50 protein-coding genes and 1 tRNA gene (1 of these 51 running past the window's edge) are annotated in these 57671 nt (G+C 64.0%); 16 read left to right on the top strand and 35 right to left on the bottom strand.

Translation table 11 applies throughout. From position 1 onward, the window contains the following. The 6 genes from AB1451_08785 to AB1451_08760 form a co-directional block, all read right to left on the bottom strand. Positions 1–89: the 5' end (the start) of a sodium:calcium antiporter gene (locus AB1451_08785; GenBank protein MEW6683005.1), read on the bottom strand. Its footprint begins 913 nt before the window's first position; the window shows 89 of its 1002 coding nt (coding positions 1–89); the start codon lies at positions 87–89; its stop codon lies off the left edge, out of view. Continuing rightward, complete coding sequence (gene larC, locus AB1451_08780; GenBank protein MEW6683004.1) at positions 86–1477, bottom strand: nickel pincer cofactor biosynthesis protein LarC; 1392 nt, start codon at positions 1475–1477, stop codon at positions 86–88. Before larC ends, AB1451_08785 begins: the two co-directional genes overlap by 4 nt. Then, positions 1474–2292: a nickel pincer cofactor biosynthesis protein LarB gene (gene larB / locus AB1451_08775; GenBank protein ID MEW6683003.1), complete on the bottom strand. Its 819-nt coding sequence runs from the start codon at positions 2290–2292 to the stop codon at positions 1474–1476. Before larB ends, larC begins: the two co-directional genes overlap by 4 nt. Further along, entirely contained in the window at positions 2292–3920 is a 1629-nt protein-coding gene (locus AB1451_08770; protein MEW6683002.1) for a Na/Pi cotransporter family protein, read from the bottom strand. Before AB1451_08770 ends, larB begins: the two co-directional genes overlap by 1 nt. Beyond that, positions 3920–4975, bottom strand: a complete 1056-nt coding sequence (locus AB1451_08765) for an NAD(P)H-dependent glycerol-3-phosphate dehydrogenase (GenBank protein MEW6683001.1) — start codon at positions 4973–4975, stop codon at positions 3920–3922. Before AB1451_08765 ends, AB1451_08770 begins: the two co-directional genes overlap by 1 nt. Before the next feature lie 178 nt (positions 4976–5153). Next, positions 5154–5369, bottom strand: coding sequence for a type II toxin-antitoxin system Phd/YefM family antitoxin (locus tag AB1451_08760; GenBank protein MEW6683000.1), 216 nt, complete (start codon positions 5367–5369; stop codon positions 5154–5156). Positions 5370–5642: 273 nt separating this feature from the next. Here AB1451_08760 and AB1451_08755 point away from each other — a divergent pair, with 273 nt between their 5' ends. Both AB1451_08755 and AB1451_08750 read left to right on the top strand, forming a co-directional pair. Continuing rightward, positions 5643–6944: a nodulation protein NfeD gene (locus AB1451_08755; protein ID MEW6682999.1), complete on the top strand. Its 1302-nt coding sequence runs from the start codon at positions 5643–5645 to the stop codon at positions 6942–6944. A 7-nt stretch (positions 6945–6951) separates the two neighbouring features. Beyond that, positions 6952–7713 carry a slipin family protein gene (locus AB1451_08750; protein ID MEW6682998.1) on the top strand — a complete coding sequence of 254 codons (762 nt, stop codon included), beginning with the start codon at positions 6952–6954 and terminating at the stop codon, positions 7711–7713. Positions 7714–7725: 12 nt separating this feature from the next. Here the strand turns inward: AB1451_08750 and ydiK are convergent, their stop codons facing one another. Beyond that, a complete protein-coding gene (gene ydiK / locus AB1451_08745; protein ID MEW6682997.1) occupies positions 7726–8811 on the bottom strand; it encodes an AI-2E family transporter YdiK in 1086 nt (361 codons plus the stop codon). A gap of 178 nt (positions 8812–8989) precedes the next feature. Between ydiK and AB1451_08740 the strand changes: the two genes are divergently transcribed. Beyond that, the gene (locus AB1451_08740; GenBank protein MEW6682996.1) at positions 8990–10648 is read left to right on the top strand and encodes a hypothetical protein; all 1659 of its coding nucleotides are present in this window, start codon (positions 8990–8992) and stop codon (positions 10646–10648) included. Here the strand turns inward: AB1451_08740 and AB1451_08735 are convergent. The 10 genes from AB1451_08735 to AB1451_08690 all read right to left on the bottom strand — a co-directional run bounded on the left by AB1451_08735 (position 10552) and on the right by AB1451_08690 (position 20364). Continuing rightward, positions 10552–12873, bottom strand: a complete 2322-nt coding sequence (locus tag AB1451_08735; protein MEW6682995.1) for a hypothetical protein — start codon at positions 12871–12873, stop codon at positions 10552–10554. The two genes, AB1451_08740 and AB1451_08735, sit on opposite strands and share 97 nt — an antisense overlap. Positions 12874–12889: 16 nt before the next feature. Further along, positions 12890–13630: a hypothetical protein gene (locus AB1451_08730; GenBank protein ID MEW6682994.1), complete on the bottom strand. Its 741-nt coding sequence runs from the start codon at positions 13628–13630 to the stop codon at positions 12890–12892. Positions 13631–13713: 83 nt separating this feature from the next. After that, a complete protein-coding gene (locus tag AB1451_08725) occupies positions 13714–14490 on the bottom strand; it encodes a cytochrome b/b6 domain-containing protein (protein MEW6682993.1) in 777 nt (258 codons plus the stop codon). Between the two features lie 99 nt (positions 14491–14589). Then, on the bottom strand, positions 14590–15018 hold the full coding sequence (locus tag AB1451_08720) for a DoxX family protein (GenBank protein ID MEW6682992.1): 429 nt from the start codon (positions 15016–15018) through the stop codon (positions 14590–14592). A gap of 266 nt (positions 15019–15284) precedes the next feature. Further along, positions 15285–15647: a cytochrome b5-like heme/steroid binding domain-containing protein gene (locus tag AB1451_08715; GenBank protein MEW6682991.1), complete on the bottom strand. Its 363-nt coding sequence runs from the start codon at positions 15645–15647 to the stop codon at positions 15285–15287. After that, the gene (locus AB1451_08710; GenBank protein MEW6682990.1) at positions 15644–16897 is read right to left on the bottom strand and encodes a ferredoxin reductase family protein; all 1254 of its coding nucleotides are present in this window, start codon (positions 16895–16897) and stop codon (positions 15644–15646) included. Before AB1451_08710 ends, AB1451_08715 begins: the two co-directional genes overlap by 4 nt. 60 nt (positions 16898–16957) lie before the next feature. Further along, positions 16958–17686, bottom strand: a complete 729-nt coding sequence (locus AB1451_08705) for an intradiol ring-cleavage dioxygenase (GenBank protein MEW6682989.1) — start codon at positions 17684–17686, stop codon at positions 16958–16960. A 334-nt stretch (positions 17687–18020) separates the two neighbouring features. Then, entirely contained in the window at positions 18021–18587 is a 567-nt protein-coding gene (locus AB1451_08700) for a YbhB/YbcL family Raf kinase inhibitor-like protein (GenBank protein MEW6682988.1), read from the bottom strand. Between the two features lie 122 nt (positions 18588–18709). Further along, positions 18710–19684 (bottom strand): MBL fold metallo-hydrolase, encoded by a 975-nt coding sequence (locus tag AB1451_08695; GenBank protein MEW6682987.1) that lies wholly within the window; start codon positions 19682–19684, stop codon positions 18710–18712. Further along, positions 19681–20364: a hypothetical protein gene (locus AB1451_08690; protein MEW6682986.1), complete on the bottom strand. Its 684-nt coding sequence runs from the start codon at positions 20362–20364 to the stop codon at positions 19681–19683. The genes AB1451_08695 and AB1451_08690 overlap by 4 nt, the downstream gene beginning before the upstream one ends. A 68-nt stretch (positions 20365–20432) precedes the next feature. On the opposite strand from AB1451_08690, the gene AB1451_08685 reads away from it, so the two are divergent. From AB1451_08685 to AB1451_08675, 3 genes are all read left to right on the top strand, one after another. Then, positions 20433–21437 carry an AraC family transcriptional regulator gene (locus tag AB1451_08685; GenBank protein MEW6682985.1) on the top strand — a complete coding sequence of 335 codons (1005 nt, stop codon included), beginning with the start codon at positions 20433–20435 and terminating at the stop codon, positions 21435–21437. Positions 21438–21586: 149 nt separating this feature from the next. Beyond that, on the top strand, positions 21587–24349 hold the full coding sequence (locus tag AB1451_08680; protein MEW6682984.1) for a LuxR C-terminal-related transcriptional regulator: 2763 nt from the start codon (positions 21587–21589) through the stop codon (positions 24347–24349). Positions 24350–24553: 204 nt separating this feature from the next. Further along, the gene (locus tag AB1451_08675; protein ID MEW6682983.1) at positions 24554–27541 is read left to right on the top strand and encodes an Ig-like domain-containing protein; all 2988 of its coding nucleotides are present in this window, start codon (positions 24554–24556) and stop codon (positions 27539–27541) included. Between the two features lie 82 nt (positions 27542–27623). Here AB1451_08675 and AB1451_08670 read toward each other — a convergent pair whose 3' ends face one another. Together AB1451_08670 and AB1451_08665 are read right to left on the bottom strand one after the other, a co-directional pair. Next, positions 27624–28427: an anti-sigma factor gene (locus AB1451_08670; protein ID MEW6682982.1), complete on the bottom strand. Its 804-nt coding sequence runs from the start codon at positions 28425–28427 to the stop codon at positions 27624–27626. Further along, complete coding sequence (locus tag AB1451_08665; GenBank protein ID MEW6682981.1) at positions 28424–29008, bottom strand: sigma-70 family RNA polymerase sigma factor; 585 nt, start codon at positions 29006–29008, stop codon at positions 28424–28426. Before AB1451_08665 ends, AB1451_08670 begins: the two co-directional genes overlap by 4 nt. A 226-nt stretch (positions 29009–29234) precedes the next feature. Between AB1451_08665 and AB1451_08660 the strand changes: the two genes are divergently transcribed. From AB1451_08660 to AB1451_08640, 5 genes are all read left to right on the top strand, one after another. Continuing rightward, positions 29235–30458, top strand: coding sequence for a hypothetical protein (locus AB1451_08660; GenBank protein MEW6682980.1), 1224 nt, complete (start codon positions 29235–29237; stop codon positions 30456–30458). Between the two features lie 16 nt (positions 30459–30474). Continuing rightward, the gene (locus tag AB1451_08655; GenBank protein MEW6682979.1) at positions 30475–31620 is read left to right on the top strand and encodes a HupE/UreJ family protein; all 1146 of its coding nucleotides are present in this window, start codon (positions 30475–30477) and stop codon (positions 31618–31620) included. An 83-nt stretch (positions 31621–31703) separates the two neighbouring features. Next, positions 31704–31922 carry a hypothetical protein gene (locus tag AB1451_08650; protein ID MEW6682978.1) on the top strand — a complete coding sequence of 73 codons (219 nt, stop codon included), beginning with the start codon at positions 31704–31706 and terminating at the stop codon, positions 31920–31922. A gap of 49 nt (positions 31923–31971) precedes the next feature. Continuing rightward, the gene (locus AB1451_08645) at positions 31972–33462 is read left to right on the top strand and encodes a DUF4331 domain-containing protein (protein MEW6682977.1); all 1491 of its coding nucleotides are present in this window, start codon (positions 31972–31974) and stop codon (positions 33460–33462) included. Between the two features lie 92 nt (positions 33463–33554). Next, complete coding sequence (locus AB1451_08640; protein MEW6682976.1) at positions 33555–34004, top strand: group 1 truncated hemoglobin; 450 nt, start codon at positions 33555–33557, stop codon at positions 34002–34004. Positions 34005–34119: 115 nt separating this feature from the next. Here AB1451_08640 and AB1451_08635 read toward each other — a convergent pair whose 3' ends face one another. Further along, the gene (locus AB1451_08635; protein ID MEW6682975.1) at positions 34120–35214 is read right to left on the bottom strand and encodes a helix-turn-helix transcriptional regulator; all 1095 of its coding nucleotides are present in this window, start codon (positions 35212–35214) and stop codon (positions 34120–34122) included. Between the two features lie 192 nt (positions 35215–35406). Beyond that, positions 35407–35955, bottom strand: a complete 549-nt coding sequence (locus tag AB1451_08630) for a YbhB/YbcL family Raf kinase inhibitor-like protein (protein MEW6682974.1) — start codon at positions 35953–35955, stop codon at positions 35407–35409. A gap of 245 nt (positions 35956–36200) precedes the next feature. Between AB1451_08630 and AB1451_08625 the strand changes: the two genes are divergently transcribed. Then, positions 36201–36971, top strand: a complete 771-nt coding sequence (locus AB1451_08625; protein MEW6682973.1) for a tetratricopeptide repeat protein — start codon at positions 36201–36203, stop codon at positions 36969–36971. Here the strand turns inward: AB1451_08625 and AB1451_08620 are convergent. From AB1451_08620 to AB1451_08605, 4 genes are read right to left on the bottom strand one after another with little or no spacing between them, the layout of a single operon-like run. Beyond that, positions 36968–40090 carry an efflux RND transporter permease subunit gene (locus AB1451_08620; protein ID MEW6682972.1) on the bottom strand — a complete coding sequence of 1041 codons (3123 nt, stop codon included), beginning with the start codon at positions 40088–40090 and terminating at the stop codon, positions 36968–36970. The two genes, AB1451_08625 and AB1451_08620, sit on opposite strands and share 4 nt — an antisense overlap. Before the next feature lie 3 nt (positions 40091–40093). After that, complete coding sequence (locus tag AB1451_08615) at positions 40094–41197, bottom strand: efflux RND transporter periplasmic adaptor subunit (protein MEW6682971.1); 1104 nt, start codon at positions 41195–41197, stop codon at positions 40094–40096. After that, positions 41194–42498: a TolC family protein gene (locus AB1451_08610; GenBank protein ID MEW6682970.1), complete on the bottom strand. Its 1305-nt coding sequence runs from the start codon at positions 42496–42498 to the stop codon at positions 41194–41196. The genes AB1451_08615 and AB1451_08610 overlap by 4 nt, the downstream gene beginning before the upstream one ends. 26 nt (positions 42499–42524) lie before the next feature. Then, a complete protein-coding gene (locus AB1451_08605; GenBank protein ID MEW6682969.1) occupies positions 42525–43169 on the bottom strand; it encodes a TetR/AcrR family transcriptional regulator in 645 nt (214 codons plus the stop codon). 391 nt (positions 43170–43560) lie between these two features. Between AB1451_08605 and AB1451_08600 the strand changes: the two genes are divergently transcribed. Then, positions 43561–44793: a hypothetical protein gene (locus AB1451_08600; protein MEW6682968.1), complete on the top strand. Its 1233-nt coding sequence runs from the start codon at positions 43561–43563 to the stop codon at positions 44791–44793. After that, positions 44790–45557, top strand: coding sequence for a hypothetical protein (locus tag AB1451_08595; GenBank protein MEW6682967.1), 768 nt, complete (start codon positions 44790–44792; stop codon positions 45555–45557). The genes AB1451_08600 and AB1451_08595 overlap by 4 nt, the downstream gene beginning before the upstream one ends. Before the next feature lie 462 nt (positions 45558–46019). On the opposite strand, the gene der is transcribed toward AB1451_08595, so the two are convergent. Beyond that, entirely contained in the window at positions 46020–47378 is a 1359-nt protein-coding gene (gene der, locus AB1451_08590) for a ribosome biogenesis GTPase Der (protein MEW6682966.1), read from the bottom strand. A 174-nt stretch (positions 47379–47552) separates the two neighbouring features. Beyond that, complete coding sequence (locus AB1451_08585; GenBank protein ID MEW6682965.1) at positions 47553–49505, bottom strand: carbon starvation CstA family protein; 1953 nt, start codon at positions 49503–49505, stop codon at positions 47553–47555. A 143-nt stretch (positions 49506–49648) separates the two neighbouring features. Between AB1451_08585 and AB1451_08580 the strand changes: the two genes are divergently transcribed. After that, positions 49649–50125, top strand: coding sequence for a hypothetical protein (locus tag AB1451_08580; protein ID MEW6682964.1), 477 nt, complete (start codon positions 49649–49651; stop codon positions 50123–50125). A gap of 13 nt (positions 50126–50138) precedes the next feature. Here the strand turns inward: AB1451_08580 and AB1451_08575 are convergent, their stop codons facing one another. The 5 genes from AB1451_08575 to def all read right to left on the bottom strand — a co-directional run bounded on the left by AB1451_08575 (position 50139) and on the right by def (position 55028). Continuing rightward, positions 50139–51065 (bottom strand): aminoglycoside phosphotransferase family protein, encoded by a 927-nt coding sequence (locus AB1451_08575; GenBank protein ID MEW6682963.1) that lies wholly within the window; start codon positions 51063–51065, stop codon positions 50139–50141. 187 nt (positions 51066–51252) lie between these two features. Next, positions 51253–51918: a ribulose-phosphate 3-epimerase gene (rpe, locus tag AB1451_08570; GenBank protein MEW6682962.1), complete on the bottom strand. Its 666-nt coding sequence runs from the start codon at positions 51916–51918 to the stop codon at positions 51253–51255. Then, entirely contained in the window at positions 51915–53306 is a 1392-nt protein-coding gene (gene rsmB, locus AB1451_08565) for a 16S rRNA (cytosine(967)-C(5))-methyltransferase RsmB (protein MEW6682961.1), read from the bottom strand. The genes rpe and rsmB overlap by 4 nt, the downstream gene beginning before the upstream one ends. A 271-nt stretch (positions 53307–53577) precedes the next feature. Next, the gene (gene fmt / locus AB1451_08560) at positions 53578–54501 is read right to left on the bottom strand and encodes a methionyl-tRNA formyltransferase (GenBank protein ID MEW6682960.1); all 924 of its coding nucleotides are present in this window, start codon (positions 54499–54501) and stop codon (positions 53578–53580) included. A 14-nt stretch (positions 54502–54515) separates the two neighbouring features. Next, a complete protein-coding gene (gene def / locus AB1451_08555) occupies positions 54516–55028 on the bottom strand; it encodes a peptide deformylase (protein MEW6682959.1) in 513 nt (170 codons plus the stop codon). Between the two features lie 158 nt (positions 55029–55186). Here def and AB1451_08550 point away from each other — a divergent pair. Next, a tRNA-Met gene (locus AB1451_08550) sits at positions 55187–55260 on the top strand. A gap of 55 nt (positions 55261–55315) precedes the next feature. Here the strand turns inward: AB1451_08550 and AB1451_08545 are convergent. From AB1451_08545 to AB1451_08535, 3 genes are all read right to left on the bottom strand, one after another. Then, complete coding sequence (locus tag AB1451_08545) at positions 55316–56356, bottom strand: tyrosine-type recombinase/integrase (GenBank protein ID MEW6682958.1); 1041 nt, start codon at positions 56354–56356, stop codon at positions 55316–55318. After that, positions 56353–56676, bottom strand: coding sequence for a helix-turn-helix domain-containing protein (locus AB1451_08540; protein ID MEW6682957.1), 324 nt, complete (start codon positions 56674–56676; stop codon positions 56353–56355). Before AB1451_08540 ends, AB1451_08545 begins: the two co-directional genes overlap by 4 nt. Positions 56677–56826: 150 nt before the next feature. Beyond that, a complete protein-coding gene (locus tag AB1451_08535; GenBank protein ID MEW6682956.1) occupies positions 56827–57381 on the bottom strand; it encodes a hypothetical protein in 555 nt (184 codons plus the stop codon). Between the last annotated feature and the right edge of the window lie 290 nt (positions 57382–57671).

The following is a 57671-nucleotide window of genomic DNA, read 5'->3' as shown; positions in this document are numbered from 1 at the left end:
CATTCCACGCCGTTGGTAAAAAGCGCGCTGCCCGCCAGAATCACGATGATCGCCACGATCATCGCGGTGACGAGGATCGCGAGCGTCATACCGGGGGGGTTTTCTTGTGTCGATGTCCGCGTGATCGGCGGCGGCGGTGGCGGGATCGCCGTCGCCGTCCGCCGCCCGGTTGGGCGCCGGGGGGGGCTTCACCCGACGTCGGCCGGACTTGAGCCTCGCCCTCGATCGGTTCGCCCCACGCGATTCCGCCGTCGCGCGCGACGTCCGGCAACGCGGGCGGCGCCACCAGCGGCTCGAGCGGCGCTTCACCCGAGAGCGTGCGCAGAAATGCGGTGACCTCCTGCAGCACCGTGCGCAGCGGCCGCCCCGTCGCCTCCGCGAGGCTGCGACAATCGTCGTATTCCGGGCGGAACTCCTCCAGACCGTCGTGCCGGGTCACCTTCACGCGCACCCGCCCCCACGGGGTCGCCACGCTCTGCAGGCTGCGCGGCAGCACCACGCGATCCACGTTGCGCACGCGCACGCCCAAGGTCGGGGTCTCGTCGAACAACACGCGCGCCAGCCGCGCGCTGTGTTCGGCGCGCGCCAGCACCGCCACGGTGATGCCCGGACGGCCCTTCTTCATGATGATGGGCGTGAGATACACCTCGAGCGCCCCCTCGCGTTGGAGCCGCTCGATCAGGTAGTCGTAGATCTGGGGGCTCACGTCGTCCACGTTGGTCTCGAGTTGGACGACCCGCTCCTCGCCCCACGCGCGGTCAGCCACCCGCTCGCCGATGAACAGGCGGAGCACGTTGGGAGTGGCCGGCAGCTCGGTTTCCCCGGCGCCATGGCCGATCGCTTCGACCCGACACGCGGGGAACGGAACGAACCCCTTGGCGAGCGTGCCGATGATCGCGGCCCCGGTGGGCGTCGTCAGTTCGCGGTCGATCCCCGAGGAGTAGACCGGGATACCCGCCAACAGCGCGGCCGTCGCCGGCGCCGGGATGGGAAACGCGGCGGATCGGGTCATCCCGCCCCCGATATTGAGCGGCGACGCGTAGACCTCGTCCACGCCCAACAGCGACAACCCCAGCACCGCACCCGCGATGTCCACCAGCGTGTCCACGCCGCCGAGTTCGTGGAAATGCAGTTGCGAGAGCTTTCGGTCGTGGACCTCGGCCTCGGCCCGCGCCAAGCGCTCCAGCACCTCCAGCGCGGCCGCTTCCGCCGTTCGCGGCAGCCGACCCTGACGAAACACCGACACCATCTGCGGATAATCTCGAATCGGGATCTTGCGGTCGTCCACCACCACGTCCACCTTGGTGGCCCGTACGCCCGCCTTTTCAACGGTCTTGGCCGCAAGCCGGTACCCCGGCAGCTTGAGCGGGGCAAGGGCCTCTTCCAACCGCTTGAGGCTCAGCCCGGCGTCGATCAACGCACCAAGGACCATGTCCCCGCTGATCCCCGAAAAGCAGTCGAAGTACGCGATCTTCATTGGGTGTCCGTTTTCATCCTCCGGCGCCGGGCGCGGGCGCCCGGTACGCGACCGGCCTGCGGTTCCACTCGCCCCAGACGCTCGATCCGATGCGCCAACACCCCCGCGCCGAACCCATTGTCGATGTTCACCACCGCCACCCCGGCGGCGCAGGAATTGAGCATCGTTAATAAGGGGGCGATCCCGCCGAAGTGCGCGCCGTAGCCGCAGCTCGTGGGCACCGCGATCACCGGTTGGGCCACCAGGCCGCCGACCAAACTGGGAAGCGCCCCGTCCATTCCCGCCACCACGATCACCACACGCGCCGCGCGCAGGCGCTCGAGCTGGTCAACCAAGCGGTGCGCACCTGCCACGCCCACGTCGCAAACCAGACAGACGCCGCTGCCCAGCGCCCCGGCGGTCAACGCCGCTTCCTCAGCCACCGGGAGGTCCGCGGTCCCCGCCGTGACCACCACCACGCCGCCCGCATCCGCCGGCGGACGCGCGTTGACCAGCGCGACGCGGGCCCGCGCGTGGTATTCCGCCTCAGGAACCGCCCGTTGGATCGCCCGCCCGGCTTTGGCGTCGGCGCGCGTGGCGATCACCGGCGCGCCCGAGGCCGCGAGTCGTTTCACGATCGCCGCGGCAGCCGCGGACGTTTTCCCCTCGCACAGCACGGCCTCGGGAACGCCCTGCCGCAGGTCGCGGTGATGATCGAGCGCCGCGAAACCCAGCGCTTCGTATGGAAAATCCCTCAGCGCCGCGAGCGCATCGTCCACGTCGCGCTTGCCGTCGCGAACCGCCTCCAGCAGCGCGCGCAACCGCCCGCGTTCCATCACCCCTCCGGGGGCTGGTCCACGAGCGGGTACGCGATATTGGTCACGTGGGAATTGATCCGCTTCAGGTTGGTGAGCACGTCCAGGTGAATCGCGCTCGTTTCGATCGACTCGGGGAGCCCCGCGTGCAGGCGATGGATATGCGCCTGCTTGAGCTCACGCTCTTTCTGGCTGATCCGCGCCTTCTGCTCGATCACCTGTTTGGCGACTTCCGCATCTTGGCTGGCGAACGCCGCCACCACGCGCTCGAAGTTCTTCTCCACCAAACCGTGCAACTCCACCATTTCGCGCACGCCGCTCTCCGAAAACCTCAGATCCTTATACAATTTTTTCTTGGCCAATTCCATCAGATTCTTGTCGACGATATCCCCGATGTTCTCGAGATCATTGATCACCGCGAGCAACACCATCTCGCGGTCGAGTTGCTCCTTGGTGAGCGCCTTCTCCGAGAGTTTGGTGATGTAGAGCTTAATTTCCCGGTTCAGAGCGTCGACCCAGTCCTCCTTGCGTTCGATCGCTTCGACCAACTCCTGATCGCCGTCTTCAAACGCCTTGATGGTATCGCGCACCATTTCGTGGACCAGATCGGCCATCCGCAGCGTCTCCCGCGTGGCCTGGCTCAACGCGAGCGACGGCACGTCCAAGACGTGGGGATCCAGGTATTTGGGCTTGGCCCATTCGTCGGCGCGGGGTCGTTCTTTGACCAAGCGCGCCACCACGGCCGCGAACGGCACCGTGAACGGCAGGAACGCGATCGCCAGGCCGAGGTTGAACAAGGTGTGGGCGTTGGCGATTTGATGCGGAAGGCCCGCTGCCGACGCGGCGACCCACGTCTCGAACACGTGCAGCACCGGGTAGATCAGGAGCACGCCCCCCACTTTGAACAGCGCGTGGGCGACCGCCACGCGTTTGGCTTCCGGCACGCCCCCGAGGCTGGAAATGAGGGCCGGCGCGCAGGTGCCCACGTTGGCGCCGAGAATGATCGGCAGCGCGGCGTGCAGCGTGAGCAAACCGTGCGAGGAGAGCGCGAGCGCGATGCCGATGGTGGCCGCGCTGCTGTGCAGCAGGGCCGTGACCGCGGTCGACACGGCGATGCCGAGCACGGGATGATCGCCCAGGGCCATAAACGCCTGGCCCACCAACGGCGTGTTGACGAACGGCTCCGCGCCCGAAGAAATCAACCTCAAACCGAGAAAGATCAGCCCGAAGCCCAGCACCGCCGTGCCCAAGGTCTTGGTTCGTTGACGCTGACCAAAGAAAAAGAGCAGAAACCCCACGGCGATCACGCCCAGGGCGTAGTGGTAGATGGGAAACGCCAACAATTGCACGGTCGCCGTAGTGCCCACGTCGGCGCCGAGAATGACGGCCATGGCTTGGCGCAGCGTGAGCAGGCCCGAGCCCGTGAACCCGACCAGCATCACGGTCGTGGCGCTGCTGCTCTGCAGAATGGCGGTAATGAGGGCCCCGGCGCCAAGACCGAGCACGCGATTCTTGGTCACCGAGGCGAGGGCGTACCGAAGCCGCGCACCCGCCACCGCCTGCAACCCTTCCCCCGCCAGGTGCAACCCGTACCGAAGGAGGCTCACCCCTCCGGCCAGCTCGAGCAACACGCGCTCGATGTCGCTCATCACCCGGCGGCCGTGCCGTTACCCCACCCGCCCCGCTCCGGCGGGCGAAACAGCTCGTCGCCCACGGACGGCTCCATCAGGTCGGTCACGGCCTTGCGGGGGTCTTTCCCTTCGTACAACACGGCGTAGACTTGCTCGACGATCGGCATGAGCACGCGGTGCTTTCTGGACAGGGCGTAGGCGGCGCGAGTCGTCATGACCCCCTCCGCCACGGTGCTCGCGCCGCGGACAATCGCGTCCAACGTCTCGCCGCGGCCGATGCGGTAGCCCACGGTGAAGTTACGGCTCTGCCGGTCGGTACACGTCAGGATCAGATCGCCGAGACCCGACAACCCGGAAAACGTCCAGGGCTGGCCGCCCATGGCCACGCCCAATCTCGAGATTTCCGCCAGGCCGCGGGTGATCAACGCCGCGCGCGTGTTGGCGCCGAAGCCGAGGCCGTCCGACCCCCCCGCCGCCAGGGCGATCACGTTCTTGAGCGCGCCGCCGATCTGCACGCCGATCACGTCCGGCGTCGTGAACAACTTGAAGGCCGTCGTGGTCAACAGCTCCTGCAGCTGGCGCGCGACGTTGGGGTCGCGGCACGCGAGCGTGACCGCGGTGGGGTGGCCCTTGGCGACCTCGGCCGCAAACGAGGGCCCGGAGAGCACGGCGAGCGGATGTCGACGCCCGGCCGGCAACAGCTCGCGCATCACGTCGGTCATGAGCGCCAGTGAGTCGACTTCGATCCCCTTGGTCGCCGAGACCACCGGCACCTCGGTGGGCAGCACCGACGCCACGCGGGAAAACACCCCGCGGAGCGCATGAGAAGGCACGACCATCAGCACGGCCTCGGCGTCCGAGACGGCAGCGGCAAGGTCGGTGGTGGGCGCGATCCCCGACGCGAGCGCGATCCCGGGCAAATACCGGGTGTTTTCCCGCCGCGCGGCGATGGCCTCCGCCACCTCGGGTTCGTAGCACCACAACCGCACGGGTCGACCGGTGCCTGCGATCAAGTGCGCGAGCGCCGTACCCCAGGCCCCGGCCCCGATGACGGCAACGCCGCGGTCGGTCACAGGCCCTCCGTCCCCGGCAGACATCCCGATGGCGAGATCATCATCCCTGATGAAATCCTTGATGAAAAAGGCTCCGCGTGCGACTGTAACAGATCATGCCGAACGCGGCAAGAAACGTCGCAGACTACGAACCGAACTCCGAGAAGGGTTCTGGAGGATAGAGAAAGGAACCGCCGGGTTACCGGCGAGGCCGTTCGACGCGTGGGGTTATCGAGGGCTGCGACGACACGCTCAACGCCTCGATCGCTTCAATCAGCGTCTCGTAGTCTTCACTGGACAGCAGAACCGCGTCACCGGCTTCGTGCGTGATGCGGAAGGCCTCGTGCCCCTTGACCGAGTGCTGCACGAGACGGCCGAGTTCCTGCTTGGCGTGTTCGGTGCTGACGGTCTTCATGGGGGATGGTTCCTCCACCGCTAAGAGCCGAACGAACGGTCGCAGTATACGAAGACTCGTCAGCCAGCGTCAAGCGCTGTAGCCTCGCGGAGCGGGCCTCACGGTTGGGGATGCGCTTTGACGAGCGTCTTTGGTAAGTTGTGGCTATGGGGCGTCAACCTCGCCTGCAAGACTGGCTTGCGCTCGGGCTGGGAGCACTCGCGATTGGTCCGCTAGTCTTTGCGGCCGAACAAGTCGCTGTGACCGCGAGCTCCGCGCCCAGCGCCGTGTTGCTTGGCGTGGGACGGCCCGATCGGTCCGGCCACCGCCGACTACCTCCATCGCGGCTTGGCCAGGGCGCACGCCCGTGGAACCATGCTCGTGATCCTGCGGCTTGATACCCCGGGCGGACTCGATTCCGCCACGCGGGCGATCATCAAAGACATCCTCGCGTCCCCGGTCCCAGTGGCGACGTTTGTCGCGCCGTCCGGTGCGCGCGCCGCGAGCGCCGGGACGTACATTCTGTATGCGAGTCACATCGCCGCGATGGCGCCTGGGACCAATCTGGGAGCCGCAACGCCCGTGCAGATCGGCGCGCCAGCACCCGGCAGCGAGGAACCCGCTCCCGGCAAACGAAAACCCACCCGGGACGAGAGCAAGGAAGAGAGCCGGCAATCGGACGATAAGGACCAGACCGTCAAGCCCGGCATGGAAGAAAAGGCGTTGAACGACGCGATCGCCTACATTCGCGGCCTGGCTCAGTTGCGCGGGCGCAACGTGGAATGGGCGGAACGCGCCGTCCGCACGGCCGCAAGCCTCCCGGCGGACGAGGCCGTTACGATGAACGTCGCGGACCTGATGGCGACCGACGTTCCCGATCTCCTCACCAAGCTCGACGGACGCTCGGTCACGATCGACGGTCGCGCCATCACGCTCTCCACCACCGCGATGCAGGTCGATGCGTTCGAGCCCGACTGGCGCAACCGTTTGCTGTCGGTGATCACCGACCCCAACATCGCCTACATCTTGCTGTTGCTGGGGGTCTACGGGCTGTTCTTCGAGCTGTGGAACCCGGGGTACGTGCTGCCCGGCGTGATGGGCGGCATCTGTCTGCTGTTGGCGCTCTACGCCTTCCAGGTGCTGCCTATCAGCTACGCGGGTTTGGGGCTCATCCTCCTCGGCATCGCGTTCATGGTTGGAGAGGCGTTTCTCCCGAGCTTTGGCGCGCTCGGGATCGGCGGGGTGATCGCCTTCGTGGTCGGATCCATCATCTTGATGGACACCGACGTCGAAGGATACACGGTGGCGTGGCCGTTGGTCCTGACCGTGGCAGCCCTCAGCGCGGCGTTCTTCACCGGGGTCGTCACTCTGGCCCTCAAAGCCCGCCGCCGCGCCGTGGTGAGCGGCGCCGAGGAGCTGCTGGGAGCCAGCGGTGTGGCGCTGGAGGCATTCGCGGACGCGGGTCGCATTCGCATCCACAGTGAAGAGTGGCAGGCACGGACCAGAGTTCCCGTCGCGGCCGGCCAGCGCGTCAGGGTGATCGGCCGCGACGGCTTGGTGTTGGTGGTGGAACCGCTCAATACGGAGGGCCGGTGACATGAATATGGGATTCGTCTCGACCAGCGTCCTGCTCGTGGTGCTCGCGCTCCTGATCTTCGCGTCGATCCGCGTTCTGCGCGAGTATCAGCGGGGCGTGATTTTCCTGCTCGGCCGTTTTTGGCGTGTCAAGGGGCCTGGGCTCATCATCGTGATCCCGGGGATTCAACAAATGGTGCGCGTGGACCTGCGCACCGTGGTCATGGACGTCCCGCCGCAGGACGTGATTTCGCGCGACAACGTGTCGGTCAAGGTCAACGCGGTGGTGTACTTCCGCGTGATCGATCCGCAACGCGCCATCATCCAGGTCGAGGATTTTCTGGCCGCCACCTCGCAACTCGCGCAGACCACGTTGCGCAGCGTGCTGGGCAAGCACGAGCTCGACGAGATGCTGGCGGAACGCGACAAGCTCAACATAGACATTCAGCGGCTCCTGGACGCCTCGACCGACGCCTGGGGCATCAAGGTCTCGAGCGTGGAGATCAAACACGTGGACATCGATCCCACCATGGTGCGCGCCATCGCCCGCCAGGCCGAGGCCGAACGCGAACGACGCGCCAAGGTGATCCACGCGGAGGGCGAACTGCAGGCCGCGGAAAAACTGGTGCAGGCCGCGGAGAAAATCAGCGCCAGCCCCCAGGCCCTGCAGTTGCGGTACCTGCAGACCATCGCCGGCATGGCGAACGAAAAGAGCAATACCATCCTTTTTCCGTTTCCGATGGACGTGGTTGGTCCGTTCCTGGAGGCGATAAAGAAACGTGATGCCTGACACACACCGCGCTTAGCGCGGCTCTCGTTCCGCGGGCGCTGGCTGGGCCTGGCGCCCTTCGTTGACCCATGCCTCGAACATCGAATACGCCACGGCGAGGACGACCGGGCCCACGAAGATCCCGATGAGCCCGAACGCGATCAGACCGCCGATGACGCCGGAAAACACGAGCAAGAGGGGAAGATTTGCGCCCTGTTTGATCAACAACGGACGCAGGATGTTATCGAGCGTGCCGACCACAACTGTCACGACCAGCAGGAAGGTCCCCCAGGTCGGGTCGCCGCGCCAATAGAGCCACACCACCGCGGGCACCAACACGGGCACGGCCCCCAACTGGGCTACGGCTAAGAAAAACATGAGGCCGGTGAGGACCGCGGCGAAGGGCACCCCGGCGATGGCAAGGCCCAGGCCGCCGATCCCCGCCTGGATCAATGCGGTGACCACAACGCCCAGCGCCACGCCCCGAATGGCTTGCGCCGCCAGACGGACCGCCGCGTCTCCGGTCGCACCCGCCAGCCGTTCCGCGAAGCGTCGCACGCTCGCGGCCGCGGTCTCGCCCTGGGCGTACAGGATCGCGGCGATGACAATGGTCAGCAAGGAGTGCGCAAACAAGACGCCAAGGTTGCCGACCTGGGCGACGAACCACTTGGCCACGTCGTCCGCGTAGGGCGCGGCTTTCGCGAACAGGTCCGGAATCCCCTCCGCCGCGATCCGCTCCCAGCCTTCGGCGATCGGCGCGCCGACCAGCGGAAGCGCGCGTAGCCACTCCGGTGGAGTGGGCAGCGCGTCGAAACTGATGGAGCGGACCCACTCCACGATCGGGTCCGCGTTCGCCACGATCGTGCCGATCACGGCCAGAAACGGGAGGATCAGAGCACCCAGTAGGACCAGCGTCATCACCATCACCGCGAGGGTCCGTTTGCCCCACAGCCGGGCCTGCACCGCCAGCATGACGGGCCAGCTCGCCACTACGATCGTCATCGCCCAAATGATCGCCGCAATGAAGGGGCGCAGAATCCAGAGCGACACACCGATCAAGGCACCGATGAAGAGGACCGCGAGAATGTCGCGGGGAAGGTCGCGTTGGACGTCAGCCATCGTGCGCAGATCCGAATGGTCGCCACATGGTAGCCGAGACCCTCGGGAAAAGAAACCACCCGGCGGCATGACCGTCCGGATGCGTGTTGTCTCCACTACCCGTTCTTCCTATAATGCAATTCGGTTCTCCAATCGCGACGACCCGGGAGGTCGTCGGACCACCGGTGCACGGAACATCTTGCCTCCACTGACGCCCAAGGACCTCCTGCTCGCGGCTCGCCTGGAACCCGACCAGGTCGCCGCGTTGCTGACGCCCTACCGATTCAAAGACGTCGCCAAGGCCGACGCGAATCTCCAACTCATCGCCGATGAACCGCGCGTGCGGCACCTCCTGGCCGAGGTGATCGACGAGTTGCTCGACTGCCTGGGGCGATCGCCCGATCCCGATCAGGCGCTCACCTATTTCGAGCGCTTCACCAAGGCGTCCTACAACAAGGCCCAACTCTTTTCCTATTTGAAGGCGTCTCCCTACACGTTGTGGTTGCTCGCCAAGCTCCTGGCCAGCAGCCCCTTCCTCTCCGAGATCCTGATTCGAACTCCCCCGTATCTCTACTGGATCGCGGGCCCCGGAGTCCTCGAAGGTCGCCGGACCAGGGTTGAGCTCGCCCGCGAACTGTCCGGGGTGTTGCGAACGCTCAAGACCCGGGAAGGACAGCTGAGGACCCTCAGCGTGTTCAAGCGAAAGGAGCTCCTGCGCATCGGGGTCAGCGACCTCCTGGGACGATCGAGCGTGGCTCAGACCACCGGAGCGCTCACGGTCCTGGCGGAGGTTCTCATTCAACAGATCTACGAGTTGTGCGACCAGTTGCTCCGAGCGCAGTACGGCCCGCCGATGCGGAGGCCTCGCGGGAAACGACCCGGCCGAGCGGCGTTTACGGTCGTGGGGATGGGAAAACTCGGGGGCGGAGAGCTCAACTTCAGTTCTGATGTTGATCTGATCTACCTCTACGACTCAGCGGACGGCAGCACGAGCGGCCGACCGTCCGGCGGCCCAACCACGCGGATCTCGAACCAGGAATATTTTCAACGGCTCTCGCAAACCATCACCGCGGCGCTGACCGAGGTGACCAACGAGGGGTACGTGTATCGGACGGATTTGCGCCTCCGCCCCGAAGGCCAATTCGGCCCCATCGCCTCCGACCTCAGCGAGGCGCTCAGGTATTACACCAAACGCGGAGCCACCTGGGAGCGACTGGCCTTACTGAAGGCGTGGCCCGTGGCAGGAAACCGACGGCTCGGGCAGGAGTTCCTCCGCCGGGTGTCGTCGTTCGTCTTCCGTCAGCCGTTTTCGCTCAACGACCTCGCAGAGGTCCGCGCAGTGAAGGAGACGATTAACAGCAAGATACGGGCCAAAGGCGAATTGGAGCGGAACGTCAAACTGGGAGTCGGCGGCATTCGCGAAATCGAGTTCATTGTTCAGTCGATCCAGGCCTTCTTCGGTGGAAGGCTACCGGTTATCCGAGAGCGTAATACCCTGAAAGCGCTCGACACGCTTCGACGCCATCAGTTGTTGGAACCCGACACCTCTCGACAGTTGACGGACGCGTATCGGTTTCTCCGGAACGTGGAGCATCGCCTCCAGATGGTGCATGAACTGCAGACCCATTCCCTCCCCATTGATCCGGAGGAGTTACGAATCTGCGCGTTGCGATTGGACTACCGCGACAAGCCGGATGCGACCGCCACCCAGCAACTCCTCGACGAATATCGGCTGCACGCGGGCCGGGTCCATCAGGTCTTTCACTCGCTGTTCGAGAGGCCGCGGACGTCGCCCATCATCCGGGCCGCGTTGCGCAGAACGTCTCGGCGGTCAAACCGCGTGACGAAGAAACGGTGAGCCGTGGCCATGTGCCGGCGTATCGTCGTCGCCAACCTGGCAGCCTCGCGGGTCCAGCTCGGTCCGGTATAACCGAGCCGTCGCGCCAGAAACATCATGTCGTCCGAGCCCGGAGCCGGCAGGACCAGATCGCGCGCGTGCCCCCGCACGATTCGAAGGCCGTCGATCAACGCACGCAGAAACAAGTACGCCTCGCGAAGCTGCTCACGCTCCTTCCGCGAGAGCACCCCGACGCGCCACAGGCCGTCGAGCGCCTCCAAGGTCGACGGCGTCCGCACCTGCCGGTGCGCCCTCCCGTGCATCACCTGCAGGTACTGCACCGCGTACTCGATATCGATCACACCGCCGGGGCCGTATTTCACGTTGGTGGTCCCGGACTGCACCAGTTCCCTGATTTGGCGCAGTCTGAGGTCGACCGCCGCGTCCAAGTCCCACGCCTGATCGCTGTAAACGAACTCATCGCGATGGGCCTCGACTTCCCGGCCCAACTCCTCGTCGCCCGCGACCCAACGTAGCTTGATCAGCGCCTGCCGCTCGAACGGCGCCGCCTCACCCGTTGCACTGTAGTACCGCCGGATCTGCTCCAGCGGCGACGCCAACGGACCAGCGCTTCCGTACGGTCTGAGCCGCAGGTCGATATGAAAGATCCCTTCCTGCCTGGCCTGGATGCCGTCGCGAATCTCCTGCACCAGTCGCTCGAAGTAGACGCTGTTCTCCGTCGGATGACGCCCTCGCGTCCGTCCCGGTCCTCCGTAGACGCAGAGGATTTCGATGTCCGAGGCGTACCCCATTTCGCGCCCGCCGAATTTGCCGAGGCCGCAGATGGCAACGGGACAGGGCGCGCCGCCTTCCAGCAAGGGAACGCCGTACCGTCGATCGAGCGCCGTCCGACAGATGAGCAGCGCCTCCTCCAACACCACGTCGGCAAGATCGGTCAGCGCGTGTGAAAACTCCACCAGGTGATCGGGAGATCCGAGGAGATGGGCCATGTCGATCCGAAACATCTCCCGGTCCTTGTACTGGTTGAGGAGATCGGTCTGGCGATCCAACGTCCGCGCGCGGATCACGGACCGGTGCAACTCGATTGCCATCGTGCGTTTGGTTCGCAGCCGCGCCGCGGTCTTGAAGTCTCGGAGGATCGGAAGCAGATTCTCAAACTGCATCCTCAACACATCTTCCCAGAGGAATTGGCTGCTGCCCAGCAAGCGCGCCAAGAGGTCGCGAACATCGGCCTTCAGGAGAAACGCCACCGAGCGGGACGCGCCGCCCTCCATCAACTTGTCGAGGAACAGGTCGAAGGACACCACGGCTCTCGCGGGGTCGGGGGCCGATGGCAACGAGTGGGTGAACTGTTTGATCATCACACTCGCGGCCCGCAGCAGATCCTGTTCGCGTTTCGCCGCGATCTTCCGGCCGCGCGAATCCGCGAGGAACAGTCGGTCGCGAACTTCGCTCCCCACGTTGTCGATCACGACCCGATGGATGTAGATGCCCCGCAACGCCAGGGCGTTCGAGAACGCAAAGAGAAAGGCCGGGGTGTCTTTGCCGCGGATCTCCATCACCGTCCACTGGGCGGACTCGTGATTGTCGAATCGCACGTCGATGGGATACAACGGACCCATGAACGGGGCGCGGGCCTCGGCAAGACGTTCCACGACCCGCCGATTCACCGCGGCCCGGGCCTCGTGGACCTTGCCGCCTTCGAGCAGCGCGATCAGCGCGCGGAGCTCCGACCGAAACGCTGCCTGCCGCGCGTCATCAAACGTCGTGCCGTCCGACACGCGAACCTGGAACACGTCGACGATCATGCGCCGCGGGTGCGGCGACCGCCGCCGGGGGCGGCCCGCCAGGGGCGTCGTCCGCGGCGCGGGCAGGGTATCAACCTGGCCTGATTGAATGTCCAGCCCGAAGCTGGCCAGCAGTCCGCAGAGGATCGAGAACTCCGCAAAGTAGTCGAACGCGATGATGACAATCTCGAATCGCCGGCCGCCTCGCGACACCACGAGGCTTTCCACCGGATTCTCCGCGTCCAGGCGGGCCGCCAGTCTGATATGGGAGGCGATCTGCTCCGGTGTGTAGCGGGACAGGTACTCGCGATCGACGCGGCGCAGGAAATCCCGGCGAACTTCGTCGCTGATGTCTGGACAGAGCGCGTTGAGGCCGCGTGCCGATACGTCGCCGCGCGTGAGCCTTCGAACCGCGGAGCGGTCGCTCTTTGGCGTCATGACACACGCCGAGGCCTCACGGACTCTGCGCCGCGATCGCTTTGAGAGCCCGGGTGGCTTGGTCGCGAACCATGGAGCAGACGAACACATCTTCGTGTTTCAGACACTGTTGGTAGCCGTCTTCGCCCGACAGCTCGCGTAGACGTTGCGCGAGGGGACTGTCCCCAGGTATCTGCTCCCCGCTCATGAGCAGCGCTTCCGCCGCGTACCATCGAGTTCCCCAGTCAGGCGCGGACAGCGCGCTCGTGAGCGACTCGACGAACGTGGACGCGGGCGTCAACGGAAGCGGAGGACCGACCACGGTCTTCCAGTCCAGGCTCACGTTGGTATGGCGGATGAATTCCATCCGGATCGGGGTGATGTGGTCTTTTGCCGTCGAGGCCCTAAACCGTTGCGGGAGACCTTTGAATGCGGGGGAGGTGGAAGCGGCCACGTACTCCTGCTCACCGGGGGATTGTGCGATGCGCAATCGCTTCAGGCGCAAGTATCGATCCGTGGACTGCGTCGCGGCTGCCACGGTTTTCCCGGTCATGAAATTTGTGATGAGCGTCTCTTTGCCGTTGTCGAGCTGAAAGATCGAGAAATTGCTGAGGCAGTCGGTGCAATAGATCTCGATGTAGCCTTTGTCGGAACCTGCTGGGAGTTGATCGTGCACCACCAAAGGTGAAGACGGCGGTCCCGAGGCGCAGGCCCAGACCAGGACGCAGACCACCAGCCCCCTCAGTAGACTTGCGAATCGGTGAAATCTTTCACCCATCGTCGCTGCCTTGAACATCGGTCGCCTCACCCTGTCAATCAAAGGTCCACCCCCGGGTCCAATCCCTTTTCCCTGACCGACCCCTACCGCCGCTCCCCACCGCGTTCATCGTCGTCGACCGGGCGCCCGGCGATGATTTTTCTTCCCGTGAACATGGCGGAGATGATGCTGCCGCCCTCCCGGATTTCGGTGATCACGACCGCGGCGACGTGCAGCAGCACGACCACTAGCAGCGCATAGAAGGTGTAGAGGTGGATCGTCTCGTACGGTTCTCGGAACGCGCGCATCTCGTCGTACGCGGTCTTGTTGTAGAGCTCAGGGGCGTAGGGGATGAGCGTACCCGGATCAACGCCGGGCGCGGCCACCCATTGCGCGATCCAATGCCCCAGTGGGGGGTAGAAGAGATCCGTTCCGGCCAGCACCAGACCAGTCGTCATCTGAATCACCAGGAGCACGAGCAGGATTGCGATGCCGAGGCGCGCCACCGGGTTGTGTCCCACGTACTGGAGCGGACGACCGGCGACGAACGCGCTGACATAGCTGCGAACCGCGTGGACGTATCCTCGGCCACCCGGCAAAATCGAGCGCCAGCTCGCGTACTGATTCCCCAGGAACGCCCACACGAAGCGCCACAGCAGGTTGGCCGCCAGAAGGTAGCCGATCCATACGTGGATTGTCTTAAGGTTCACCTTGCCGGGGTTGGACACGCCGAGCGCTTTGTCATTGAGCAGCACGACCCCGACGCTCGCCAGCACGAGGACGCAGAGCGCGTTCACCCAATGAAACCAGCGCGTGGGTGCGTCCCACACCGGGTACGATTTCAGTTCAGGCACGTTGGCTTCGATCGGAGCGCTGGTCATGGCGACGCCTCGGGGCGCCCCTTCTGCGAGAAGGCTCTTTGTAAGAGTAGTCCTCCTCGATCTCAAACACAACCTCTCTTTCGGCCGGCGTCCGGGGTATCAGCGCTTCTTCATCATCGCGTCCACGGCGAGGGCGCCCGGGCCGATCACTGCCAGCGCCACCCCCATGCTGACCAAAACCAGCGTGAACTCGATCCCGCGATTCGCGAGGAAGAACCCGTTCGGCAAATGCACCCAGACCATGGCCACGAACATGGCGATCGCGATCAGCACGCTGGCCACCCGGGTCAGCAATCCAATGAACACCAGCAGCCCCCCGAACGTCTCCACCACCGCGACCACGGTCGCCCAGAACAGGCCGGGCACGATCCCGATCTGGTTGAAAAACCCCGCGGTCTCCGACAGCCCGCCTCCGCCGAACGCGCCGAACAACTTCTGAGATCCGTGTCCCATCATCACCAAGCCCAACGCAATCCGAAGGCCGAGCGGCCCATAGTCCCGATACCGATCCAAGAATTCTAAGATCATGGTGTTCCCTCCGGGTTGGCCTATATACCCAAGGTCAACGACCTCGCGGTGGTTCTTTCATGGCTCAGACTTGCTCGCCTGGGGCGAAACCCCTCGGCATGCTTTCCCAAAGCCGGGACGCGTTCCCGAGCTTCCGCTGCATGGTAACGGAGACCATTACAAAAAAGAAACCGCAGCCGTGAGTGGCGGCGAACAAGGTGGCGTCTATAAACTTTTAGTTCATAGTTCACACTATGCCGTTTGGTTTTGGGATATAAATAAATTAACTATTTAAGAACGTCCCCTATCCTATACTGCTGCAAGAGCGCCGATGCGCGAGCCGAGTGCGGCCGTCCTCGGTTTTTGGTGTGAAACGCCGTTGTGGCGTCGCTGCCGCACGAGGGCAGGATCGCCTCCAGCGAGGTTGGGTGCTGCGGCAGATAGACGGAGACGTCGTAGACCTGGCCGTTGATCGCCATCCAGCAATCGTCCGCACGACTGTGCCGACCCACCTCATCCAAGGAATAGCTGATCTCTGCCGGCCGCGTGACCGGTGTGGATGTCGGGGGCGCCCATCGGCTGCTGCCCCAGACCCCTACCACGGCGATTCCAAAGAGCGCGGTCGACACGACGTAGAACCAGCGCATCATCGGAAGTCGAACCGCTCGAAGTGGATGTGCGACTGAGGGGTGCCGTGTTGTCGCAGCCACTTTGTGACCGCCGTGATGAGCGGTGGCGGGCCGCACAGATAGGCGTGACGGCCTGGCAGATCCGACACGGTCGCCAACATTGCGAACAGCGGCGTTGGGTCTTCCTGCATCACAAGGGGCCGCACATGCAAGAGCGGTTGACCCGCGGCGTACCCATTCAGCTCGTCGAGATACGCGGCATCCCGCAGCTCGCGGGACAGGTAGATGAACTCGGTCGATCGCGTGACCGGCCCGGCTCGCAGCGCCGCGAGAAACGGCGTCACGCCGATGCCGCCGGCGATCCAGAGCTCCGGCGCCTCCGGGCGATCCGCGAGGAACGTCCCATACGGTCCCTGGACGCGCGCAGCCACGCCCGCTTCCAGCGACTGGATGTGGCGAGTGCAATCGCCGAGGTCCTTGATGTCGACCGTCAGTGCGCCGTCCGGCGCTGTGTAGCTTGCGGTGAAAGGATGGTACTCGCCGCAGCCGCGATAGTGGGGACCTTCAAAAAACGCCACCATCACGAACTGCCCGGGCGCCACGGCGAGCGGCGTGGCCAGCGGACGCAGCGTGACCTCGCTCAATCGGCGCGACGGGTGGCTGACCGTTGACACTTCGTACGGCCGCGCCCCGCCACCTCGATCCGCGCGCCACACGCGCCAGCTCAGCGCCAGGCCCGCCGAAGCGATCAGCAGCCACGCGCTAACCGACCATCCGCCGACCGTCACCACGTGCGCGAGGCCGAGCATCACGCCCAAGCCCAACGAAGCGTGCAGTGGCCGCCATAGGCTGTACCGCAATCGCCGGCCATAGGTGACGGCGAGCCCGGCCACGAGCCCGAGCAACGCCAGCCAGCCAAGCCCCGCGGTCCAGGACCGAGTAAACGGAGAGAGGATGCGCCACGCGCCCTGCGGGTCTCGGGGAAGGAACTGCGCAGCCAGCGCCAGGGGGTGCGCGAGGATCAGGGCGTAGCCAACCGTGCCGAGCGCGTGGTGCCACCGGTACATGCGTTCAAGCCCGCCGAACCACGCGGCAAAACCCGGCTCGCGTACCATCAGGACCAGACTCACCGATAGCAAACCCGCTCCCAGCCAGCCCAGCCACACGCCTGCGCCAGCCGCTGTCTGCGGCACGGCCGGCAGCGCAATGACTGCCGGCAACCCCGCCAGCGCGAGCGCCAGCGTCACGGGAAGGAAAGGCGCGGGTTTCACGGTGAGGCCTGCACGCGCTTCCAAGACACGGAGCCGATCGCCGAACCCCGCCTCGACCCGTCAGGTCATCTCCAGGCCGATATCGAACGTCCCGGCGTAGCCGGTTTCGGTCTTGGTGACAGCGAGCATGAGCTGCGCGCCGCCGTCCCGGCGGAAGATACCGTCTTGTTGATTGCGGAGCCACCCCGGACCCTTGGTTGAATACGGGGCCTGCGTGTAAATCTGCTCCGAGAGCGCCTCGTCGAAATAGATCTGCGACGTGAACTCGTACCTGCGACGGGACGCGGGCTGGGTCCTGATCTTGAAGTGAATGTGCACGGCGCGGCCTTCGTACCAGCCGGGATAGATGGTGGAGAACTGCGCCGCCCCGCTCGCATCCGTCGTCTGATAGCCGCGCAGAAACTTCTTGCCCGAGGTATCGAACAGGTCGTTCATATCTTCCACGCCTGCATACACGCCCAGCGCATCGCAATGCCAGATGTCCACCATGGCGCCGGGAAGCGGATTGCAGGCGTTGTCGCGGAGCTCGTGGACGCGAAACAAGAGTTGCAGCGGCACGCCCTCTTTCACCGAGCCGTCGGCTGGATCCGATCGAATGTCCGAGCGATTGAGCCGCTCGTCCACGAAATACGGGCCTTCGGTCTGCTCCGGCCGCACAATACACGGCGGGATGGACGCCGCGGGTTCGCCGGCCCACAGACGCCGCCACCACCCCGGATCACAACCCACCAGTAACGCGGCTGACGCCGCCCCGGTAAAGCGGAATAACTGACGTCGATTGAGGTTCATGGCTTGCTCACGAGGACTGTTGTCCATTCATACGACCGGACGGGACACAACCTTCGCGTAGCCTACCGCTCCTTCGGATCTCTACGCTACCGAAAAACTTTACAAGAGAATCGCAGGTTGCTCAAAAAGCTCCAGCTGCAAGGCCGCAGCGAGGAGGAAACCGCAGCGTACTGGGAATTCCCTGGAGGTACGAAACGTTCCCGGGGGATTGCGGTCGTACGTGAGGCGAGTGGCGCCACGAAGAAGTGGCGCCAAGCCACGAGCGCCGCCGAGACGGTGAGGCGGCCGAGGCTCCTCAGTCAGAACGCAGCGGATGGACTTTTTCAGCAACCTGCTACTCCCGAGCCGTGGGATTGAGCGCGTACGTTCCGATGATGGTGGCCTGATCCAGGATGTGGCCTTGCATGGCCCGGAGCGCGTCCGGTCCGGCAAATCGCTGCGGCAGCCCGAGCGACGCGACATCCAGCGCGTACACCGTGAAATGGTAGTGATGCACGCGCTCGTCATTGAACGGCGGCCACGGCCCGTCGTAGCCACCGTAGTCCCCTCCCATGGCCGGATCACTTCCAAACCACTCGCGATAACTGTTGATCCCGCGCACACCATACTCGGTCTTGCCCAGCGGTTTGCCCTTGGGCACCACCCCGTCCGAATCCCGGCCTTCGACGAGACCCGTGATAGTGGACGGGATATCCACCAGCACCCAGTGATAAAAATCCGCGCGCGGGAAATCGTACCGCACTACGCGATCGCTCTTGTTGGCGTCATCTGGCCTGGAGGGCGCATCCACGTCGCGACAGATGATCGCGAACGACTTGGTGCCGGCCGGAAAATCCGACCACCCCAGATGTGGGCTCTTGTTCGGCCCCGGCACCGGCCCGCCCGGCCCCGGAACTCCCATGGCATTGGCGGCAGGGATGCGGGCGTTGTGCTGGAGTGTAAAGAAAAGTGGGGTCGGAGAATGATTCCTTCGGGGGGGCTCTATTTTACCGTTGCCCTGCTTTCCGAGCATGACGCGCACCCTCAGTGGCCGAGGGCTTCGCCTTCGAGATCGCGCACCAGGTTCAGGATGAACATCTCGTTGAAACCGTGCCAGCTCCCATACTTCTCGCGCATCGGAAAGTAGACGGTGTCAAAGTCGTTTGCCATCTGATTGTCGCGCACACCGAAGAGGCCGGTCTTGTGGAGGGCCTCCCGCGCCAGTCTCCGGCCGTCTTCCATCATGTCTCGCCAGTCGAGCAGGTCCTGTTTGGTCCCGTAGCCGAAGTGCGACGGAACGAAGATCTGAAAGTCGAGCGCAGCGACGCGATTGAGCGCCGCGAGGTACCCGGGCGCGTACCGATCAGGCACCCCGACGGGCGGGACGCTCTTGACGAGTCCGAGGTCCGCCGTGAACACCAGTTTCTCGGACGGAAGATGGAAGGCGTAGAGCGTATCCGTGTGTGAGAGCCCCAGGTCAAGGGCCCGAATCTCCATGCCTCCGATGGTGAGCGTGGTGTCGCCGCTGATGAGGCGCGTGGGCTCGAGGACGTCGTCATGCTCAAATTCCTTCCAATACGTCGGGCACTTTTCGTGCGCGATGACCTCGGTCGGCGCCAGCGCCGCGCCACCACGGGCGTGGTCGAGGTGGTAGTGCGAGTAGATGAGCGTGTGGACCTTCTTGCCGGGGAACGTCTGGTCCAGTTCCTTTTTGAGCGCCGTGGCCATCTCAGCGTTCATGGGGTCGATCACCACGAGTCCGGCGTCGGTGACGATGATCAGGTTGCGGTACCAGTTCCACCGAAACGTGTACACCTTCTCGGTGAGCTGTTCGAACGCGGTCCCATCGATGCCCGGCCCGTGGAAGTAGGGTTCGACCGTTGTCATCACCGTCTTGAGGACGAAGCTCCTGCAACCAGCCGCTGACCACAGGATCGTCCCGATCAAGACAATCAGCAGAGCCGTTTTCATGGTGTGCGTCGTGGATCGGCCGGAGATGCGCGGCGAACGACGAGTCATGCGCGGGCCTCCAAGGGAATGGCACGTGGGTCGCCAATAAGCTTCCAGATCGACACAATGTGGAACCACAGCCAAAGCGGCGCAGGGAGAAACACCGCGTACATCATGCTGTGGTAAGGCCCGATCTCGGGCAGCAGCACGAGCGCCAACGTGCTGGCAACCGTCAGAATATCCACGAGCCCGAAGATGTTGGCGAACCACGCGCGTCGAGCCCCTTCGACTCCTGCGGCCAGCGAAAACGCGGCGATCAGGCCGAAGAATCCCGCCCCAATGTGCGTAAAGCCATCTACGATCCCAAATCCCATGGGCAAGACTCCGAGACTCGCTTGCATCAGAAAGGTCGCGCCGAAAAAGACTCGAATCCCTTGAAGCAGCAGCAAGTGTTGTTGCTCGAGGTCGAGCAAAAGGCGGCGGACCGGCGTGAAGGCCAGCAGCGCGGCGCCGACCGCCGCAACGAAGAGAAAGATGATCATGAGAAACGCCACGCCCGAGATGTCGGCCGGGAATACGCGTTTCGCCGAGAGTCCCAGCTGCAGGAGCGCGAGCCAGACGACCATGGCGACGCCGATTCCGGTTCGCAGCTTTGCTGACGACTTGGCGAGGGAGAGCACCCACAGCGTGTAGATCATCATCACAACATCCAGCCCCATCATGAACCACGCGGACGCGTTTTCGGACATGGCGATTGCCTCCTTTTATGCTAGGATGTTCAACGGTTACAGACTAGCTGCCACAGTCGGTTTGAACAATGCTCAAAACAACCGAATCATTTGCCAAAACAACTAAGAGTGATTCTCCAATCGATTGTCTCAGTGATGTTCTCAGGTCGATGCGAATTAGCGGGAGCTTGTTGCTGAGGGAGGAGTATGCGTCGCCTTGGGCAATCTCGATCCCGGACGCCGAGACACTGGGAGCTCTCTTGCAGGTCAAGACAGAGGTGCGCGTGGTTGCGTTCCACTTCGTCCAGCGGGGGCACGTCGAGATCACGCTCCACAACGGGAACGAGGCAGTCATCGAAGCCGGCGAAGTCGCCATCTGCTTTGCGGGTTCTGCCCACCAGATCTCACAAGGCCTGAATCCTCACGTCATGCCGGTCGAAACGCTGTTGGCCGGTAGCGACAACGTGTTCCGACCCGGCGAGAAACACCGCGCGCGCAGTACGTCGCTCGTGTGCGGCGTGTTCCTCCTGCACGACACCCATCTCAACCCGCTGTTCGCGGCACTTCCGCCCCTGCTTCACTCCTCCGTGTCTCGGTCGAGCGGATGGCACAACCTCTCCGGGGTTGCGGACCTGCTGGCTCAAGAGACGACCCGACGGTCGTTCGGGAGCGGCTATGTGATCGACCGGCTCTTGGAACTGCTGTGCGCCGAGGCGGTTCGATCACACATCGAGAGGACCCATCACCAGGAGGTCGGATGGTTCAGGGGACTCAGAGACCCGACGGTTGGCCGCGCCCTCGTCATGATCCATTCGCGGCCCGGTGAGAACTGGTCGGTCAAGCGTCTGGCCCAAGGTGTGGCGATGTCGCCGTCTCGATTCGCCGCCCGGTTCGCGGCCGCACTCGGTGAGAGCCCCATGGCGTATGTGGCGAAATGGCGGATGAATGTGGCGAGCCGGCTGTTGAATGGGACGCAGCGCGGAATCGGTGAAATCGCCGCCGATGTCGGGTATGTCAGCTTGCCGGCTTTTCATCGGGCTTTCAAGCGCCACTTGGGCGTCCCCCCGGCGACCTGGCGGGGCCGCCAGTCCTAATAGCCAGGTTGTCGGCGGCCATTCAACGCTGATATATTTACGATGAAAGGATCGGATTCGCTTTGCAATCAAAAACCGACCGTGAGTTGATCCCATTCCAGAATCACACCGCCCCTCCGAGCGGTTTCGACTGTCCCGGCTAAAGGGCCATGCCTCACAAACCGCCGCCGATCGCCAAGATCACCTCCCCCTGCCCGGCCCGTATTGTTCACCGGGATCGGCTCTACCGCCTCCTGGACCGCTTTCGCGAGACGCCGCTCCTCTGGATCGAAGGTCCCCCTGGCGCAGGCAAGACGACCCTCGTCGCGGGCTATCTCTCCCGCCGCAAACTGCACCGCCTCTGGTACCGGATCGATCCCGACGACGCCGACATCGCCACCTTCTTCCATTACTTGAAGGGGGCGGTCGATTCCCTCACGGGCCGACGCCGCAAGCCCTTCCTTCCCCTTTTCGCGCCCGAATACCTCCCGAATCCCGCGCCGTTCGCCCGCCGTTTCTTCCGGGCCCTCTTCGGAGCCCTTCCCACCCCATTCATCCTGGTCTTCGACAACATCCGGGAGGTCGATCCCGCATCTCCCTTCTATCATCTCCTGCGCGAAGGACTGGAGGAGGTCCCGGCAGGGGGGAGGGTGGTATTGGTCAGCCGAGAAGCTCCCCCTCCGCCGTTTGCCCGCCTCCAGGCCAACCAGTCGATTGGAGTGATCGACTGGGGGAATCTCCGCCTGACGGAGCGGGAGGCCGAAGGAATCATCCGCCTGCATCGCGGCCCCCGGAGTTCGCGGGAGATGGTCCGACGGCTCCACGCCCAGACGGACGGCTGGACCGCCGGACTGATTCTCCTCCTGAAGGGGGGGAAGGGAGAGCCGTCCGGGTTGGCCACACCGCTTCTCTTCGACTACTTCGCCGGAGAGATTTTCGACAAAACCGATCCCGGCCGGCAAGATTTTCTGTTAAAGAGCGCCTCGCTCCCAGAGATCACACCGAAGATGGCGGAGGCACTGACCGGAGCGCGGGAAGCTGGGAGGATTCTCTCCGAGTTGAACCGGCAGCGATTCTTCGTCGAGCGGAAGGAGGCCCCGGAGCCGATCTACCAGTACCATCCGCTCTTCCGAGACTTTCTCTGCGCAAGAGCGGAGGCGCGCTTTGACCGCGCCACCCTTTTGAAGATCAAACGACGGGCAGGGGAGGTCATGGAATCGTCCGGCCGGGTCGAGGGCGCGATCGATCTTTTCCTTGATGGCGAAGAGGTCGAAGCAGCGATCGGTCTCATTCTTCGGCAGGCTCCGGAGATGGTCGCCCGGGGGCGGTATCATACGTTGGCCGGATGGCTGACGCGGCTCCCTTCCGACCGGTTCGATGACCTTCGGGGAATGGTTGGAGGTAGAAACGGAAACCATGCCCTTGCGTGGCTCCGCTACTGGCGGGGGTGCTGCCGGCTTCCATTCGATCCGGCGGCGGGTCGCGCCGATTTCGAGGCGGCTTTCAAACAGTTTTCGGACCAGGGAAATGATCCCGAAGGAATCCTTCTATCGTGGGCCAGCATTATCGAAACCTATTTCTTTGTTTGTGGAGATTTTCGAGCCTTCGACCGCTGGATCGCCGCCCTCGAATCATGGCTCGCGCGCCATCGGTGGTCTCCTTCCCCCGAGGTTGAAGCGCGCGTATCCTCAGCCATGACCATGGCGCTGCTCTATCGCCGCCCCCATCATCCGGAGTTGAAATCCTGGGCGGCGCGAACCCTCTCCGCTGTCACCAGGATTTGTGATCCGAATCTCCGGATTCATCTGTCCGCCCCGTTGGCCAACTATTACTTCTGGATGGGTGATCCGGCGGGTCTCGGCCATCTCTCTGCGCTCTTCAGAAAGGCGGCCGCTTCCCGGGAGGCCTCTCCGCTCAGCCGGATCCTCGCGAGAACATGGGAATGGGCCGATGTCTGGACGGGAGCTTCCGGTGCCGTCTCCGAAGGATTCGACGCGGCCGAGGCGAGCGGCGTCCCGATGCTAGAGCACCTGTTGCCGGCGGCGGAGGCCTTCAACGCCTTGAACGCCGGCGACCTGGAGCGGGGGAGGGCCTCTCTGGAACAGATGGAGTCTCGGATACGTCATGCCCAGGCCCTTGAGGTCGGTCGATATCATTATCTCTCTTGTCGGTACCACCTCCTTCAAGCAGATCCGACCGCGGCGCTCCCGCATGCCGAAATCGCCTTGGAAATGGCGCGTCGGCAGGGAGTCGTTTTGCCGGAGATCTTTTGCCTTCTGGACATGGCCCAGGCCCATTTGATCCGAAGGGAAGGGGACGAAGGGGCCGACTCCCTGAGACGGGCCCGACGACTCGCTCGCGGCATCCCAAGCCCCCTGATCGAATTTCTCTGTTCCGTCTTTGAGGTCCAATGTTTTCTCTTGTTGGAAGAGAGGAAGAGTCCTTCCGTGGCGGCTGCGAGGGGAAGGGAAAAAATGGAGTCGGCGCTCCGGAGGGCGATTGCCCTTGGCCGGGAGCGGCATTTGTTTAATCTGTCGTTCGTTGCCAAACCGGTGATGGCCCGGCTCTGCGTGAAGGCGCTTGCTGCGGGGATCGAAATTGACTACGTGAGCGCCCTTGTCCGGAAACATCGTCTCTTCCCGGAAGATCTTCCCCTCCTCTGCGCGGGTGAAGCAGGGGGAGACCTCACACTCGCAACGATGTTGAACCTCTTCGCCAACGCCTACCGACTCTCCCGACGCGAACGCGAGGTCGTGGTGTTGCTCACGGCCGGAAAGCAAGCCAAGGAGATCGCCCGCGAGCTCGGCCTGGCCATTCCCACCGTGAAGGAATACCTCGGGTCGGTGTACAGAAAGGTCGGTGTCGACGGCCGCGGACCGCTCATGGCCAAGCTGCTGTCGACCCGGTCCTCACCCCCGTCTCAGATCCTGTAGTCCATCTACGCCCGAGCCGGGTCCTCACCACCTGCCGGAAGCGCGTTCACGGCTGAACCCCTCCGTAAGGAGGGATTGGCTGCGCGGAGTCGCCCATGTTAAGAATGGCTGACTCAGCGGACCAGCCCGCTGCGGTTTTCAGGGCCTGGTCCCCGGCGACGCGATCACCGTGGCCGTAGATTGATCAACGGAGGAGTAGGGAATATGAAGGTTTCCTGGCAACGAGTATTGCTTCCGATCATGCTTCTACTGGCAGCCTGTTCCGGCGGAGGCGGAAACGAAACGCCTGCCCCGGCCGCCAATATCACCACGGCGGGCGGCACCGTGGCGTCCACCGATGGCCAGGCGCAGCTCGTGGTGCCGGCCGGCGCCGCGGCGCAATCCATGAGCGTCACGCTGAACCCGGCGCCGAACGCGGCGCTGCCCGGTGACGTGGTGATCGTGCCCGGGAGCGTCTACCAATTGACCGGCAACGGCGGCCCGCTGTTGACCGATGCAACAATTTCGATCACCCTGCCGGACACCAACCAGAAGTCGAGTGCCGCGCAGGCCGACATGGCGCGTCTCTCCAAACACCAACCGAATCACTTCGCGGACTGCGATGTCGACGGCGACGGCGATATCGACTACTACGACGCTCTGGGGCAAGACTTCCTTGTAGCGGTAGGGGGCTTCGATCCATGCATCGAATCGCCGAAGATCGTCAAAATCACCCCGGCCGCCATCCTTGCGCTGCCCGATTGCGCGCACAACGGGCTCGACATCACATGCACCATCAGCGACTTGTCACCGGGCACGTTCGGCGTGCTGTTTGATGAAACCGCGCCGACGGTGTCCGTCACCCTCGCGAGCAACAGCGTCACCGCGCCGGGCGGGGTCTATGTGCACGCGCGCGCCACGGACAACAAGTCGGTCAAGCGGGTCGACTTGATCGAACAGAAGATCATCGGCAACAGCGTGGTTGCCACCACCGTGATCGCCAGCACCACCGCGCCGGACGGGTCAACGCCTGAGCCCATCCTGTCGGCAGGAACCACGCGCAATTTCGCTTCGTCCGATGATAACGCGACCTACCGGTACCGCGGGTGGGCCGTTGACGGTAACGGCAACCATGCCGCGGTCGTCGCGCTGGGCAACGAACTCGATCTGGTGGTCAACATCCCTCCGACTCCGCCGTCCGACAGCACGCCGCCGACCGTCAGTCTCGCCGCGTCGGCGAACACGGTTCCCGTCGGACAAACCGTGACGCTGACCGCGACCGCGAGCGACGATGTCGGCGTGACCCTGGTCGAGTTTTTCAAGAACGCGGTGAAGATCGGCGAGGACGCGACCGCGCCGTACGAACTGACCACCGCGGCGTTCACCGGCGCCGATCTGGGCGCCCAGACCTTCACCGCCACAGCCAAAGACGCGGCCAACAACAATGCCACCAGCAACAGCGTGCCGGTGACCGTGACCGACACCCAGGCGCCGAGTATCAGCCTGGCCGCGTCCGCCACCAGCGCGACGGTCGGTGAGACCGTGACGCTGACGGCTACCTCGAGCGACAACCTCGGGGTCATGCTGGTCGAGTTCTTCAGGAACGGCGGCAAGATCGGCGAGGACGCGACCGCGCCGTACGAATTCACCACCGCGGCGTTCGTCGACGCCGACATCGGCGTGCAGTCGTTCACCGCCAGGGCCACGGACGCGGCATCCAACAGCGCGACCAGCAGCGCGGTCAATGTCACGGTCACCACCGCCTCGGCGCTCGAAGCCTATGTCAACCCGGCCACGGGGCTTGACACCAACGCCGGCACCAGTAGCGCGCCGTTCAAGACGCTCAACAAGGCCTTCACCACGGTCGGCGCCGGCGGCACCGTGTGGTTGCAGGACGGCAGCTACACCGCGGCGACGGAAGGGGGCCTGGACATCTTTGCCGGTCGGACCGTTCCGGCGGGGGTGGCGATCAAGGCCGTCAATGCCGGCGCGGCGACGATCGGCTTCACGCTGCAATTCCCCAACGGCGGCAGCATCACCGGCGTGGACTTCGACGTCTCCTCCCAAGGCCGCATCCTCGCCAGCGGCGGCACCACCGTGATCTCGGGTCCGCGCTGGACCAAACTTGGCGTCTCGACGTTGAGCAACGGCATCGAGGCCAGCGGCACGGCCAAGGTGCTGGTCGACCCCAACGGCGTGCCGACGCATAACTACGCGCTCACCCCCGGCGCGCTGACCGGGTTTGCGTTGGTGACGGGCACCGCGGAGTTGACCGTCAACGGCGGCGTGCTCGACGGCACGACCGGCACCGGGGGCGCCTTCACGTTCGATGGCGCCAAGCTGTCGCTCGCCAATTTCAAGCTGACGAACACGAGCAATGCCTGGGTCGGCGGCGGGGGCGCGCTGTACATCAGCGGCAACGTCGACAGCACGGTCACGTTGACCAACGTGGAGGTCAATCTCGCCGGCGCGCTTAGCGTGACCTGTCTGGCGGTCGATCGCAATGCGGCAGGCCCGGTTCTCAACCCCTACGTCAAGATCCAGGACTCCGTCATCGCCAACTGCAACGGCGGCGGTGTCCAACTGCGCGAGGGCCTGCCGCTGCTCGAAGTCATCAACAGCCAGATCACCGGCCACGGCCGCTTCGGGATCGAGGCGGGACAGATCGGCTTTGACTCCACGGCCAACGGCTATGCTCGTCCCGGGGTCGTCCTGACGAACAGCACGATCAGCGGCAATGCGCTCGGCGGCATCAGTCTCAACAACGGCGGCGGGGTCGTCATCCTCGGGGGAACGGTCGCCGGCGGCGCGCAGAAGGGCATACAATTGCTGAAAGATTCCGGTATCCCGGAGAACAGCTACACCCTGACAGCCCGCAACGCCGCCCTCTCGGGCAGCGATGCCTTGGTACTCCAGGGCGATGCCGGCGGTACCGAGCCTCTCAACCTCGGCACACAGAGCAGTCCCGGCGGCAACACCATCCTGGGGACGACCACGGGCGTGCGCGTCTCGGTGGAAGCCAATGTGACGGTTCATGCGGTCGGGAACACCTGGGCACCCAACGTGCAGGGCGCGGACGCGGCGGGCCACTACTCGACGGCGAGCTCGGTCTGCGCGGGCGCGAACCCCTGTGACGTGACCAGCGGCAGCGGGACCAACTACACGTTCTTCAACGCAGGGACTGGTGCGACCTTGCGTCTGGCCCACCAGTAAGCACGCATCGGACGCAGACCGCGTCCGTCAGGTGATGGACGTGGAGCGCCGAAGGCGCCGTTTGTCGACGGAGCCGAGCGGATTACAACGATTTGGTTTCGCCTTTGAGTACCATGTTGCCCGTAGGCTGCGCTGATCCGCCGGCCGGCTCGATCGTGATGGCGAAGATCTTCACCGTCTTGGTCGGTTCGGGGAGTGCCTTGACCTTCAGTGCGCCCACGCCGTGTCGGTCGAGGCTGAAGACACCGGCGTCCACCGGGGTGGCGTCTTGGATCGCCCAGAGTTGGTACACCTTTCCGGCTGGGAGCCCGGGCAGGTCAAAGGTGACAAGTAGGCCTGCGTTGGCGCTGGGGTTCCAGAACACGCGGCCGAACGCGTGGGGAGATGGTTCGAGGCCGGCGAGCGCGACCGGCATCGTGTCGCGGGCATTGACCACGCGCAGCGCGTCCTCGGCGTCGGCAAGCGCCACGCGCAACGCCGCGAGTTCGGTGTGGTAGCGCGCCACGGCGCGGTCACGGTCAAGGTCCTGTCGGATCACCAGCACGCCCAGCCCGGCCGCAACTGCCCAGCCTGTGACGAGGACCCACCGCGCGCGGGTTGAAGGCGCGGCCGCGGCGCGCTCCCGCGACCCGCGCGCTGCAGAAACCCTGGCATCGCGTTCGACTGCCGCGAGCAGCCGCTCCCTCATCGCCGGCGTAGGGGGGATCGGCGGGGGCACGCTCGCGAGCGCGGCCGCCACGGCGGAGAGACTCCGGCAGGCTTGGGCGCACGCCGGGCATCCGTCGGCGAGGTGTGCGTCTAACGCCCGTTGCTCCTGAGGCGTTGCTGCGCCGCTCGCCACCACGGCACACAACTCGTCGAATCGCGCGCAACCAGTCGCCGTCATCCCGTTGCTTCGGTGGTGTTCAACACCGCCTCCAACTTCTGCATGCCGAGCCGAATCCGCGTCTTCACCGTGCCCAACGGCGCGTTCACCCTGAGCGCAATTTCGGGGTGGGTGAGACCGTTGAAGAAGGCCAAGGTGACCGCTTGGCGTTGCTCAGCGGGCAGGGTGGCCAGGGCCGTATGCACCCGCTCCTGCGTTTCACCATCGATCGCTTGTTGGTCCGCGGTTTCGGCCCCTGGAATCCGCTCACGGTCCTCGTCGGGAAGGTCCGCGGTCCGCGCCGTCCGGAGCTTAACCCGGCGGAGGCGGTCGAGTCCACGGCTCCTCGCGATCTGGACCAGCCAGGCCACCGGCCTTCCACGGGTCGGGTCGTAGCTGCCAGCCTGCCGCCACACCTGCCAGAACGCATCTTGGAGCGCCTCCTCCGCCTCTGAGCGGTCCCCGAGCAGCCGGCAGAGAAAGCCCAACACCGTGGACGCGTGGCGGTCGTAGAACGTCGCGAACGCCTGGGCATCCCGTTTCACCATTTCCGAGACCAGCTCTTCGTCGCTCGGCTTGGTGCTCATCGCTGCGAGTAGCATGGCCTGCTCACTCCTTTCTACGGCTGGCATGGGCAATTAGATCTGAAATCCAAGTGCGCCAACGGCGCAGCCTGGAAATCTTCCCCTTCCTCCCGGATGGCGAAGCAATCTATTGGCACATTGGCTTCGTAGTACGCAGTGTAGGCGCCGGGTGCTTTGGGCGCTATCCCCCCAGATCGGGGGATCGGGGTTCGCCATTGCGTGACGGCATGTGGGAGGACTCAGGATGAACCGATTCAAGACGAGTGCCGTATGTGCCGCCGAAGCCGCTGTCGCGGCCCTTATATGGTTTGTGATGTGGGCTCCGGCGGCAATGGGCGAGCCGTTTCTGCCCGCTGACGATGCGCAGGTGTTGGAGCGCCTCCGCACAGCGGCGGCGGATCCGCAGGCGCGAGAGCTGCGCCGGCTGCGGGCCGAGTTGGCTCAACATCCCGGCGATCTTGATCTCGCGGTCACGCTGGCAACGCGGTACATCGAACAGGGGCGGGCCGAGGCTGACCCGAGGTTTTATGGGTACGCGCAGTCCGCACTCGGTCCGTGGTGGGATGCGCCGCAGCCGCCACCAAAGGTCTTGATCCTGAGGGCCACGCTCCGTCAAAGCGTCCACGACTTTGACGGAGCGCTGGCTGATCTGGACGCGGTCCTCCGCGTGCAGCCGAACCATCCTCAGGCGTGGTTGACCCGAGCCGTGATCGCGCAGGTGCGCGGGGAGTATGCGGACGCCGCGCAGAGCTGTGCGCCGTTGAAACGGTTGTCCACCCCGCTGGTGGCTGCGACGTGTCTCGCAGGGGTGGCCGGCCTCAGCGGCGACGCGTTGGGCAGTTTCGAAGCCCTTCGTGCGAGCGTTAAGGCCCAACCGGACGCCGATCCTCACCTGCGGATCTGGGCGCTGACCGTGTTGGCGGAAATGGCCGACCGGTTGGGCAAGGTCGCAGCGGCCGACGCGTATTTTCGGCAGGCCATGGCGCTCGGGCTCCGGGACAGCTATTTGGTCGGCGCCTATGCCGACTACCTCCTTGACCAAGGCCGCGCCAGGGATGTGGTGGCGTTGCTCAAGGACGAGACCCGAGCCGATGGCCTCCTCATGCGCCTCACCCTCGCCGAACAGGCCTTGGGCGCTCCGAGCCTTGCGGCACACGTGGACGCGCTCCGGGCGCGGTTTGAATCCAGCCGTCGCCGTGGCGATGCCGTGCACCAGCGCGAGGAAGCCAGGTTTGTCCTTCACCTGCTCAACCAACCTCGGGAGGCGCTTGTGCTAGCGCAGGCCAACTGGGCGGTTCAGCGCGAGTCCTGGGATGCCCGTCTGGTGTTGGAGTCGGCGCTGGCCAGCCACGATCGCGCGGCGGCTCAACCGGTCGTGGAGTGGTTGAGGGTGAAGGGAATGGATGACGTCCACTTGGCGCGATTGCTGGACGCGCTCGGGAACGAGTCGAGGGAGGCGAAGCGATGAGTTATGGGGGACCGGCATGAATCGGCATGGGGCGCATCTGATTGTCGGACTGTTCACCCTGTGGATGGTCGGCGCGCCGGAGCACGCACACGCCCACAAGCCGAGCGACAGCTATGTGAGTCTTGCGGTTGATGGAACTGAGATCCGCGGTCGTTGGGACATTGCGTTGAGGGATCTTGACTATGCCATTGGCTTGGATGCCAACGATGACGGAGCCATCACCTGGGGCGAGGTCCGGGCCCGCCATGACGCCATCTCGGCCTACGCGTTGGCCAGACTGAGTATCGGGAGCGGGGGCAGGCCCTGCCCGACCAGCGCGATGGCGCAACTGATCGATCAGCACTCGGATGGGGCGTACACCGTGCTGCAATTTCAGGCCGAGTGCCGAAACGAGCCGCGCGACCTGGACCTTCGATACCGGCTCTTTGCCGATCTCGACCCACAGCACAAAGGTCTCTGGCAAGTGGCATGGCGCGGCCAGACCCAAACTGGGATCTTGAGCCACGACCACCCGGAGACGCGGATCGATCCGGCCGCATCCACACCGCTGGAGGAGTTTGTCGATTTCGGCCACGAAGGCATCTGGCACATCTGGCTGGGCTTTGACCATCTCCTGTTCCTGCTGACACTCCTGCTGCCCGCCGTGCTGTCCCGCCAGGGGAATCGCTGGCAGGTGGTCCCCGCATTGCAACCAGCCTTGTGGGACGTGGTGAAGATCGTCTCGGCGTTTACCATCGCGCATTCCGTCACGCTGAGCCTCGCCACGCTGTCGGTCATCCACCTCCCCTCGCGATGGGTCGAGTCCGCGATCGCCGCCTCCGTGGTGTTGGCGGCTCTCAACAACCTGTTCCCCGTGGTGCAGGGGCGCCGGTGGGTCGTGGCCTTTGGGTTTGGTCTGATCCATGGGTTCGGGTTCGCCAGCGTGCTGGCCGATCTGGGGCTTCCTCAGGGCGCCAAGGTTCTCGCGCTGATCGGATTCAATCTGGGGGTCGAGGTCGGACAGCTCGCGGTCGTGGCTGTCTTCCTACCCCTTGCCTATGGACTCCGTCGTTCGTGGGTGTACGAACGTCTGGTCTTCGTCCCGGGCTCGGTCCTCATTGCGATGGTCGCGTTGGTCTGGCTCGCAGAGCGGCTCTTCAATCTGAAGCTGCTGCCCTCGTAGTTCGGGCGAACCGGCACTGGGCTGACATCCAATTCCAGAATCGCTTCGTAGAGCCTGGCGTAACGGAAAGGAGGTGAGGGGTGATGAGGCAATACGGAATGGTGTTGGTAGCGGTCTTGGCGTTGGCGGGGTTGGGAGCTGGGTGCACGGACTCGGATCAGGGTCCTCGGGCCGCGAGCGTCGCAGAGGACACCCTGACCAAGGTATCCGACGAATTGACACCTGAGGAATCAGCGCTGGTCACTGCTGCCGAGGCGGAGGCGTCATCGGCTGGTCTGGCTGACGCGATGGAACATCCGTAACAGGATGTGACGAGTGACCTCAAACAACAACCAGGAGAAAGGAGCAACCATGTTCACCACAATCGGGCAACACCTCAAACAGACTGCGATCGGTCTGGCTATCGTGATGATGGCCGCCCCGGCCTTCGGCGCCAGCCACCGGGAAGCGCCCTTGATCGCCATGGACCCCGGCGCTGACATCACCGATTTCTACGCGTTTCGGAGTTGGGAGGACCCGAGCAAGGCGGTGTTCGTCATGAACGTGATCCCTTCGCAGGAGCCGAGTTCAGGGCCCAACTACTTCAACTTTGACGATGATGTGCTGTACGAGATCCACATCGACAACAACCAAAACAACATCGCGCAGAATATCGTGTACCAGTTCAGGTTCAAGACCGAGATCCGTCCGCCGGGTGATTTCTTCCCCCTCTCCTACGTGGCGGTTCCTCCGATCACGGAGTTGGATGGCCCGAATGCCGCCGGCCTGCTCCTTCGTCAGAGCTACACCGTGACGGAGAAGCGCTTTGGTCAGCCGCCTCGGGACCTGGGCCAGGGCGTGATGTATGCCGTCCCCTCCAACGTCGGTCTGCGGACCATGCCCGATTACGAAGGGCTGGCGGCCAAGGGAGTCTACGACTTGACCAACGGCGGTCGGGTCTTTGCCGGGCAGCGGGATGAGACGTTCTACATCGACTTGGGAGGGACCTTTGACACCCTGAACCTCCATATCTCGCCCATCCTGTCCACGGCCGATGATGCCAATGATTTTCAGAACGTGACGGGTGCACCCGATGCCTTCAGCGGGTTCAACGTCAATACCATCGCCATCGAGGTCCCGATCAGCGACCTGACGGGATCGGACGGCAACCTGGTGATCGGATCCTATGCTTCCACCAGCCGTCCCAAGGTCACCGTGATCAAGAAGGGCAACACCCGGCAGCACTCCGATCGGTATGTCCAGGTGGCTCGTCTGGGCAATCCATTGGTCAATGAGGTGATCATCGCTACCACGGACAAGGATCGCTGGAACGCCACGGATGCAGAGGAGGAAGCCCAGTTCGTCACCTACTACTGTAACTCCTCGTTGGCCACGGCCCTAAACCTGGTGTTCGGAACCACGTTCCCCACCGCCAATCGAGAGGACCTGGTCAATGTCCTGCTTCGGTACAGCCCGGGCGATCCGGTCTGTGGAGCGGACAACGTGAAGGAGCGGTTGGCGGACCTGGTCAGGTTGGACCTGAATGTGCCTCCCACATCGCCTGATAATCAGAAGCGCCTGGGGATCCTGGCCCATGACGTGGCCGGGACTTCCACCCCGGATACCGCGGCCTGGCCCAATGGCCGGCGGCCCAACGATGACGTGACCGACATTGCGCTTCGGGTGGTCGGCGGGGTGCTGACCAACCCAGCGACGCCATACCTGGGAGATGGCGTGAACTTCAACATCGGGGCGCCAGGGACCTCTGTCACGGCAAACGGCATTGCCACTGCGTTCCCGTTCTTGCCGACACCACACGATGGTCGGGATCGCCGTCACCGTGATCCAGGGGAAACCCCGTAAGACCGAGGACTGCAAGGGAGGGGCGCGTCACCGCGCCCCTCCTGCAGGGTCAACCATACCCAAAGGACAAGAGGAGAGGAAAGGAGCTGAAGATGGTTCGGATGTCAAAGCAAGTTGCGGTAGTGGTCGCGGCGCTGTGGTTGGCCGCAGGGTGTGCCGGTGGAAGTCTGATGTCGAAAACAGATGCCTCGCTGTACCAGCGGCTTGGCGAGAAACCCGCGATCGAGGCCGTGGTCGAGGATTTTGTGGGACGCGTGGCCGCGGACAGCCGGATCAACGGCCGATTCGCCAACGCGAATATCCCGCGGCTCAAGGCGATGCTGGTGGACCAGATCTGCCAGGCGTCCGGCGGGCCTTGTGCTTATCGCGGCCGAGATATGAAGTCCAGCCACGCCGGCATGGGGATCACGGCGCAGGACTTCGACGCCTTGGTCGAGGATCTGATTGCCACGTTGGACAAATTCAAGGTGCCGGCCAAGGAAAAGAACGAATTGTTGTCGGTACTTGGGCCGATGAAGCAGGACATTGTGGAGCGGATGTAGGCGGCCACGAGCGAATGGCAAGCAAGGCGAGCCGCGTTGCCGGTAGTGCGCGGCTCGCCTCCAGCGCGCGAGACGGCGATGCCGGAACATTGGGGCCGTTTGGGGCCGTGTTGAGTCAGAACCGAGGACCTGGGGAGGGACTTTCCTCCGCGGTGCCTGGTGTTGCCAGCACGGCCAAGACCTTGGCCACGAGCGGTCCCCGGCCATCCACGTCGGTCTTGCGGTAGAGCGAACCAAGGTATTCCTTGATCGTGTCCACGGCCAGGCCGAGTTGTACCGCGATTTCCTTCATGCTCTTGCCCGCGACGGCGCACGCGAGGACGTCGGCTTCGCGGGGCGAGAGATGGTGCTGGTGGGCGAACGCGCGGAGCACGGCCGCGGGCACCGGGGTCGCGTCCTGCGCCGTCCAACTCACCCGAAACAGCGGCGTCCGACCAAAGCCGATCTGCGAGAAGGTCAGGGCGTGACTGGTGCCTGCTTCGCGGAACTCACGACGCAACACGGCCAGCGGCCGATCGCGGACCTCAGTGATCCAATTCGGTAGAAACTCCTTGATGCGCGTCTCTAGGCGCGACGCGGTTCCTCCGGGACTCCCGGTTCCACCCTCGCGCGACACCATCGTGCCCTTCGCGTCGACAAACAGCGCGGGGAGGTCCTGCTCTGCCGACGTGGCGAGCAACTGCAGGTGCGGAAGGAGCAGATCGAGAAAATGTTTCTCCTCGGCGGAGAAGTCTGAACGCTGGGCGCTGCGGCTGAGATACAGGGCAAACCTGCCGCCGGGCGTGTCGAAGTACCCGCCGCAGGAAAACGCCATCCGGTGCTTGTGCCAGAAGTCGTTGTGGTATTCACGGAACTTGGCCTCGGGGAGCTGGATTTGCGGTGTGGCTGGAAAGTGAAGGCTGAAGCACTTGCGCCGGGGCGCGGACGCGATCAGCGCGTGCTTGTAGCGGTAGAAGTACCCGTTGTGATCGCGAAAGACCGCGGCGTCATCCCGCCCGCCGTTGGTGAAGGTGAGGGTCGACGGGATGATACGCGCCGTGTCCGCGTCGAGCTTCATGAACGGGACCGTATAGTCAAACGGGATGACGCGGTGCAGGCTCGTGAAGAAACGCTCGGGATCTTTCCACGGAGGGGTGGCATGCATGTCGCGCACGAGGGCGAACAGCGCATCGACTTTCCGCTGGGGGAGGTACATCGTGGATCTCAACACGTGAACTCAGCGCCGCACGATGAACGCGGCACGCATCAGTGTCCTCGGCCGACGCGCCATACCCACTGCGTGCAGGACCTCTCGCAGCAGCAGACCACAGTACGCCCTGAGGCGTCAAGGCCCTCAGTCCAAAAATTAACCGAGGCGCCATCGGCTGAAGGAGACTCAGGCTCATCTAAATCTCGGCCCTGCTCACCGGCCGTACGTAGCCGTGAACGATGCTTTGGCCAGACTATTCTGGTTCAGATAGAACCCCACCATCGCCCCGCTGGCGTCTGATTTGAGCGGCAGTTGATCGACCTTGAGTGCGTACACGGTGAAAATGTAGCGATGCGGTTTGTCGCCCGCAGGCGGGCAGGGGCCGCCGTAACCCGGCGCGCCGAAGTCGGTCATGCTCTGGATGGCCTGCACAGGGGCCAGGCCGGCGTCAGGCTTGCCGGTATTGGCGGGGAGTTGGGTGACCGACGGCGGGATGTTGAAAATGACCCAGTGCCACCAGCCGCTGCCGGTCGGCGCGTCGGGATCATACACAGTTACGGCGAAGCTCTTGGTGTCTTTGGGCGGGGTTTCCCACGCGAGGGCCGGAGAGATGTTGCCGCCGGTGCACCCGAAGCCGTTGAAGACCTGCTCGTTCGCGATGGTGGCTTTGTCTTTCAGAACTGGGCTTGTCAGACGAAACTCTGCGGCGATGCTCGGAACCGCCCAAAGGACTACGATCACTGCTAGCCAGATGCGAGTCATGTGCTTCTCCTTCCATGGAAAGCGACCGACAAACCAGCCACGGGGCTGACCTCTTGTGTGGTGGGAAGAGGATTTAACCTAGCACAGCCGCGGGAAGCGCTTCAAGCAGCCAACGCGACTCCCACCGCACCGATTCCCCCCTCAGAAAAATCGGCAGCGCCCCTGCTCTACCTGGTCCCTTACTGATCAGCCTCCCCTCGGCCCTGTGATTGACAACTGCTCCGCGCGGGTGCTACAGGCAAGGCGTGTCGAGGAATGAGGCGACGCCGGTCTCCTACGACCCTTCTCCCGCCTTCCGCCGTGGCGAAATCTTTTGGCACCGCGGACAGCTCGAGGCGGCGCTACGGTGTTTTGAGGAGGCGCTGATCGAAGAGCGAAAGCGGGCGGAACCGAGGCGAGTGATGCCGGTGCTGTTGAGTTTAGGCAGCGTACACGCGGCGCTGGGAGATCGGGAGGCGGCACGGGCGTGTTTTCAGGAGTTGCTCACGCTGCAGCGCGAGACGCCGGATGCTGGTATCGCGGGGCAGGCGCTGGTGAATCTGGGCAACTTGGCGCGGGAAATCGGTGAACGCGAACGGGCCCGGGCGTGTTATCTGGAAGCGCTGGACCTCCTCACCCCGCTCGGCGACACGCGGTCGCTGGGCATTCTGCACTGCAACATCGGATTGTTGGAGTTGGATGCCGGTCGGCTCGATGAGGCCATCGCCGCGCTGAAGACCGCGATCGACTGTCACAAACGTTCGGGATTCGAGGAGGGGCTGGCCGGCACGTGGGGCCAACTTGGGCGGGCGTTTCTTAAAGCAGGCAAGCTCGCCAAGGCTGAGACGTGTTTCAACTTTTCATCGAGTCACTTCATCAGCCTGGGCGACGTGGCGGGTGAGGCCGAAGCGTTGCGGGGACTGGTGTCGGTCTACGAAGCGAAAGGCGATACGGAACTGGTGACCCGCTGCCGGGAACGGATTGTGGAGATTCAGACCCGGTACGGCCTCGCGCCTGAGGGTCGCTTGCCCACTTAGCTCTCGACGCTCACTCCAACCCCTTCGCCGTTGCCCGCCAAGGTCTGCACCTCGATCTCTTTGGGCGTTGGCTCCGTGGGGCTGGTTCGCCTTCGTGCGAGTAAGGTGTACGAGGTCGGGATCACGAACAGGGTCAACAACGTCCCCAGCAGCAACCCGCCCACGATCACCCAGCCGATCTGCTGACGGCTTTCCGCCCCTGCGCCGGTTGCCAGAGCCAGCGGGACCGAACCCAGGATCATGGCGGCCGTGGTCATGAGGATCGGTCGCAGGCGCAACGACGCGGCTTCAATCACGGCCTCGCGCACTGCCCGGCCCCGCTCCTGCAGCTGGTTGGCGAATTCGACGATCAAAATTCCGTTCTTGGCGATCAAGCCCACCAGCATCACCATGCCGATCTGGCTGTAGACATTGAGCGTGTTGCCGGTCAGTTTCAACGACAGCAGTGCGCCGGCCATGGCCAGCGGCACCGAGAGCATGATGATGAACGGATCCACAAAGCTCTCGAACTGCGCGGACAGCACCAGGTAAAGAAAGATCAGCGCCAATGCAAACGCGATGTACATGCTGGCGCCGGATTCTTCAAACTCGCGCGACTGTCCGTCGAGCGCGGTCTGCGTGCCTGCCGGCAATACCTCGGCCGCGGCTTTTTCCATGAACTCCAGCGCGTCACCGAGCGCCACCCCGGGCGCGAGGTTCGCCGAGATCGTGGCGGACCGCAGGCGATTGAAGTGATTCAATTCCTTCGGCGCCACGGTTTCTTTGACCTGCATGAGATTGGAGAGCTGCACCAACTGGCCGTTGCTCCCGCGGACGTAGATGGCGGTCAAGTCGTTGGGACTGGTCCGGTCCTTGTCCGCGACTTTGACAATGACATCGTACTGCTCGCCCTCGCGTTTGAAGCGCGTGACCTGCCGGCCTCCGAGCAGCGTTTCCAGGGTGCGGCCTACGGTCTCGACTTCCACGCCCACGTCCGCGGTTTTCTCGCGATCGAGGGTGACCGCAAATTGGGGCTTGTTCAACTTCAGGTCGCTGTCCATGTTGACCAGCCCCGGGAACTCGCGGGCCTTGGCCATCAACTGATCCACCATGGTCTGCAGCTCGGCGTACGTGTTCGCCTGCACCACGAACATCACGGGGGGATTGCGAAAGCTCTGGCCAAGCGAGGGCGGATTGATGGGAAACGCCAGCACGCCGGGGAGTCCGAACATCTTGGGCATCAACTCGCCCACGATTTGCTGCTGCTTGCGTTCGCGCTCGTCCCAGGGTTTCAGCATGACGAACGAAAACGCGGAGGTCACGGGGTTGGGCCTTTCGAGCCCTGGCGCCACCACCATAAAATAGGTTCTGATCTCGGGCACCTGGCTGTACATGCCTTCCACGCGCCTGGCGTAGCTGTCGGTATACGCCATGGTGGCGCCTTCGGGTGCGAGCATCACGCCGATCATGATGCCGCGATCCTCCAACGGCGAGAGCTCGGCCTTGAGGGTCATGAACAGAAACACGATCGCCCCGGCGGTCGCCACGGCCAGCGACACGATCAACGCGCGATGATTGAGCGACCGGGTGAGCAGCGCTCGGTATCCAATGTTCAACCGTTCGATCCCGCGCTCGATCAGGCGGTAGATGCGGCCGTGTTGCAGCTCGTGGCGCAACAGCTTCGAGCACATCATGGGGGTCAGTGTCAGGGCCACGAAACCCGACACGATCACCGCCGCGGAGACCGTCAGAGCGAATTCGCGGAACAGTCGTCCGGTGGTGCCGGTCATGAAGGCCACGGGCACAAAAACCGCCGCGACCGTGGTCGTCATCGCCAGCACGGCGAACGCGATCTCCTTGCTGCCCTCGAGCGCCGCCTGTCCCGTCGGCATCCCGCGCTCGATGCGGCGGTAGATATTCTCCAGCACCACGATCGCGTCGTCCACCACCAGCCCGATCGCCAGCACCAGCGCCAGCAGCGTCAGCACGTTGACGGAAAACCCCAGCGCGTAGACAAAGACGAACGCGCCGATCAACGACACCGGGATCGTGACGAACGGGATGAGCGTGGCGCGGCCCGAACGCAGGAAATAGAAAATGACCAGCACGACCAGGATCAGCGCTTCCGCCAAAGCTTCGAAGACCGACTTGATCGACTCGTCGATGAAGACCGAACTGTCAAACCCGATCTGCAGCGTCATCCCGGCCGGGAGCCCGGCGGTCAGCTTGGGCAGTTCCGCTTTGACCGCTTTGGCCACGGCCAAGGTATTGGCGTTGGATTGTTTGACCACGCCCACCCCCACCGCGGGATCGCCGTTGACCCGCACCGCGTTACGGTCGTCGGCCGCCCCAAGTTCGGCGTAGCCCACGTCGCGCAAGCGGACCGGATACGTGTTGACCTCCCGAATGATGAGACGATCGAACTCCTCGGGCGTGCGCAGATCGGTTTCAGTCAGCACCGTGAATTCACGCTGTCGGCTTTCAATGCGGCCCGACGGCACTTCGACGTTTTGGCGGCGCAGCGCGTCTTCCACGTCCTGCGGGGTCAGGCCGTACGCGGCCAACCGCTCCCGGTCCAGCCACAAGCGCATGGCGTAACGGCGCTCGCCCCCGATGATGACGCTGGCCACGCCCGGCAAGGTCTGCAGGCGGTCCCTGACCACGCGGTCTGCATAGTCGGTGATCTCCAACGGCGTGTGGCGGTCGCTGGAGAAGGCGAGCCAGATAATGGGGAAGGCGTCGGCCTCGATCTTGGCGATCACCGGCTCGTCCGCCTCCTCGGGCAACAAACCCCGGACGCGCGCGGTGCGGTCCCGCACGTCGTTCGCCGCCGCGTCGATGTCGCGATCCAAGGTGAACTCCACCGTGACCTGACTGACCTCCTCACGGCTGACGGACTTGATGACCCTGATGCCTTCGATGCCGGCGAGCGAATCCTCGATCGGCTGGGTGATTTGGCTCTCCACCACCTCGGCGCTCGCTCCGATATAGACCGTGCGGACCGAGACAATGGGCGCATCGATATTGGGGTATTCCCGAACCGCCAGGCGGGTGTATGAGATGATGCCGATCAAAATCAGCATCAGACTCATCACGGTCGCGAGGACCGGCCGGCGAATGGAGAGTTCGGGCAGAAACACGATTTAGCCTTTACCGGGCGGTGCACCGCCGGGTGCGCTCTGTTGGTTGATGACGGTGACGGGTGCGCCGTCGCGAATCTTCATCTGGCCGCCGATCACCACTACGTCTTGAGGACTCAACCCCGAGACGACCTCGGCTTCACCGGCTCTTCGCTGACCGATACCGACCTTGACCATCGCCGCTTTACCGTCGACCACGCGGAACACGAACGCGTCGTTGCCCATGGGCACCACGGCCTGCTCCGGAATCAACAGTGCGTTCGGCCGCTCGGCCACGACCACGGCCACGCGCGCGAACATTCCGGGCAGCAGTTCGCCGCGCGGGCTCGGGATGCGGGCGCGCACCAGCACGGTGCGGGTGGCTTCGTCCAGCCGAGGGTCGATCGCCTCGATCTTGCCCGCGAACGTGCGGTCCGGAAACGCGTCCACGCGCACCGTAATCCCCTGACGGACGTTGACTCGGCTCACATCCACGCCGGGAACTCGGAAATCCACTTTCACGCTGGAGACATCTTCCAGGTTCACGAGCGCTTGGCCCGGCTGCACGTAGTCGCCGGGGCTGACCTGCCGCAGACCCAGCTTGCCGCCGAACGGCGCGCGAATGGTCGCCTTGCTCAACCGCTCGCGCGCAATGGCCAAATTGGCCTCGGCTTCTTTGAGTTTGGCGTTCAGCTCATCGAAGGCTTGCGGGCTGATCAACTTCTCAGCCTGGAGGGGCTTGGCCCGCTCCAGGTTTGCGCGGGCCAACTCAGCCGCGGCTTCGTTCTGCGCCACCTGCGCGGCCAGTTCCGTGGCGTCGAGCCGCACCAACACATCGCCCGCTTTCGCGGTGCGCCCCTCGGTAAATTCGATCGCGGTGATCCGCTGCGCGATCTCGGCGCGAATCACCACCGATTCGTTCGCTTGGAGCGACCCCACGGTTGCGATCTCATCGGTCACGGCGCCGACGCGCACGGGCGCGACTTCCACCGGCATCGGCGGCATCCCGCCCGGCGGACCTCCGGCGCCAGGCGGTCCGCCCGCGCGTTGCGCGAAGGCCGCCCACGCCGCGCCGACAATCGCCAGCGTCACAACGACGCCGAGTCGCTTGCGGGTTCCCGCCCTCACATCGACTCCTTGGGCATCGCCTGTTCCGCCTCCGCAAGAAACCGCCCCACGCTGCGTTGCACCTCCAAAATGGCCAAGTGTCGATCGTACGTCGCCGCGATCACGTCGCGTTCGGCTTCGATCAGCGTCTGGTTGGCGTCCAGAACGTCCAAGTTGGTGGCCAGGCCGAACGTGAATTGTTTGGACACCATCTCATAGTTCTTCTTGGAGAAACGGAGTTGTTCCTGGCGCGAGTCCAGTGCGCGGCTGACCGCCTCAAGGGTGAGGCCCGCGCTCGTCACCTCCAGATCGATGTCTTTGCTCAGCTTGGCGGTTTCCAACCGACTTTGTTCGAGCCTGGACTTGGCCTGTCGGAACTCCGCCTTGCGGAGCCCACCCTCGAACAATGGAATGTCAATCGTGGCGGCGACCCTCCAGTTTTCTTCGATGAAGAAGTTCGGCCTGGGATCCTGTTTGCGCCTGGAGTACGCGCCTTCGAGATCGAGGCTGGGGAGAAAATTTCCGCGGGCGAACGACACTTGTTCCTCCGCGATCCGTTCGTTCAGGTGGCTTCGCTGGACCTCGTCACGGCTGGTTTTCGCGGCTTCCAGCAATTGCGCCATCGACTCGGCCGGCACGTCCGGCACCTCGGGTTCCACGATTTCGACGTCTCCGGGCAACCCCGTCAGCAGCGCGAGTTCGCGTTTGGCTACGGCCACGTCTCGCTCCCTGGCCACCAGGTCGGCGTTGGCGCTGGCGAGTTCGGCCTCCGCCCGCAACAGGATCGACTCGGTCACTTCGCCGACCTTGTACCGCAACTCGGCCAGTCGGCGATGCTCCTTGAGCCGCTCGACGTTGCGCATCTGGATTTCCACGTTCTTCTGCGCCCGCAAGACGGTGTAAAAAACGTCCGCGACCCGCAACAACAACGCTTCACGACCCAACCGAAGGTCTTTCCCGGCCGCCTCGATCTGCCGCTGTGCAATGCGTCGTCCGGCACGGTTCTTCCCACCGGAATAAAGCGGTTGCTCCACACGCGCCTCCCAGCCATAACTCGACTCCGGTTGGAGAAGGATCGTGGCGCCGGCGACACCAGTTTCCTCAGGAGTCAGCGTGTAGTCGCCGTTAACGGTCAGTTTCGGCAACACCGCCGACAGGGCGCGGCGCTCTTCTTGTTCCGCTTGGCGCACGCCTTCTACCCTGATCTGAAGATCTTCGCTGTGCTGTACAGCCAGGGCGTAAACCTGCCCCAAGGCCATGGGTTCAGCGTCCGCCGTGACCGTTGACCAGCCGAACCATGCGATCGCGACGACAGCGACCATACCCCTTCTCCGGATCACGTGTCTCATCACCGACCTCTCATCTTGGCCCCAACCGGTTGTGCAACCAACACCCCGCGTAAAAAGACATCCCGAATTGCATCAGCCTTGGCGACCAACGACTCCTCGCCGGCGCTGACGATCCACTGATGGATGATCGCGTTCATCATGCCGTCGAAGAGATGCGCCATCTCCCGCGCGTCGAGTTTCTGGAACACGCGGCGCCTGATGCCTGCTGCCATCGTTCTGGTGAGCAAGGCCAGGTACTCTTCCCGAAGCCCCGAGATCCGCTGACCCAGCGCGCCTTTGACCGAACACTCGCCGACGCCCCATTCCGTCACGTAGATCCGGAAGAAATTCCGGTGTTTTTCGAAGAAGCCGAACTTGGTGGCGATCAGCGCATCGAGTTGGTCGAAAACGGTCTTGCCGCCGGCCGCTTCGCGCTGCACCAGCGCCAAATACTCCGCGAACTTGTTCTCCATCAGCGCCACGTACACCGCGTCTTTGGACGGGAAAAACTGGTAGAGCGAGCCGACCGAGAACTCGGCTTCTTGCGCGATCTCCGCCATGCTGGTTTTGAAGAACCCCTTGCGAGCGAACAGCCGCTCCGCGACGGTGAGAATTTCGAGTTTCCGCTGCGCGAGTTCGCGCGCCTTGCGTTGTGGAAGGGTCACAACGTCAACCCTGACGGAGGGGGGACGGGTTTAGTGATGAATATGAGTTCAGAATAATGAACATAGGTTCAAAATACGGAACCCGCGCCCTCGTTGTCAAGGGATCGGCGGGCATGGGGTTTTCCCACGGCACAAAATTCCGTCCTTGACCTCTGGCGGTTCCGTGCTACCTTCCCCCACGCTGTTTTGGGGGCGGAAACGCGGAAGCCCCTTTATCTGGCGGCGCACGGCGGGTCGCCCGGCGCCACGTGAGAAGTGGTCGGGAATGGACACTTTCCGACCCCGGCGACGGGAACCGGCGGGAGAGAACGAAGGAGCAAAGGCGTCTCCGAACCTCGGCGCGGGACTTCGCGCCTCCGTTCGGCTGCGCAAGCGAGGGAGGGAGGTCGACATGTTTGAACAGATCGTGAACATGGTTCCGGAACAATGGCGGGGCGTGGCGGAAGTCCTTTTGGTTCCGATTTCGTGGATCCCCGGAATGCAAGACGTCTTGCTCACGTTCTTTAGCTACTCGGACTCGGGCTGGGCCGCTGCCGCCAAGTTTGCGTTCCTGCTGCTACCCGTCCTGCTGTGGGCGACGGCCGTGTGGTGCACCTTGTTGGCCGTGTACACCGTCCCGTTTCGCTCCAACCGCGTGAACTTTTTCTCCGCCTTGGCGCTGGGTTGGTGGGACGGCGCCCGAGCGGTGTGGCTGTTCTGGGTGGGAACCATCCGAGCCGCCACCGTGCTCATCGGATGGGGCTTCACGCTGGTTCGGTTGGCCCTCAAGATGCTGGCGGAGTCCGTGCGCCAAATTATCCTGCTGCCGTTTACCATGACCGGCAAGATGACGGAGAGCTATTTTAGGCCAGGCGTACCGTGGATCGCGTTCGTCATGCTCCTCTTCTGGTGCGCGCTGGAGACCACGATCTTTACCTATACGTTGTTTCCCACGGTGTCCGAGGTGATCGCCGATTTGGTCGGTGCGGACACGCCCCCGCTGATGGGACCGGTGTTGTGGCTGTTTCTGTTTATGCTCATCGCGGGTAGTTTTGCCTGCGTGCAGGCCCTGATCGATGCGGTCAAGGCGCGCGAGATGAAGTTCCTGGCGCAGATGATCGTGGTCGAGCTGTTTGTCATGTTCTTCGAGGTGATGTTCCTTTACCGCGAGTTGGTGGACGCGGTCACGCCGTGGATCGCCCAACAGACCAGCGAGGAATTCCGCATGGGCATCGGCCTGACGCTCGCGTTGGCCACCTTTGGTTGGCTCGGTATCCGCGGGATGACGTGGTTCCTGTTCGCTCAGTTCGGGACCCCGCCGCTCCTGGCGTTCATTTCGCGCCGACCGCTGGTGGATCCGCAACAGGCCGCCCCTGTGGCGGCCGCGGATACGGCCCCGTGGTGGCAGGAGCCCATCGCGGACTTCAAGCGCGAGATCACTTGGTTGCACGAGAAGAGCGACGAGATGCTGGAGTTCCTCGCGTTACCGGCGCTCCACGTGTTGGGGGCGATGGTCAACTTCTCCCTCATCCTCGTGACCTCCCGGCCGATCTTCAGTCTGCCGTTCAGGACCCTGAAGGAGGTCATGGCCACGCGGCAGGCATTGGGTGCGATTCAGCTCCAACCCAAAAAGGTGATGCCATGACGCTGCGAACTCGATTGTGCGCAACCTGGTTAATGGCAACCCTCATCGTGGGGAGCAGTCTCGCAGCGTGTGCGCCCCGGTCCGATTCGCAGAAGCCACGGCTTACCATGTTTGTGGCCGTGGATACCAGCGGATCGTTCGGGAGCTCCGGGTACTACGATGACTCCCTGACGTTCCTGGCCCACTATCTCTACGGCCACCTCAATGGGCTGGGCGGTCTCGCCGTGCCGCGAGAGCTGTTCGTGGGATCGATCGGCGGGCAGAGCGCGGACGAACCCAAAGCGTTCCACCCCATCCACGATTTCTCCGGCAAGACCGTGGAGCAGATCGAAGCCGATTTGCGGACGTGGTTTCCCCCGACTGACACGTTGACGGATTACAACGCGTTTTTCCGACAGGTGGCTCGGATCTCCAAAGAACGGAATTTGGTGTTGGCACCGATCAGCCTGGTGGTGATCAGCGACGGGATACCGGATGCGAACGGCCAGAAGGGCCAGGCAGCCTATACCACGCTTGATCTGAGTTCGCTGGACTATCTGACGCGCAACCTCACGCTCCGCCTCGCCTACGCCAGCCCCAAAGTCGGAGACTATTGGCGTAAACTGGTGCCGCGGCAGCGCGTGCGCATGTGGACCGTGGAAGCCGAGGTCATGAAAGGCTGGAAGGACCAGATGGCGCCGGATGCCGATCTTGCGGAGCAGGAGCGGCTGTGGAAGTGGGTGCGGGATAATGTGGACTATCGCGTCCGCTCCACCTCCGCCTAGTTAGCCCGTCCATAAGGGGCCATCTGCGGCGTTGGCGTCGCCCGTCCGGTCCTCACGTACGCACCCAGTACGCTGCGGTCCGGGCGGGCGACGCCGCCTTGCATCTGGCCCGCTTCTGAACGGGCTCGCCCCGTGGAATTCCGGGGCGTTTAAACACCCCACAGAATAGATCTTCTGGCAGGATTCCGAAAATGTCGAAGGGTGCAGCAGACTGCTCAAAAAGTTCTGGCTGCAAGGCCGCAGGGAGGAGGAAACCGGAGCGTACTGGGTCGTACGTGAGGATTTGCCGAAAACGGCGAACCGCATGGTCGCGTCTTCGACGCGGATCGGATCCGTGTCCCTTCAAGGGACACGGTGCGGTTTCCGACGACCGCGAATCTGCCAGCACCGAAGGTGCATGCAAATGGTCGCTACCTTGCAGATGGCGAAGCAACGCCGCAGACGGACTTTTTCAGCAGTCTGCTAGCGGCTGCGTTTGGAGCGGACGACGATGCGGATCGGCGTGCCGCGGAAGCCGAAGCGCTGGCGGAGGGCGTTTTCCAGGTAGCGGCGGTAGTGGGTCGCTACGGCTTTGGCATCGCTGGCGAAGACCACGAATGTCGGCGGCTTCACACCGGCCTGCGTGATGTAGTTGAGACGAACTGGCCGCCCCTTGGACAACGGCGGCGGGTGGTCGCGGACCACGCCCTCGAAGAACCGGTTGAGGTCCCCAGTGCTGACCCGCGTGGTGTAGGCCGTCATCACGTCATCGATGATCGAAAAGATTTTCCCGACGCCCGCGCCTTTGAGCGCCGAGATGAACAACACCGGCGCGTGTTCGACAAAGGCGAATCTGCGCGTGACTTCGGTCAGGAATGCGGTTCGCTCGGTCTCGCCCGGCGGCTTGAGATCCCACTTGTTGATCACCAGCGCGCAGGCCCGGCCAGCAGCCAACACTTCCCCGACGATTTTGGTTTCCTGGTCGACGACACCTTCAGTCGCGTCAATCAAAATCAGCGCGATGTCCGCCCTAGCTAGGGCATCGCGGGCGCGCTCTGCGCTGAAATGTTCAACCCCGCGGCTGACTTTACCGCGGCGACGCAGGCCCGCGGTGTCCACGAAGCGATAGGTCTTTCCTCCCCGCTCGACCAGCGTGTCGATGGTGTCGCGCGTCGTTCCCGGCACGTCGCTGGTGACCAACCGTTCTTCACCGAGCAAGGTGTTGATCAACGTGGATTTGCCGGCGTTGGGCCGGCCGAGGACCACGACCCTCGGGATCGTCCCGGTCTCCGTCGGTTCCGTCCTCGGTTCTGCCCTCGGGATCGCGGCCTCCAGCAGCTCATCCACGCCGTATCCGTGTTCCGCGGAGATCGGGAAAAGACGCTCGACGCCGAGCTGGTAGAACTCCATGACCTTGGCCTCGTGTTTGGGGCCGTCGATTTTGTTGACGGCATACCACACGGGCTTGTCGATCTTGCGCAGGCGCTCGGCGATCTCTCGATCAATGGGCAGCAATCCGTCACGGCCGTCCATCAAGTAAATGATGCGATCGGCTTCCTGAATCGCGAGGTCGGTTTGACGCTGAACGTCTGCAAGGAGCCGTTCACCGTCACCCTCCCCCCGAGGAGGGGAGGGACGGGCGGGGGGGGCTCCGGTCATCCCCCCGGTATCGACGAGCGTGAACGGCGTGCCGCAATACTCCACCGCGTAATAGTTGCGGTCGCGCGTCACGCCCGGCTCATCCTGTACCACCGCCACCCGACGGCCGATCAAGCGGTTGAACAACGTGGACTTCCCCACGTTGGGCCGCCCGATCACAGCAACAAATGGTCGCGGGTACATGGTAGGCCCCCGTCGCAGCTTTATAGTCCCGCCCGCGTCCTGTCGGGCGGGAGCCCGTTCAGGAATGCGCCAGATGCAAGGCGGCGCGAGAACCGCACCGGAGCGTACGTGGTGAGTACGTGAGGAGCGGAAGCGCAGCGCCAACGCCGCAGATGGCCATTCATGGACGGGCTCCTAACAGCCGGGGTCGGTGGGAAGCGAGTACACCTCCGGCCCGCTCACTTCCGTGGACCGGTAGGGGCGCTTCTGGACGAGATACCCGTACCACTGCCTCACGGAGTCGCTGAGAATCACCACCGCGAGGATGGCCACCAGCGCGACCAGCCACGCGTCGAGACGGAGGTTGAACGCGTCTTTCGTCACGGTCGCAGCGGCCGCCTTGGCGGAAAAAAACCCGAAGAGCTGCCAGGACGCGGTGAGCGTAATGGTCCCCACAAACAACATCGGGACGACCGTCACCCACAGGAAGCGTGCTCGCCCCATCTTGATCAGCAGCGTGGTGCCCACGCAGAGCGCCAGTGTCCCCAGCAATTGGTTCGCGGCACCGAACATGGGCCACACCGTGGAAATCGTTCCGTTGGCGATCAAGTACCCCCACGCCGCCACGACCACCGCGCTCGAGGCGAGCACGCCGGGCATCCAGTTCAGATCCGCGACGCGTGGGGACACGGCGCTTCCCAGTTCCTGGATCAAGTACCGAGCCACGCGCGTGCCCGCGTCGATCGTGGTCAGGATAAACAGCGCCTCGAACAACAACGCGAATTGATACCAGTACGCGATCAGGCCCCGCAGACCCGGAATCGACCCGAAAATAGAGGCCATCCCGACCGCGAGCGACACCGCGCCCCCGGGTCGGCCCACCACGTTGGTCTCGACCATGCGCGAGAGCTCTCCGACCTCCACGGGGGGGAACCCCAACGCGGTGAGTTGGTCCGGCGGCAAGGTGGTGTTGATCGCGAAATAGTCGCCGGGGATGAGAATCGTCGCGGCGATCAGCGCCATCACGCCGACGAAGCTCTCCATCAGCATCGCGCCGTAGCCCACCAACGCGTGCCCTTCGCGCTCGATCATTTTGGGCGTGGTGCCGGAACACACCAGGGAGTGAAACCCGGAGATCGCACCGCACGCGATGGTGATGAAGACGAAGGGAAACAGCGTGCCGGGAATGATCGGCCCGCCGCCCCCGATGAACGCCGTGGTCGCCGGCATCTGGAGTTCCGGCGCCATCGCGATCACGCCGCCGGCCAGTAAGACCACCACGCCGACTTTCATGAACGACGACAGGTAGTCGCGCGGCGCCAACAAGAGCCAGACCGGCAGCACCGATGCGAGAAATCCATACCCCGCGAGCCACCAGACCAGGCTCTCGCGTCCCAGGTCGAATACCGCGCCCAGCGGCGTGGCGGCCACCGGACGGCCGATCACGACCGCGGTAAGCAGCAACCCCACGCCGATCAGCGAGACCTCGCCGACCCGACCGGGCCGCCAGCGCTGAAGGTACAGCCCCATCAAAAGCGCGATGGGTATGGTCATGGCCAGCGTGAACGTGCCCCAGGGGTTGTGCGCGAGTGCGTTGACCACGGCAAGGCCCAGCCCGGCCAGAGCCACGATCACGATGAACAATACGGCGATCGCGGTGGCCAGCCCCGTGACCGGCCCCACTTCGTCGCGCGCGATTTGCGGGAGCGACCGACCGTTGCGGCGAAGCGACCCGACCAGGATCACGAAGTCCTGCACCGCGCCCGCAACGACTGCGCCGATCACGAGCCAAAGGAATCCCGGGAGATACCCGAACTGCGCCGCGAGCACCGGCCCCAGCAACGGGCCGGCGCCCGCGATCGCGGCAAAGTGGTGGCCGAAGAGCACCCATCGGTGCGTGGGGTGAAAGTTCTTTCCATCGTTGAGGCGATGCGCGGGGGTGATGCGGCGGTCATCCAGACCCACCACCCGCCCGAGAAAGCGCCCGTAAAACCGGAACGCGAGCACGTAGAAACACGCCGCAGCTACGACCAGCCAGAGCGCGTTGACGTTTTCCTCCGGGCGAACGAGCCCGGTCACGATCGCAAACGCAACCGCGCACAGCAGGGCAATCCCGGCCCAAATCACATGCTTCCAGACGGCGTTCATGGTAAGTGGGAAATGGTAGCGGAGGCTCTGCCGCAAAGTCAAAGCAAAGACCCGCGCACTGCTTCGGTTTGACCTGTTTTGTGAGCCCGTGTTAGCGTGCTCCTGCACCGATCATCGCGAGAGCCTTGCTCGACCGAGGACGAATGGCGCGGTACCTGCTCCAGGTGTGGATCGTCTGGTGGATCACGCCGGGAGCCGCTGCGCTCTCCGCCGATTCGCTGCCCGCGCAAACCCTTCGCTTCGACGTCACCGATCCGCGCGAAACCATCACGCGGGAGATCGACTCAACGCTGCTGCTGCGCGTCGTGCGGATCGCCCATTCCCGCGTCGCGCATTTCGGATGGGAAGTGCAGGTCGTTGAGCGCGGAGCCGGGTCAGTCGGGACGAACGTCCTGCGACGGGGCATTCCCTCCGGTGGACCCCACCCCAGCGACGTGCTCGCCTGGCTCAGCCGTGAACGGTATTTCCCGGACGACCGGAGACTGCCCCTGCCGGGGTATCCGTACGAGATTCGTATCCGCCTGATCCAGTGTCGCACCGAGCTGGTCGGCGACGACACCGGATTTGTGTCCGGAAGCGTTGAAATCACGTGGCGCCGGCTGGATTCAGCGCGCAGTTGAGATCGGGAACGGATCAGCCGCTCCGCAGCAATCCCGTGAAAGGCTGACGGTCCCGCAACACGTTCTCGATCACCGCGCCGTGCCATCCCATCAGATCCCACAAGGGATCGGAACCTCCCGCCACCGCCGCGCCGAGCACGCTGATCGATTGAATGAGTCGATACACGGTAAGTTCGGGAGGCCACGAGGGCACGCCGTATCCTGCCAGCAACGGTTCTCGGTATTCGGGGTACCGCGTCGCCGCCTCGTGCAAGTGGAGCAGATCACACGCGGCGTGACCTGACCACCCCCACTCAAGATCAAAACAGCCGGATACCCGCGGAGTCAGCAGCAGCTCGTATTGCAGGTTCCCGAAGTGAAAGTCGCCGTGCAGGAACACGCGTGAAGGAGCCTCCGGCACGAGCTCGATTCGCTCCTCCATCCATGCGCGAGCGCGTTCAGCCCACGGCGGCGCGTAGCCCAACCGCGCCTCGCAACGGGCGAGCATGTTGGCAAACCATTCGTTGACAAAGACCCGCCACGGCTGGCCACGGTGATGGAGGTCGATCAGTCCCCCGTCCGCATCCATCAGCTCGTGCAGCCGGCGCAGCAACGCGCCCACCTGTTCCAACAGCGGCTCGCGCACTGCCTCGGGAAGATACTCGATATCCGCGCCCAGATTCGCGCCCGGCAGCCGGGGAAGCAGCGCGTACTCGTGGGGGATGATGTCCCTCGCCGGGTCAACGTGGTACGCCGTGGCGATAGGCAACCCGGGCGCGCGCTCCCATAACCAACGATACACGGCCGCTTCGTGAGCGAGCTTGCCGCGCCCGCCCTCCACATCCACGCGACAAACCCACAGCGCGCCGTCATCCAACTCGATCAGGTACGACCGGTTGATCACCCCGCCCGCCACGGGCGTCACACGGCGCGGCGACGGTAGGTCGAACCTATCGGTCATCGCTTTAGCAGTAGCTAGATCGATCACGAACGGAGCTTGATGTGGTGTCCCAGCCGCCGAGAATGGGCGAGATGCAAGGCGGAACGAGGCCTCGCGCCGGAGCGTACTGGTTCGTACGTGAGGACGCGAGGCCGAAGTGACAACGCAGCAGATGGCCCGTTATCGGCGGCTGCGGAAGCGGCGAAAGCTACGCCTTCGCTGCTTCCGCTCGCATGGCCGCGATCGTCTTGGCATAGTCCCGTTTGCCAAAAATCGCCGACCCCGCGACAAAAACATCCGCACCCGCCTTCCGCAGCGCCTTGGCGTTTTCGACCTTGATGCCGCCGTCGACCTCGAGCAACACGTGCGGCGCGATCGCGTCGATCATGCGGCGGGCGGCCTTGAGCTTGTCCAGCACCAACGGGATGAAGGATTGGCCCCCGAAGCCGGGATTGACCGACATGACCAAGAGGAGATCCACCTCGGGCAGAATGGGCTCGATCAACGACAGCGCCGTGGCGGGGTTGAGCGAAACCCCGGCTTTCACGCCCTTTTCTTTGATCAATTGAACCGTGCGGTGCAGGTGCGGACACGCCTCCACGTGCACCGTGAGATACTGGCTGCCGGCCTCGGCGAACTCCGGAATCAGCGCGTCCGCATCGTGGATCATCAGGTGCACGTCGAGGGGCAGGTTCGTGACGCGGCCGGCCGCTTCCACGATCATCGGCCCCGCCGTGAGGTTCGGCACGAACTGCCCGTCCATCACGTCGATGTGGATCAAGTCGGCTCCGGCTTTTTCCACGTCTCGAATCTCCTGACCCAAGATGGTGAAGTCGGCCGAGAGAATCGACGGCGCAATCTGCAACGGTTTCATCCGAGGTGGCCTCCAGGCGCCGCGTTGACCAGGCGCGCCGCGAAAAAACAGTCCATGTCGAACGGATTCCCGAGCGTGGAGAGATACCCTTGCGGAGTGATCAGCGGCGCGGCGTCCGGCGGCAGCCGTCCCCGCAGATCCTCGATTGTCCATCCGGCGTGGGCTCTCATGAAGGCTTCCACGCGATCCTCGTTCTCTTCTCGTTCCGTGGAACAGGTGCTGTAGACCAACACGCCGCCGGGCTTGAGCAACGGGGAAACGGCGTCGAGGATCGCGCGCTGTTTGGCCGCGAGCCGGACGATCAGGGCTTCGGTCTTGTGCCACTTGGCTTCGGGGTGTCGGCGCAGGACGCCCAACCCTGAGCACGGCGCGTCGACCAGAATGCGATCGAAGCGCCCCAGCGCGTCGGCGTCTCCAGGGCGCGACAGATCCGCCACCACCGGGTGCACGCTCTTCACGCCCATCCGGCGACAGTTCTCCTCGACCAGGGCGATCCGTTCGGCGCTCGCGTCGACCGCCACGATCTCGCCCCTATCCCCCATCAATTCCGCCAGATGGATCGACTTGCCGCCAGGCGCCGCGCAGGCGTCAAGGATACGCTCTCCGGGCTGCGGTGCCACGGCCAGGGCCACGAGCTGCGCGGCCTCGTCCTGCACGTAGTACCAGCCCTGGGCGAACGCCCGGGGCGCTGCTGGGAGCCCGGTCTTGAGCACCAGGGCTTGAGGCGACACGCGACAGGGCTCGGCGATCACGCCTTCCTTCGCCAATACCTCGATCAACCGCTCACGCGTCACGCGCAGGGGGTTGACGCGCAGCGTGGTCGGCGGGATCGCGTTGTTCGCCCGGCACATCGCCAGCGTGCGCTGCAAGCCGAACCGTTTGAGCCACCGGCGGACCAGCCATACCGGATGTGAGTATTCCGCGGTCAGATGGTCGATGGGGTGATCCAGCAGATCGGGGACGATCAACTCGCCCTTGCGCCGTTCCAGCGCCCGCAAGACCGCATTGGTGAAGCCGACGTCTCCTTCACCGGCCATCACTTTGGCGAGCGCCACCGCTTCATGGACCGCCGCGTGGGGCGGGATTCGATCCGAGAACAGCAATTGATACGCCCCAAGGCGCAACACGGTCTGCACCGGCAACGGCAACTGCCCCCAACGACGAGTCGAACACGCGGCCAAGCGCCAGTCCAGCGCCGAGCGGTGCCGTAAGACGCCGTAGAAGAGTTCATGGACCAATGCGCGGTCCTGAGGGGAGAGCGACGGCGGAATTTCCGCGAGCAGCGCGGGGCCGAACGCCTCACGAAGCTCGGCACGCAGCAGGAGTTCGGCCGCCCATCGTCGGGCGGACCACCGAAACCGGTCGGGGAGCGTGCCGAGCGCCGGCACGTGTAACAGGGGGCGCCGCGACCCGGAAACCCGTGACCTCCGGGCGGTGTCTTGACGATCGGCCCGACGGACCGGCCGCCGCGTTCGGCTGGCCGGGACACCAACGGGCCGCGCAGCTGCTGGCCGGGCCGGAACGCGGCGAGCTCCGGCAGATGGTCTCGCGGTGAGCCCGGCGTTGGAGGGGCCTTTGGCAGGCCGTGCCGCCGCACCGGGCGACGGACGCGACGCGCTCGCCGCCACCGGAGCGGCCGCTGATTTTTTCACCAGGCGGCTAACCAAGGCGAACTCCCGGCTTGATTGCATGCCCGGCCAAGTACTCGCGGGCCGCAAGCTTCCGTTTGCCCGGCGTCTGCAATTGGGTGATCAGGACGCTTCCCTCTCCGGCCCCGACTGTTATACCGGTGCCGTCGGCCCGCAACACCACGCCGGCCTCACCCGGTTCAGGTTGCACGCGAACTTTCCAGATCCGCCAGGTTTCACCTGCATATTCGGTCCAGGCACTCGGCCACGGGTCGAGTCCGCGCACGAGCGCGTCGATCGCGGCCGCGGACTGCGTCCAGTTGATCCGGCCGTCCTCCTTTTTGAGCATCGGCGCCAAAGTCGCCTGTGACGAGTCTTGTGGCGTCGGCGACAACCGCGCGGCCTTGAGCGCGTCCAACGTTTCATTCAGCGTCTGCGCCCCGAGTTGGGATAACCGCTCGCCTAGTGTGCCCGCCGTATCATCCGGACGAATCATCAGCGAACGACGCACCAACATCGGGCCCGTGTCCATGCCCGGATCCATCTGAATCGTGGTGATGCCGGTCTCGGTCTCCCCGCGGATGATCGCCCACGCGATGGGCGCGGCGCCGCGGTATTTGGGGAGCAACGAGGCGTGGACATTGATACAGCCTTGGCGCGGAATATCGAGCAGGGCTTTTGGAAGAATCTGCCCGAACGCGACCACCACGATCAAGTCGGGCGCTGCACCCCGGCACCAGTCAAGGAACTCCGGGTGGCGGACCTTCTCCGGCTGCTGCACCGGAATCCCGCTTCGAAGCGCCGCCACCTTGATAGGTGAGGGTGTGAGAACTCGTCCCCGCCCCTGCGGCCGATCGGGTTGGGTCACGACCGCGATGAGGTCTTCGCCCCGCGCCTGCAGCACCTCCAACGACGGAAGCGCAAATCCGGGCGTGCCCATAAAGATCACGCGCATGGCCGTCCCGTCGACTAGGAGCCTTCCGTACGAAGGCGCTTCTTGAACTTGCGCTGAATGAGGTCGCGTTTCAACGGGCTCAAGCGATCGAACATGAGCACGCCGTTGAGGTGATCCAGCTCGTGCTGAAAGAGTCTCGCCTCCAACCCCTTGGCTTCGAGCGCGACCTCTTTGCCGTCCCGATCATAACCTTTGAGCAGGACGCGGGCCGCGCGTTTGACGACCTCGCGGTAGTCCGGAAGAGACAAACAGCCCTCTTCCTCCTCGATCTCTCCTTCCTGCTCGACGATGGTAGGGTTGATGATGATCTTGCGCTCGTGTTCGCCTTCGCGGATGCCCATGTCGTAGACGAACAACTGGATCGGCGCCCCCACCTGCGGGGCGGCGAGACCGAGGCCCGGAGCCGCATAAAGCGTCTCGAACATGTCCTCGATCAACGTCTGCAGCTTGCCGTCGACGTTCTTGATCGGCTCGGCCCGCCGTTTCAGGACTTCATCAGGATATTCGCGTATCCGAAGGATCGACATCGCGGGTATGATGACATGCCGGGCGCCGCAAAATCAAGGTGACGCGCGCGCGGGTTACCCTCGTTCGGTATGTCGTTTCGTGGACCACTTCCGGTACTCTGCGGCGCGAGATCACGCACCGCTTGACGGCGACGCGAGCGTTTTGTTACATTGCCGTCCGCGGGGTGGAGCAGTCTGGCAGCTCGTCGGGCTCATAACCCGAAGGTCGTCGGTTCAAATCCGGCCCCCGCAACTTTGAAAATCAACGGGTTGGCTCTTCGGGGTCAGCCCTTTTTATTGGACTGTGCCTAAATTGTGTCTGGGACCGCGCTCCCCACGCGGTCCAACGCCTCCACGCCCGGCCGTAAACTCTCCGAATAGTGATGCGCATACCGCACCACCATCTGCACCGTCCGCCACCGCCCCAACTTCTGCACGGTATACAGATCGACGCCGGCTTGCACCAAGCGCGTCGCGAACGTGTGGCGGAGATCGTGAAACCGCAGGTGCTCGATCTTGGCGTCCTTGCACGCGAGATAAAACGCGCGCAGGAGGTTCCTGGCGTCGAGGCGCGTGCCCTCCCGGCTGGTGAACACGTACGCCGAGGCGAAATGCCTCACCTTGGCGCGCGTCTTTAGGACCTCCAGCGCTTTGGCGTTCACGGGGAGCGTGTCCACTTGCTTGTTCTTCTGTTTGAGCAGCGTGATCGTTCGTCGGAACAGATCCACCTGCGGCCACTCCAAATTCAAGATCTCGCTTTGTCGCAGTCCCGTGTTGACCGCGAACACGAGGATCTCTTTGAGCCAGCCCGGCGACGCGTCCAACAACGCGGTTTCTTCCTCCGACGTCAGCCACCGTTCAATGTGGTTGTTGACCGCCTCGCGCGAGACCCCAAGCACGGGATTTCTGTCCGTCCATTCCCACTCGGCAGTCGCCAGTTTGAACGCATGGGAGAGCAGCCCCAATTCGTGGTTGATCGTCTTGGGCGCCGCGGCCTCGGCGCGCCGCTTGCGCTTGTACTCCGCGATCAGCTGGGGCCTGATTTCCGCAAGCGGCCGGTCGCCGAAGAAGGCCAGCACGTGATTGCTGAGGCTCTTGTCGCGGACGTACGACGTGTGCGCCTTGTTGCATTTGGAATGCTCGTTCAGATAGCGCTCAATCATCTGCCGACACGTCTTGTCCTGATTGGGGTTGCGCTCAAACCACTTGCCCTCGGCGATCGCTGTCTGAATCTTGCCGGCGATCCGCCCCGCCAAGTTCTTATCCGTCACCCCCAGCGACTGGCGGATCCGCTTGCCCTGATGAATGATCGTTACCCAGTACATTCGGCCACGCTGAAACACCCTCATCGCCCCTCCTTTCCGTGGGCGTGGCCTGGTTTCCCGATGGGGCGATTATATGCTCTTCTGACCGCCTCAATCGAGCGGGCGATGATGTGATCCACGGAAGCCGAGGGCCGACTCAACGCGGCCACCACCGATCGGGCTTGCGCAGTCGTCGTGATCGGATCGTGGTGCTGGCCGGCCAGCCAGGCGTCGATTTCCTCCTTTCGAAACCGCACCAGGCGATTGATCTTGTAGTGCGGGATTTCTCGAACGTGGGCGTAAAGCGTGGAGCGCTTGATGCCCAGATACGCCGACAGCGCCTTGATGTCCCACAACTCAGCCATGGTTGAGTGCGTCCTCTGATCTCCCCCAACGGAAACCGATTCCCGGGTGGCTATTTCACGTATCGTGTCTCCGCGGGACCCACTTTCATGAACATGTTCATGAAACTTTCCTCCCGATCGGCCTCTTGGGACACGAGTTCATGAACATGTTCATGAAGCCCTCCACGGACAGCTCTGGATCGAGGCCTGCGCGAGGTCCTTCACCCGCTCGATGAGCGCCTCAGGGGTGTTGTGGTAGCGCACGTACTCCTCGAGGCCGACCGCCTCCCCGGCTCGCAGGCGCTGCCGGATCTCCAGATAGGTGAAATACATGGCGGCGAATTCACGCCTGGCCTCGTCCGCCAGGTCACGGAGCTCGTCGTGGCGGAGCCGTTCCGACCGGGAAAACCACTCCCGCCAGCGTTTCCATGCTGCGGACGACACACTGGCCGCTGTCCGAGGCTTTAAGTTGAACCGCGCTCCGATTCGTGTCTTGCCGTAGTTCCCCGAGAACAGCTTCCGGGGTGAGCCCTCGGAGAAAAACGTCACGCCCCGGCGCTCGTAGTCCGCTTCGACCTCGGCGAGCAGTTTGGGAAGATGGATGGTGACGAGATTCCTCGACTGCTCCGGTGCGTCCGGAAGTTTCGGAACGTACACCCGGCGCCCAGCCAGGCCGTGCTTGATCATGACGTCAATGATCTCTTGCGGCAACTTCGATTTCCTCATCGTCTTCGCCTCCCGTGCACGGATTCCGACCCACGCTTCCCCCTGAACCATAAGTGCAAGGCCCCCCTCCCCCCTGGAGGTCCCCTCGTGCAATCCGTTGTGGCCCAATCAATCGACCTGGACTCGGCCGTCTTGGCTGCCCCGAGCGTAACAGGGCGTTGCGCGAGCCTCTCGTCCGTTGCCTGCCATGCTTGACCGATTCTTGGCGAGATGTGCTGCGAGCCGGGGTGACCGGATTTCCAGGGGGGGGTCAACGGGTATGGCAACTGACACCATGTCAAATGCCATGC

This window comes from Nitrospirota bacterium, from assembly GCA_040757335.1.
Lineage (GTDB): Bacteria > Nitrospirota > Nitrospiria > 2-01-FULL-66-17 > 2-01-FULL-66-17 > JBFLXB01.
The sequence above is the reverse complement of the archived record's forward strand: the minus strand, read 5'-3'. Positions and strand labels throughout refer to the sequence as shown.

Excerpts from the sequence above, each read along its gene's own strand:
- larC (MEW6683004.1), bottom strand. The coding sequence starts at position 1,477 with ATGAAGATCGCGTACTTCGACTGCTTTTCGGGGATCAGCGGGGACATG.
- larB (MEW6683003.1), bottom strand. The coding sequence starts at position 2,292 with ATGGAACGCGGGCGGTTGCGCGCGCTGCTGGAGGCGGTTCGCGACGGC.
- AB1451_08770 (MEW6683002.1), bottom strand. The coding sequence starts at position 3,920 with ATGAGCGACATCGAGCGCGTGTTGCTCGAGCTGGCCGGAGGGGTGAGC.
- AB1451_08760 (MEW6683000.1), bottom strand. The coding sequence starts at position 5,369 with ATGAAGACCGTCAGCACCGAACACGCCAAGCAGGAACTCGGCCGTCTC.
- AB1451_08750 (MEW6682998.1), top strand. The coding sequence starts at position 6,952 with ATGGGATTCGTCTCGACCAGCGTCCTGCTCGTGGTGCTCGCGCTCCTG.
- ydiK (MEW6682997.1), bottom strand. The coding sequence starts at position 8,811 with ATGGCTGACGTCCAACGCGACCTTCCCCGCGACATTCTCGCGGTCCTC.
- AB1451_08735 (MEW6682995.1), bottom strand. The coding sequence starts at position 12,873 with ATGACGCCAAAGAGCGACCGCTCCGCGGTTCGAAGGCTCACGCGCGGC.
- AB1451_08730 (MEW6682994.1), bottom strand. The coding sequence starts at position 13,630 with ATGGGTGAAAGATTTCACCGATTCGCAAGTCTACTGAGGGGGCTGGTG.
- AB1451_08725 (MEW6682993.1), bottom strand. The coding sequence starts at position 14,490 with ATGACCAGCGCTCCGATCGAAGCCAACGTGCCTGAACTGAAATCGTAC.
- AB1451_08720 (MEW6682992.1), bottom strand. The coding sequence starts at position 15,018 with ATGATCTTAGAATTCTTGGATCGGTATCGGGACTATGGGCCGCTCGGC.
- AB1451_08715 (MEW6682991.1), bottom strand. The coding sequence starts at position 15,647 with ATGATGCGCTGGTTCTACGTCGTGTCGACCGCGCTCTTTGGAATCGCC.
- AB1451_08705 (MEW6682989.1), bottom strand. The coding sequence starts at position 17,686 with ATGAACCTCAATCGACGTCAGTTATTCCGCTTTACCGGGGCGGCGTCA.
- AB1451_08700 (MEW6682988.1), bottom strand. The coding sequence starts at position 18,587 with ATGGGAGTTCCGGGGCCGGGCGGGCCGGTGCCGGGGCCGAACAAGAGC.
- AB1451_08695 (MEW6682987.1), bottom strand. The coding sequence starts at position 19,684 with ATGACTCGTCGTTCGCCGCGCATCTCCGGCCGATCCACGACGCACACC.
- AB1451_08690 (MEW6682986.1), bottom strand. The coding sequence starts at position 20,364 with ATGTCCGAAAACGCGTCCGCGTGGTTCATGATGGGGCTGGATGTTGTG.
- AB1451_08685 (MEW6682985.1), top strand. The coding sequence starts at position 20,433 with ATGCTCAAAACAACCGAATCATTTGCCAAAACAACTAAGAGTGATTCT.
- AB1451_08680 (MEW6682984.1), top strand. The coding sequence starts at position 21,587 with ATGCCTCACAAACCGCCGCCGATCGCCAAGATCACCTCCCCCTGCCCG.
- AB1451_08675 (MEW6682983.1), top strand. The coding sequence starts at position 24,554 with ATGAAGGTTTCCTGGCAACGAGTATTGCTTCCGATCATGCTTCTACTG.
- AB1451_08670 (MEW6682982.1), bottom strand. The coding sequence starts at position 28,427 with ATGACGGCGACTGGTTGCGCGCGATTCGACGAGTTGTGTGCCGTGGTG.
- AB1451_08665 (MEW6682981.1), bottom strand. The coding sequence starts at position 29,008 with ATGCTACTCGCAGCGATGAGCACCAAGCCGAGCGACGAAGAGCTGGTC.
- AB1451_08660 (MEW6682980.1), top strand. The coding sequence starts at position 29,235 with ATGAACCGATTCAAGACGAGTGCCGTATGTGCCGCCGAAGCCGCTGTC.
- AB1451_08655 (MEW6682979.1), top strand. The coding sequence starts at position 30,475 with ATGAATCGGCATGGGGCGCATCTGATTGTCGGACTGTTCACCCTGTGG.
- AB1451_08650 (MEW6682978.1), top strand. The coding sequence starts at position 31,704 with ATGAGGCAATACGGAATGGTGTTGGTAGCGGTCTTGGCGTTGGCGGGG.
- AB1451_08645 (MEW6682977.1), top strand. The coding sequence starts at position 31,972 with ATGTTCACCACAATCGGGCAACACCTCAAACAGACTGCGATCGGTCTG.
- AB1451_08640 (MEW6682976.1), top strand. The coding sequence starts at position 33,555 with ATGGTTCGGATGTCAAAGCAAGTTGCGGTAGTGGTCGCGGCGCTGTGG.
- AB1451_08630 (MEW6682974.1), bottom strand. The coding sequence starts at position 35,955 with ATGACTCGCATCTGGCTAGCAGTGATCGTAGTCCTTTGGGCGGTTCCG.
- AB1451_08610 (MEW6682970.1), bottom strand. The coding sequence starts at position 42,498 with ATGGTCGCTGTCGTCGCGATCGCATGGTTCGGCTGGTCAACGGTCACG.
- AB1451_08600 (MEW6682968.1), top strand. The coding sequence starts at position 43,561 with ATGTTTGAACAGATCGTGAACATGGTTCCGGAACAATGGCGGGGCGTG.
- AB1451_08595 (MEW6682967.1), top strand. The coding sequence starts at position 44,790 with ATGACGCTGCGAACTCGATTGTGCGCAACCTGGTTAATGGCAACCCTC.
- der (MEW6682966.1), bottom strand. The coding sequence starts at position 47,378 with ATGTACCCGCGACCATTTGTTGCTGTGATCGGGCGGCCCAACGTGGGG.
- AB1451_08585 (MEW6682965.1), bottom strand. The coding sequence starts at position 49,505 with ATGAACGCCGTCTGGAAGCATGTGATTTGGGCCGGGATTGCCCTGCTG.
- AB1451_08580 (MEW6682964.1), top strand. The coding sequence starts at position 49,649 with ATGGCGCGGTACCTGCTCCAGGTGTGGATCGTCTGGTGGATCACGCCG.
- AB1451_08575 (MEW6682963.1), bottom strand. The coding sequence starts at position 51,065 with ATGACCGATAGGTTCGACCTACCGTCGCCGCGCCGTGTGACGCCCGTG.
- rpe (MEW6682962.1), bottom strand. The coding sequence starts at position 51,918 with ATGAAACCGTTGCAGATTGCGCCGTCGATTCTCTCGGCCGACTTCACC.
- fmt (MEW6682960.1), bottom strand. The coding sequence starts at position 54,501 with ATGCGCGTGATCTTTATGGGCACGCCCGGATTTGCGCTTCCGTCGTTG.
- def (MEW6682959.1), bottom strand. The coding sequence starts at position 55,028 with ATGTCGATCCTTCGGATACGCGAATATCCTGATGAAGTCCTGAAACGG.
- AB1451_08545 (MEW6682958.1), bottom strand. The coding sequence starts at position 56,356 with ATGAGGGTGTTTCAGCGTGGCCGAATGTACTGGGTAACGATCATTCAT.
- AB1451_08540 (MEW6682957.1), bottom strand. The coding sequence starts at position 56,676 with ATGGCTGAGTTGTGGGACATCAAGGCGCTGTCGGCGTATCTGGGCATC.
- AB1451_08535 (MEW6682956.1), bottom strand. The coding sequence starts at position 57,381 with ATGAGGAAATCGAAGTTGCCGCAAGAGATCATTGACGTCATGATCAAG.